Raw genomic sequence first — 53,922 nt, 5'->3', positions numbered from 1 at the left:
GTGATGCACTGGCCGCACGCGACGCAATCGGTCTTGCCGATCGGCACGCGCCCGCGGGTGCCCACGGCGGTATGCGTGGCGCGGTTGGTCAGGTCCCAAATCCCTAGGCCCTGTACGCTCTCGCACACCTTGATGCAGCGCATGCATTTAATGCACTTGTCGTTTTCGCGGATGATGGGGAAATCGAAATCCCAGCCCTCGCCCGCCAAATGCCTTTGATACGGCAGATAGAAAATGCCCAGGTCGTTGGCAATGGTCTGCAGGTTGCAGTTACCGCTGCGCACACAGCTCGTGCAGCGTGAATCGTGCTGCGAAAGCAGCAGCTGCACGTTGGTGCGGCGCGCCTCGCGGGCCTTGGGGCTGTTGGTGTGGACCACCATGCCATCGAGCACGTAGTTGTTGCAGGCGGCAACCAGCTGGTCGCAGCCCTCAACCTCGACCACGCACACGCGGCAGCCGCCGATCTCGTTCAGATCGCGCAGGTAGCACAGGGTGGGAATCTGGATGCCGACGGACTTGGCCGCGTCCAGGATCGTGGTGTGCTCGGGCACCACGACCTCGCAATTATCGATAGTGAGCTTGACCATATTGAGTGCTCCGCTTTCGGTGTTATCGCTGACAGTGGGGTTGTTGAGCTCTACCATTCCAGGTTCCTCCCTCCGCGGAACGCGCCAAAACCAAAGTGGTCGCAACGCAGGCAGCGGCTTGCCTCCTGGCGCGCCTCCTCCTCGGTAAGGCCCTGCTCGACCAGATTCCAATCGTGAATACGCTCGCCGGCCTCGCGCTCACCCAGCTCGCAGCGGCCGCACTCGTGCTTGCCCTTAAACTGAACGGTCGGCAGCTCCACGTCGAGCTTGATCTTGTGGTCGAAGCCCAGATAGCGGTCGATGTTTGCCGAAGCCACGCGGCCGGCGTTGATGGCACGGATGACGGTGGCGGGGCCGGTCTGGCAGTCGCCGCCGCTAAAGAGGCCATCGAAGTTGGGCACGGCACCGTCCGAGTCGGTGACCACGCAACCCCACTTGCAGGCGATGCCCATGTCCTCAAACGGCTTGGAATCGATGTCCTGGCCAATGGCGACAAACACGCGCTCGCAGGGGATGACGCGCTCGGGCGTAGCGGCGGCACGCGGAGCCGGACGACCGCGGCGGGGCTCGCCGATAATCTGCGGTTGCACGCGCAGGCCGCTCACGCGACCATCTTCGCCCGTCTCGATGGCGAGCGGCGCCGTGAGCTCCAGCACCTCACAGCCCTCGGCCTGGGCACCGGCAATCTCGGCGTCCTGGGCCGTCATATCGCAGATGCGACGGCGGTAGACGATGCTTACCTTTTCGGCACCGCAGCGCACGGCGGAGCGTGCCACGTCCATGGCAACGTTGCCGCCGCCGATGACGCACACGCGCTGGCCGCTCAGGTCGGGCAGCTCGTCATCGCCGATGGCGCGCAGCATCTTGACGGCCGATTCCACGCCGGGCGCCTCTTCACCCGGAAGGCCGAGCTTCTTGTCACTGTGGGCACCGATGGCCAGGTAGACGGCATCGAACTCGTCGCGCAGACGGGCGAGCTCCTCGCCGCTCACGGAGTGGTCGAGCTCCACGTCGATGCCGGCGCTCAAGATCCAGTCGATCTCGGCCTGCAGGCGCTCGCGCGGCAGACGATAGCTGGGGATGCCGTAGCGCAGCATGCCGCCCAAGTGGTGGCGCTGCTCAAAAATGGTCACCTTGTGGCCCATCACGGCCAGGTAGTAGGCACAGGAAAGGCCGGCCGGGCCGCCGCCGATCACGGCGACGCGCTTACCGGTGTTGTCCACTACATGTGGCTTGTGGTCGTTGAGGTCGCTATGCTCAACGGCAAAACGCTTGAGGGCGAGGATGTTCATGGGGTCGTCGACCATGCCACGGCGGCAATGCATCTCGCAGGGATGCTCGCACACCAGGCCACAGACGAGCGGTAGCGGGTTGTTCTTGCGGATGACCTTGACGGCGTCGGCATAACGGCCTGCCTCGACGAGCGAGATGTAACCAGGAATGTCGACGTGCGCCGGGCAGCCCGAGACACACGGGACGCGAGCCTCGCGGTCAAAGCCGCAGGAGTGCTCGCGGATGTGGTGCTCAAAATCGTCGCGGAAGCCGCGAATGGCCGTGAGTGCCATGGCGCCAGCTTCGTAGCCGATGGCGCAGTCGCTCGAAAGGTAGATGGTGCGGGCCGTGCGCTCAATCAAGTTGAGCGTGGACTCGTCGGCGCGGCCCTCGAGCACATCGGCGAGCAGGTCGCTCAGCGCGCTCAGGCCCACGCGGCAGGGCGTGCACTTGCCGCAGCTCTGGGTAGAGCACAGGTTGACGAGCGCCGCCGTAAACTCGACGGGGCACGGGGCGAGTGAACTCACCGCCAGACGACGTCCGAGTGCATCGTGCAGGTCGTCCATGACGGCCTGAGCGTGGCTGCGTTCCATTACGTGCAGTCGAGCCATAAGATCCCCTCTCACATGGCAGCCCGGAGGCGAGGCCGGGCGAAATTGCTACACGCACAACACTGACCTAAAAAGTTGTTAGGTCTCCACGCAGTTCGGCAGGCGGTATGAAATGTCACCATCAGCGGTGAAAATGAACATTATCGCAGATAAATGCCATATTTGATAAAACGCGTTACCAAACGACAATGCCCCGCCCACGCAATCACGTGGGCGGGGCATTGCTTCAGGTATGCGGCCAGCGACCCTGTTGCTTTTACTTAAGCTCGGGCCAGTAACCCTTGTTGGCCTCGATCATGTCGTCGAGAACCTCCTTGGCGACCTTCATCGACGGCACGGTCTTGTTGAGCGTAAAGGCCTTAAGCGCCTTCTCGTACGAACCCTCGATCGTAGCCTCGACAATGAGCTTCTCGGAGTTCAGCTGCTGCATCATGAGGCCCTGCTGGAACAGCGGAATGTTGTCGCGGCTGATGACCTCGGGGCCGTTCTTGCCAATGTAGGCAGGCAGCTCGACCATAGCGTCGTAGGGCATGTTGGGGATGGCGCCCTTGTTCTCGCAAATGACCAGGAAGCGCTGCTTGGTGTCGTTCTTCAGAGCGATAGCCAGATCGGCAATCCAGTCGCCGTGGCTGCCCGCATAGAACGTGCTCTCGTCGATCTCGCCCGTCTTCTCGTAATGGTCGATACCATCAAAGAGGTTCTTCTCACGCGTCTCCTCAACCTCGTTAGCACGGGTGCGCTCGGGGTTGGAGTGCTCGACGAACTCCTTCTGCTGCAGGTAGTAGTTCAGATACGTGTTGGGCAGGTACTCCGGGAAGCACTCCATGATCTCGTACTCGCCCTTCCAGACGTAGTACCAGCTGCCCTTGGTGTGGCGGTTCTGCTCGGGGTGCTCGTCGACGGCCTCCTCGGGCTTCTTTGCCATGAGCGAGCCCATGCCCTTGAGGTAAGAGTCGGGCAGCAGAATCTCATGCTCCTTGATGTACTCGCGCAGCTGCGGGAGCACCTCCTCGCCCTTGTGGCGGATCGAGGTGAACCAACCAAAGTGGTTGAGGCCAAAGTAATCGTACTCGACATCCTTCTTGTCGATATCGAGCGCGGCGCAAACCACGTCGATAATCGCGATCGGCATGTCGCAGATGTTGATGATGCGAGCGTTGGGACGCAGCACACGGCAGCCCTCGGAGACGATGGCGGCAGGGTTGGAGTAGTTGAGAATCCAGTAATCCTTCTTGGCATACTTCTCAACGTCATCGATCAGCTCGACCATGGGGAAGATGGTGCGCATGCCGTAGGCAAGGCCGCCGCAACCGCAAGTCTCCTGACCCACGCAGCCGTGACGCAGTGGAATCTTCTCGTCCTGCTCGCGCATGGCGTAGCCGCCCACGCGCATCTGAGCAAACACGAAGCTCGCGTCGGTGAAAGCCGTCTTTTTGTCGGTGGTCACCGTGAGCTTGATGTCCAGGCCGAGGTCCTCGTGCAAAATCCAGTCCACGAGCACGCCAATCTTGCGCTGGCGCTCCTCGTTGATGTCGTACAGACGAATCTCGTCAACGTCGAGCTCGTCCTTGCGCAGGGCGATGGACTTGACGATGCCGGGGGTAAAGGTGGATCCGCCACCACACAGAGTAATGATCATTGTTTACTGCTCCTTCTCAATTGCGTTCTCGACTTTGTCGCGCATCTCGGCGACCTTCATGCCAAAGATGATCTGGATATTGTTACCGTTGCGGTTGATGCCGCTGTTGGGCACGTGGTTGATGAGGCTCTCATCGATGAGGTCCGGGTTCTTAACGTTCACGCGGAGACGCGTAAAGCAGTTCTCGAGCTCCTCGATGTTGTCCTTGCCGCCAAGACCTGCGACCAGGTCGGCAATGCCCGCATCGACGCCCTCTGCGGGAGCCGCGGCAACAGCGCCCTGCTTCACCGCGACAGACGCGGCGGCCTCGCCCTCGGCAACGGACTCGGCGAGCTCGGACTCCTCCTCGCGACCAGGCGTGTGAAGGTTGAGCTTCTTGATGAGGAAGGTGAAGAGGAAGAAGTACAGAGCGGCGTTGACGACTCCAAGCACCAGCATAACCGGCCAGTTGGTCTTATCGACACCGAGGACCAGGTTGGAAACCACGATGTTGATGATGCCGCCTGCAGTCGAAGCGGGCACGGAGAGGACCTTGAGCAGGACCAGGAAGATGCCGGAAAGAACCGAGTGAACGACAAAGAGCACGGGAGCGGCAAAGACAAAGAGGAAGTCCATGGGCTCGGTGACACAGGAGAGCACGGCGGTGATGATCAGCGGGATGATAACGGCCTTGGTCTTATCCTTGTTCCCCTTGTAAGCGGTGACGATAAAGGCGAGACCGATACCGATGTAGGGCCACAGGTTGTTGAAGGTATAGCTGTTGAAGTAGGTGCTATCGGAGAAGGGCTGGCCCGTCATTGCCATCTCGGCAACACGGATGGGATAGGCGCCGGCAATAACCTGATCACCCAGCGTCAGGGTGCCGCCCACATCGGAGAACTGGAACGGGGTATAGATGAGGTGGTGCAGGCCGGTGGGAACGAGCAGCTTGTTGAGCATGCCGTAGATAAACAGACCGATGTTGCCCGACTCCTTAATGATGCCGGCAACGGAGGAGATGGCACCCTGAACCGGAGGCCAAACGATGCAGAAGCCAGCGCCCATGATCCAGGAAATGATGATCATGATCAGGAACGGGAAGCGAACGCCCGAGAACATCGAAAGGGCAATGGGGAACTGCTTGTTCGAGTACTTGTTGAACACGGCACCGGTGATGCAACCGAGAATAATGCCGCCAAACACGCCGGTATCGAGTACCTGGATGCCCATAACGGTGGCCTGGCCGGTTCCGGTAAGACCGAGCATGCCGCTCGCATCGGCAAGAGAACCGGTGGCGTTGAGCACGATGTTGTTTGCCTGCAGGAACAGGAAGAACGACATCAGGGCGATCAGCGAAGCATGGCCCTTGTTCTTCTTTGCCATGGCGCCGGCGATGCCCACGCAGAACAGAATCGAGAGGTTGTTGATGATAAACATCAGCGACTGGTAGACAACGGCGCCCACAAGTTGGAACGGACCGGAGCCCAGTACGGGGACCAAAGCACAAATGGTCTTGTTGGTCAGAATGATGCCCACGATGAGCAGGATGCCGGCAACCGAGAGATACATCATCGGCTGAACGATCGACTTCGCGAACACCTCCAACGGCGCTTTGAAATTGAACTTCTTTTTTGCGGTCATAGCGGTACTCCCCTTCCTTTTCCGCAAATTAAGACAGATGTGCCCTGGACAAGACCGTAAGTCCTGCCTTATATCAATCGATGTGTGGGCACGTTATGCCTAGAGACCAGGTTCTCCAAGCAGGTTAACAATGTGATACGCGAGATAACTCTTCTCGGCATCGGTAACGACAACGTTATAGGTAGACGACAAGTGGGCGGCTATGGCATCCGCGCACGAGAATGCGCACGGATACGCCGTTTCATCGATTCGGAACAGCGCGTCGCCATTGATTTGCCCGGCCGCGGGATCGAGCGCTCGCTGTGCAAAAAACTGCAGGTGGCGAACGAAACGTTCGTAAGGCAACGAGGTGTCGTCGAGGGTCGTGGCATAGCGCTCGGAAACAATCGCAAGCACGTCGCGAACAAGCTGGACCGAAACAATCAGGCGGTCAGAGCGCTGCGGCATGGTGGCGTTGACGATATGCAAGGTAATGAAACCCTGCTCTTCCTCGCTCATCTGGATGCCCATATACTCCTTGATAATCTGCAGCGCACGGCCCGCAAGTGCATACTCCTTGCGATAGAACTGCTGAATCTCGAGCAGCAACGGATTCTCACAGGGGACGCCCTTGCGCTCGCGCTCCAAAGCAAGGCTGATATGGTCTGCGAGAGCGATGAGAATCTTGTCATTGATATCGACATTGAGCTCTCGACGAAGCATCTGAACGATGTCCTCGGAAATCACGAGGTTGACGGTGGGGATGGACTCTAAAAGATGTGCCAAGCGGTCGATCGTACGCGAATCCTGAGAAGTTCCCTCCTGCAACGCGTAGGTCTTTTCGACTGATGCCTCGTCGATGGCATCGCCGACATGACGGCCAAAGCAGAGGCCTCGAGCGATGACGATGAGCTCGGAGCCATCGTCCGAAGTGACCATTGCGACGTTGTTGTTAAAAACTCGCTTGATAACCACGGTACCCACCACAAGAATTTACTCGGAAAGCCAGACGACAGGCTCTTTAACAGCAACAGGGCCGGAAGCATGCTCACGAAGAGTCGAGTTCTCCGAACGCTCACACACGATAACGAAGACCGTGGGATCAAAGCCGGCAGCGCGAACCACGTCGAAATCGACCTCGACGAGGGGCTGGCCCGCGTCGACATGGTCACCCTGGGCAACAAGCGCATGGAAGCCCTTGCCCTCAAGTTTAACAGTGTCGATTCCGATATGCAGCATCACCTGAGCGGAGCTGTCATCGGACATGATGCCCAGCGCGTGCTCAGTCGGAAACAGCGCCGCGACGGTGCCGGAAACAGGAGCGCACACCGTTCCCTCTTGGGGAACCACGGCAACGCCATCACCCACCGCACGGCTGCTAAAAGCGGGGTCATTGGTTTTTTCTAGATTAACAAGCTCGCCGGAAACAGGGGCGAGGATTTCGAACTCGGAAGTCGCAGTCGCCTGCTTATCCGAGCCACCCATAAGGCGAGAAAAGAAACCCATGGTGACATGTCCCTTCATAAATATAGCCCAACCAAAATCAATCGAATGCGCCCATTGAGACGCTCGCGATCAAAGACTTTGGTTAGGCCCACGTCCGAGGGGACTCGGTAACCTTCCGCATTTCTTTTTACGGGGGTTATTGTAGACAAGCCCAAAGCCAGAACAATCATTATGACCGGCGAACGGTATTTTTTCTCCGATAAACGGTATTTATGCGGTACTTAGGGACGTTCCTTTTCTGCCGGCACTCGGGGACACTCCTCACTCTGGTGCATTGGGGACAGGTTTGTTTGCACCAGGTCGGCGCAGATTAACCTGGCCCCATTGCACCAATTTCGTATGCGCTAGATAAAGAGCTCGCATTCCTTCCGCACGACGCAAACCTTGCTCAGCATCTGGGAAACAGTGGATAGTTTGTTGGGATCAAGCTTGCGAGCACCTCGCGGACATACGGCGATGCAGCGCATGCAGGAGGTGCACGCCTCGCCAGCTGCTCGCTTGGGGTCGCCTTTGTCGATAGCACCAACGGGGCACGCCGCGGCGCATGCACCGCAGGAGACACAATCCTCTGTTGCCTCGGGTGCCATGCGGTGACCTCTGGCTTGTTTATAAGGACGATTGCCGGGAATAGAGGGCTCGGATGTATCCTCAGCCAACAGCTTTTGCTGAATTTGCTGCGCAAACTCTGCGAGCTGCGCCGCATCCTGCGCATCCGGTCGCCCAGCAGCAAACTGTCGCGCAATGGAATGTTCTGCAATGGCTGCAACTGCCGCGATCACCCGGAATCCCGCATGCTTCGCAACGTCCTCCAGCTCTACGAGCGTGTCCTCAAACGCGCGGTTTCCGTAGACGCACACCAGAACGGCCCGCGCTCCGTTGCCGTGAACCATGCCCAACCGGTCAGCCACCACAGCCGGGATTCTACCGGCATACGCCGGCACAGAGATTACGGCCACGTCGTCCTCAGTCATCGAGACAGCGCTGAAATCTAGCCCGCTAACGGTCAGATCGACGGTAACGGTATTCTTGTCCAGTGCCCCGGCCACAAGGCCAGACACCTTCTGCGTTCCACCCGTCGGACTAAACACAATTTCGAATACGCTCATCGAGGCACCCTCCCCCTACGCCTGGCAACGCGTCAAGCCGCTTTCACATCCAGCCAGAGTATACGGCACGTGGGGTCCCCGTTTTGATGTACCAAGCACCCCAATGCACCCACCCTACGCTGTCTGCCTCTTCGTTTTGTATTAATTACGGTACAGATTGTATATATTTACGGGATACCGCCGTGTTCTCCCGAGGTACCCCATCCTGGCCCGTGCAAAAAACGGAGTATTCTGCAACGTGACCGCGCCAGCAATACCCCGAGCGGGCAAACCTTTAGGGCGCTGCGTCATTTTGGGTTCCGACATGGCGAGAATGACGCGCCCCTGCTCCGGAAAACGACGAAATCTGACTCAGAACGCTCGCTAGGGATATCCGAAAGCCACCGTTGACGACGTCAAATCATATGCAGACAACTCGAACTGCAGAATACTCCAAAAAATGCACGGCGCACCCCATGGGACCCATTGCCGCATGGTAAGAAACAGGCCCACGGCATCCTCTAGATGCATTCCCGAGGAAATCACATTTGAACTAGCGATCGGATACGGCAAACAAAAAGGGCCCCGAGCGTAGTTGCTCGGGGCCCTTGGTTCACCTCGCTCTAGCGGGCGATGCGTGTGTTATTTACGCTTGCCGCCGCCGTCGCCGGGGCGACGGGAGCTGCCGCCGCGCTTGCCGCCACGGCTGTTGCCGTAGCTGCCACGGTTATCGCGACCGCCGGCGCGGCCGCCACGGGAACCGGCCTGGTTGCCGCCACGCCCACCACGATAGCCGCCGCGACGCTCCTCGCGGGTATCGTCGTAGTTGCGCCAGTCATCGCGACGATCGCGGCTGGCACGCGGGTCACGACGATCGCGCGACTCGTTAGAACGAGCGGCGCCGCCGCGGCCGCCATTGCCGCGAGCACCCTCGCGACGCTCGCCGCCGCGGCTACCGCGCTCTTCAAAGCGCTTGCCGCCACGGGACTCGCCACCGCGGGCACCGCGCTCACCACGGCCCTCGCCGCCACGGCGCTCATCGCGCCCGCCGCGCTCGCCGTCGCGACCGGAACGACGGCGGTCGCCCGCACCGCGCTTGCCACCGCGCGAACCGTGGCCCTCGTCCTCGCGCTCGACACGACGACGGCCACCGCGATCCTCGTCCTCGCGGCGGCGGCGATGCGCCTCGCCCTGGAACTGCTTGGCACGACGCTCGGCACGGTTGCCACGCGGGGCCTGCTCGACAGCACCGCCGCGCTCCTCGGCAGCCACCTCGCGGGCCACGCTCTCAACAGCCTCGTCCACGCGAGCCTGAACGCCCTCGCGCACGCGGGTCTTGCCGCCGCGCTTGGGACGGCTCGGACGCTCGCCGTCGCCGCGACGCTCGTCGCGACCGCGGTTGGAACGACCGGCCACATCGCCGTAGTCATCGCCGTTGCGCTTGCCGTCGCGACGCGCCTGCTCAAGCTTCTTCTTGCTCTTGGACTTGCCGCGCTTAGTCTTCTTCTTCACCTTAAAGGCGGCAGGATCGCGCTCGGGGTCAACGGCGGGCGGGTTGGGACCCACGTGCAGGTCGCCGGCTTCGTAAATATCGGCCGTCTTGTCCATGAGCTTCTCGATCTCGTAGAACTCGTCGACGTCCTGCTCGGTCACAAACGTGATGGCCCAGCCCAGCTCGCCAGCGCGGCCCGTACGGCCAATACGGTGGATGTAGTCGGTCGGCTCGGCCGGCACGTCAAAGTTCACGACGTAGCGCACGTCGCTGATGTCGATGCCGCGGGCGAGCACGTCGGTTGCCACCAGCACGTCGACGGTACCGTCGCGGAAGGCCGAAAGGGCACGCTCGCGCTGGGCCTGGCTGCGGTTGCCATGAATCGCGGCGGCCTTGATGCCCTTACGTTCCAGACGACGGCAGCAGCTGTCGGCGCGGTGCTTGGTGCGCATAAAGACGATAGTGCGCTCCGGGCCCTCCTTCTTGAGGAACTCGGGCAGCAGGTTGTTTTTGGCCTCGATGGACACCGGGAACACAAACTGATCGACGGTGTCGGCGGTCGACGTGGCAGGTGCGATCTCCACGCGAGCCGGGTCGCTCACCAGGTCGGTGATCTCGCCCACGGCCTCCTCGTCGAGGGTCGCCGAGAACAGCAGCGTCTGGCGCTCGGCCGGCGTCTCGCGCACAATGCGCCGGACGGCGGGCAAAAAGCCCATGTCGAGCATACGGTCGGCCTCGTCGAGCACCAGGACCTTAACCTCGTCCAGGTGGCAGGCGCCCTGCTCGATCAGATCGACCAGACGGCCCGGCGTTGCGACCAGGATGTCGCAGCCGTACTTAAGTGCCGCGGTCTGCGGCTTGTAGCTCACGCCGCCCACGACGGTCACGGCAACATGGCCGGTGACGTCGGCGATTTTGCTTGCGACCTCGTCGATTTGCTGGGCAAGCTCGCGCGTAGGGGTGATGACGAGCATCACGGGGCCTCGACCGTTGCCCTCGGGCTTTTTAGCACCGCGACGACGGTTGCGGCCGCCGCGCTCGCGCACGGGTTTGGGAGGAGCGATGTGCTCCAGATTGTTCATGGTCGGCAGCAAAAAGGCGGCTGTCTTGCCGGTACCGGTCTGGGCGGCGGCAAGCAGGTCACGGCCCTCGAGCACCACGGGGATGGAGCCGGCCTGAACGGGCGTGGGCGCCGTGTAGCCCAGGTTCTCGATAGCACGGAGCATCTCGTCGGAAAGCCCCAGCTCGTCAAAGGCGGGCAGGCTCTCGGTAGCGGACTCGACGGCCTGGGCAGCATTGGCCTCATCGGCGGCATCGAAGGCAGCCTGGGTCATAGCCTCGCGGGCCTCGTCCAGGATCTCGGCGTCCGTGACGTCAGATACAGAATTACGCATATGTTGTTGTTCCTTATCTGCACGCGCTATGGGCACGGCATGCGGCCGCGCGGGCGTGCTTGGTAGTGCGCTAATACATACAAAAACGGGTGCGCACAGAGAGGACGTTGCTCAGCACGCTGGCGATCGCTTTGGCAGCCCTATCACGCGCCGTCCAGACGCAGCAGCTCTAAGCGATGGAGCAGATTCGCCGCCGGTTAGTATACCCGTGCTTCGCATGCCCCCACGTAAACCACAGATGACGAGGCGGACGAGGTGGGCCCGGCTGATTGTCTCAATCTGTAACAGTTACAGGGCAAATCTTCCTCTACGTGTTACAGATCGAGACAAACGGTCGACACGGTTCACAAACGTCTCAATCTGTAACAGTTACCGAGTAAAATCGGTCCTAATTGTTATAGATCAAGACAGAGGGGGATTTCCGTCCAGTCCAAACCAAATCTCTCAGGCTTCCTGCAATTTCGAACATGTGGCCTATAATGTTGCTTTGGTTACGCTATATATTGCGCGGCCATTTAATACGTCGCCCACCGGGGGCCATTAATTCCTATCGCCATATTGGCTAGGAAGCAATCAAAGGAGGTATCCGTGGCAGCAGAGACGCCTTGCTCGGTCCTCTATAACGATATTCGCTCGTTCGGCGGTCTTAAACATCTCGAGATCGCCCGAATGCTTATCAATGGAAACTCTTATCTCGGCAGTACCCTGCTCGAGAAATGCTCTTCCAACCGCTCGTATCTCACCCGTTACATCGTCCATCGCAAGCCTGACCAGTGCGCGCCCTCCATCTACAGCGACTTTACCGTCACCACGCTCAACCTTTCCTCGGCAATCTGCAGCAAGCTCGGCGGCGGCGAGTCCGCCTATCGGGCAATCGCCGAGCACTATCGCGGTCCGGCCGCCAACGAAATGATGTCGGCTCTCACCAGTTACAAGCTGGACAGCCGCCTATATGCAAATGCCCTCAATCGCATCGACAACTTTGACGGCAATGCCGTGCGCGAGAAAAGCACGCTTTACCTTATGCTCTTTGTGGCAACGGGGGCGCTCGCCGATCCCGTTCAGGGCGTGGCCACCGTCGAGCGCTTTTGCGACAGCAAGACGGGCGAGCACTTTGGCACCACCGAAACTACCGTCGGACGTGGCTTTATGAGCAGCCTGGAGCAGCCGCGCACCGTCGCCCCCAACCTCGGTCTGCTCAGAACCCATGCCGACAACTGCGCCGACATGCAAATCCATCCCCTCACACGCGATCCGCACGGCACCGTGATTGGTTCTCTGCCCAAAACCTCGCCCAGCATCACCGATGTGGGCGCCGACGCATCGCGCGAGCATCTTCGCATTTGGCTTGAGGGTGAGCACTGGTACGCCCAGGGCCTTGGATCGACCAACGGCACGGTGCTCGAATCGGGCGCGCGCGACGGCGATATTGTGATTGAGCCGCCGCGCGACCAACGCGAGCCCGGCAAGATCTATCCCCCCGTGGAAATCGCCAACAGCGACAGACTTCATTTGGGTCTCTATACGACATTCCTTGTCATTGTGGACTAGCGCGGACGGCGATCGAAAGACGGTCGCCGTCCGTCTTTCGTCTTCTACCTTCTGCGTCGTAAACGACAATGCACAGCGGTATACGTGGGCAGTGCGGCTATCATGGTACTTTACCGATATCCGCACTGCTCACGTATACGTGCGGCAACCCATGCCAGACAAAGGAACGCCATGGATACTACCGATAGCGCCTATGGCGACAAACTCATCCGTCTCGATACTTTCGATACCGCCGTGGCGGTCGACCCCAGCGCCGAGGACGACGCCAAGCGTCGGTTTATGACGCTTATTCTCCAGACGGCCCACCGCAACAACGGCAACATCGGGCACGTGCTGCGCGCGACCAACACGAGCGGCGAGGTCTTTGCCGTCAAGCTACTCAAGGACAACGCCATCCTTTCCGGCCAAGCCCCCGACCGCTCCGCCGAGCAATCGGCAGCGCACCTGGCCAACACCGCTGCGCTGTTCGAGGAGTACCGTCATCTGTGTACCGTCTCGCACCTGCGCGGATTTCCGCGCGTCTATGGCTACGGATCGTGCGAGGATGACCCGCTCATCCTCATGGAGTGGGTCGAGGGCACCTCGCTCAAGCAGGCGCTGCCCCTGCTTCCGCACGACGCCTCGGGCGGGCTGACCACCCAGATGGTCGCCGCCGTCGGAAACGCCGTGCTTCGTGCGCTCTTGATGACCCAAGGCCTCGTGAATCCGGTCATTCATCGCGACCTGTCGCCTGCCAATATCATGTTCCGCACCACCAGCCGAACGCTCGAGCAGCAGATTGCCGATTGCTCCTTTGACCCCTGCCTCATCGACATGGGCTCCGCGACCATGGCTCTCGGCGACGACACGATCACCCGGCGCGCCGACATCTGGCGCTTTGCCACGCCCGCATACGCCGCGCCCGAGATGCTCACGCAGGATATCGAAGGCATCGCGGCCCTTCGCCGTTCGCCGGCAATCGACGTCTATGCGCTTTCGAGCATTTTGTACCAGCTCTACAGAGGTCGCAAACCGTTTGACTTTGAGTCGACGGACGCCGCTGCAACCGGCTCGTTCTATCTCGTAAAGACCAAGACCAAGCCGGCACCGCTCGAGCCGCGCTGCGAGGGCGATGAAGCGCTTGTCCAAATCATCATGAAGGGTCTCTCAGTCGAGCAGTGCGATCGCCCTACCGAGCAGCAGATGCTCGAGGTGCTCTCGACATACCTCACCGACGCCGAATCCGAGGGCCGCGAGGGCGCGGGCAGTGACGCCGCAATCGACATCGACTCCGGTACGCACCTTAAGGTCGACGTCGCCGGCGAGCGCGCGCGAGAGATTCTGGAGCAGGCCCGGCACGATGCCATGACCCGCCGCCGGTTTATTATCGGTGGCGTCGTTGCAGCCGTTGCGGGGCTCAGCGTCGTTGGGGCGGCGACCCATGGCTTTGGCATCCCCGACTACCTGGACGGCATCCGCGGTTCGCTTGACGACTACACCTGGGATCAGCTGCAGGAGATTTCGCTCAAGATTAAGGCCGCCGAGACCCGTAGCGAGGCACGCGAGATTGCCAAGCGCTATCACCTGCTCGATGCCGATGGGCATATCCCCTATCCGTGTACCAAGCGTGTCACGCTCACCAACGGGCTGCAGGTTGGTGCGCAGCTTGTGGGCATCCGCCACGATGAACTTCTGGACGGGACGGGCAAGGCCGGACTGACGTTTATGTTCGATGCGGGTATTGCCGAGCGCAACGCTGCGGCTGAACCGCCGAGCGCCGGCTGGGCAGATTGCGAGCTGCGGGAATGGCTCAACGGCGACGGCCTTAAGCTGCTGCCCAACGAGTTGCGCGCACTCATCAAATCTGTCAAAAAGATCTCGAATAACGCTGGCGCCGCCAACAGTGCATCGTGTCTGAGCGAGTTGCCCGCAACCCTTTGGCTGCCCGCCATGGTCGAGCTGTGCGGTACGCAACCGCCCGATTCGTTTGTCAAGGACTATCACTACCTGGCAGACATCTACAACGGCGAGGGCAAGGAGTATCAGCTCTTCCGCGAGCTCAAGGTGAGCCCGTATTCCACGAACGAGACGATGGTCCGCCAGTGGAAGGGCAAGGACACCTGCTGGTGGGAGCGCACGGTGAGCCCCGACTCATCGGAGACCGAAGGCACGCTCTATTTGAATCGCGTTGGACACGACGGCGACGTCTTTACGTACGCAACGCCTGCGGACAAGCCAAACAAACGAACCTGTGTGATCCCCGGATTCTGTATCTAGAGAGCGGGCGTCTTGCCGTGACGGGACCCCTCCCCGGCAATTGTCTCGATCTGTAACAGTTAGAGGTCATTTTCCCTGCTAGATGTTACAGATTGAGATGATTGGTTGGGACGGTCCATCGGCCAACCATCCATCCTCATCTGTAACGAAATCTCATATATTATTTCTGTACTGGACACCCCCAGGGGGTATGGGTGTATAGTATCGGCAGGTTAACAATTCCAACACCGAACTACAGAAAGGAGAAGCCATGGCTCAAGATAAGTTCGACGTGGGCGGCATGACATGCGCCGCCTGCCAGGCGCACGTGGACCGTGCCGTGAGCAAGCTCGACGGCGTCCAAAGCGTCGCGGTCAACCTGCTCGCCGGTTCCATGGTGGTCGACTACGACCCCGCGCAGGTCTCCCCCGACGATATCTGCACCGCCGTCGACTGCGCGGGCTACTCGGCCTCACCCGTCGACGCAGGCACCGGTGCCGCCGGCTCAAGCGGCAGCTCGCAGGCTAGGTCTGGCGCCGCCCATATGGAGTCGCCGACCAAAAAGTTGGAGGCCGCCGCCTCTGCCATGCGCACCCGCCTCATCGTCTCGATCATCTTCCTCATCCCACTGTTCTACATAGGCATGGGGCACATGCTCGGCTGGCCGCTGCCCGGCGTCTTCACCGACCACACCCACAGCATGACGCTCGCGCTCACCGAGCTCGTCCTGCTCATTCCCATCGTCTACGTCAACGACGCGTACTTTATCAACGGGTTTAAATCACTCGCGCACGGCGCGCCTACCATGGACGCCCTTATTGCCGTGGGCGCCACCGCCTCCATCGCCTGGTCGCTCTACGCCATGTTCATCATGGCCGACCAATTAGCCGCAGGTCAGGTGCACGAGGCCATGATGACGAGCATGGACAACCTGTATTTTGAGAGCGCCGGCACGATCCTGTCGCTGGTCACCGTGGGCAAATACCTCGAGACGCGCAGCAAGTCCAAGACCGGCGGCGCCATCGAGGCGCTGATCGACCTGACGCCCAAGACCGCGACCGTCGTGGCAGAGGACGGCAGCGAGGCCACCGTCGACGTCGACAGTATCCTTCCCGGCCAGGTCCTGCGTGTGCGCCCCGGCGAGTCCATCCCTGTCGATGGCGTGGTGCTCGAGGGCAGCTCGGCCGTGGACGAGAGCGCGCTCACCGGCGAGTCCATCCCCGTGGAAAAGACCGCCGGCGACACCGTCAACGCCGCCACTGTCAACCGCACCGGCTCGTTTACCTTCCGTGCCACACGCGTGGGCGCCGACACGTCGCTCGCCAAGATTATCCAGCTCGTCGAGGACGCCAACGCCACCAAGGCGCCCATCGCCCGCATGGCCGACAAAGTCGCCGGCGTGTTCGTGCCCGTGGTGTTCGCGATCTCGGCTGTGACCTTTGCGGTGTGGATGGCACTGACCGGCAGCATAAACGAGGCGCTCACCTCCGCCGTGGCCGTGCTGGTAATCAGCTGTCCGTGCGCATTGGGTCTGGCCACGCCCGTCGCCATTATGGTCGGCACCGGCAAGGGCGCCGAGATGGGCATTCTCTTTAAGAGCGCCGAGGCGCTGGAGAACCTGCGCAGCGTGGGCACCGTGGTGCTCGACAAGACGGGCACCGTCACCCGCGGCAAGCCTGCCGTGACCGATATCGTGGTAGCCACGCGCGCTGACGGCTCGCCCGCCATGAGCGAAAAGGCGCTGCTCAAGCTGGCCGCCGCGCTGGAACGCTCAAGCGAGCACCCGCTGGCCGAGGCGATTATGGCCGAATGCGAGACACGCGGGATCGTCGCGCGCATGGTCGAAGACTTTACTGCCGTGCCCGGTCGTGGCGTTACGGCTCACGAGGGGCAAAACGCCATTGCAGCCGGCAACGTACGCCTGATGAACGAGCTGGGCGTTACCGTGCCCGCGGGTCTTGCCGAGCAATTTGCCGCCGAGGGCAAAACGCCGCTGTTCTTTGCCAAGAACGGCGAGCTTGCCGGCACCATTGCCGTGGCTGACGAGGTCAAGGAGACGAGCGCCGGGGCCATCGCCGCACTGCGCTCGCTTGGCGTCGACGTGCGCATGCTCACCGGCGACAACCACGTGACGGCCGAGGCCATCGCCCGCCGCGTGGGACTGAGCAGCGAGCAGGTCATCGCCGACGTCCTCCCCGCCGACAAGGAGCGCCACGTGCGCGAGCTGCAGAATGAGTGCAGCAAGGTCGCCATGGTGGGCGACGGCATCAATGACTCCCCCGCCCTGGCGCGCGCCGACGTGGGCCTTGCGATCGGCACCGGCGCCGACATCGCCAAGGAGGGCGCCGACGTGGTACTCATGCGCAGCGACCTCATGGATGTTGCGCGGGCCATCGAGCTTTCGCGCGCCACGATTCGCAACATCAAGCAGGACTTGTTCTGGGCGCTGTTCTACAACGGCATCGGCATTCCGCTGGCGGCGGGCGTGTTCTTCCCGCTCACCGGGTGGCAGCTCTCGCCGATGTTTGGCGCCGCGGCCATGAGCCTGTCGAGCGTATGTGTCGTAAGCAACGCTCTGCGCCTAAAATCCTTTAAGCCCAAGACGGCGCTGTTCACGACTAAACTGTCAGATAATCTCAATCGATAAGGAGTACACCCATGCGTTACACAATCAAGACTTCCGGCCTTATGTGCGGCCACTGCGACGCTACTGTCGAGACGGCACTGCTCAACGTTGCCGGCGTGACCGACGCCGACGCCGATCACGAGACCCAGACCGTCCAGGTGGAGTGCGCCGACACCGTGACCGCTGAGCAACTCGCTGCCGCCGTCGAGGGCGCCGGCGAGAAGTTCCACGCCCTGTCCGTAACCGCCGCGTAACGACCCACGCGCACCCCGACCAGAAACGAGGACCCGCCATGATGGCAGACCACAAATCGGTGACCCGCATGCTCAAGACGGCACGCGGCCAGATCGACGGCATCTTGCGGATGGTCGATGAGGACCGCTATTGCGTCGATATTTCCACGCAGCTCATGGCCACACAGGCGCTCCTCGCGCGCATTAACGCCGACGTGCTCAAGGCGCATATCGAGGGCTGCGTGACTTCGGCAATCGAATCGGGCGACGAAGACCTCAAAGCCGCCAAACTCGCCGAAATCGAACGCGTCGTCGACAAACTCTCCAAGTAATTGGGGCATTGGGGACAGGTACGTTTGCACCACATTGGTGCAGATTAACCTGTCCCCCTTGCTCTAAATCGGGTATAAAGGCGTGCAGCATATCGAACGAAAGGCAATTTGCATGAATGACTTTATGAAGGGCCGCAATGGCGCCGATGAGCTCACCATCGTGATGGGTTTTGCCGGCATCGTCATCGCGATGATCGGATCGATAGCCCGCATCCAGTGGCTCAGCTGGATTGCCATCGCCGTAATCGTGATTGGCGTGCTGCGCGGCCTGTCCAAAAATATCGATGCACGTCACAAGGAGAACGAGGCCTTTGTCGCCGCGACCGCCAATGTTCCCGGCTTGGGCAAGTTCGTCGCCAGCTTGGGCGGCGGCGCTGCAGCGGCCAGCACCTCACGCGCAGCCGGCACCAGTAAGGAAGACTTTGAGCGTGCCAAGCGCACGGCCAAGAAGATGTGGAAGGGTCGCAAGACCACGGCATACCTCAAGTGCCCCAACTGCGGCCAGATACTCTCTGTTCCCAAGGGCAAGGGCAAGATCCGCGTCACCTGCCCCAAGTGCCACGCCAAGATGGAGACGCGCTCCTAGCCGCTACACCATAGGACAAAATAAAAGCCGAGGCCTCGTGTTGAGACCTCGGCTTTTTGTATGCGGCAACGGAGCTGTCCCTTTGTCTCATCTACGCCACGCCGTCGCGAGCCAGCTCCTCAGCCAGCGCTTCGGCAGGCATGGCCATAATCGCGTCGAGCTCGGCGTCCACCTCGGGAATACGCTTCACCTTGAGCTTGCGCACCAGATCACCACGACACATCACGTGCGTCGGCTCACGCAGTGCGCACAGGTCATCGAGCGGGTTCTTGCGCGTCACCAGGATATCGGCGGCCTTGCCGCACTCGATCGTGCCAGTCTCGCCGCCCAGCCCCAGCAGCTCGGCGTTGACTTGCGTAGCCGTATGCAGCGCGAAGGCGTTGCTCATGCCGACATACTTGGCAAAATAGGCCACCTCACGCCACATGTCGTACTGCGTCACGAACGGGCAGCTCGAATCTGTGCCAAGGCCCACCTTAACGCCGGCATCCAGCGCCGCACGAGCACTCTCGATAATACCCGAGCACACGATGTCGCCGTTCTTCTTTTGCGTATCGGTCGAATGAGTCTTTTCCGGGTCGAGCAACACAAACGGCAGTGCCGGGCTGATAGTGCAGGTCACACTCGGAGCACGCCCCTCGAGCTGCGTGCCCGCGGCGCCGCGGTACAGCTCCAGGATCTCGGGCGTCATCGGGGCACCGTGCTCGATCGTATCGACGCCGGCCTCAAGCGCGGCCTTCACGCCCTCGGTGCTCTCGACATGAGCCATGACCGGCAGCCCCACCTCGTGCGCAGCCTTGCACGCCGCCGCGGCAACCTCCACCGGCATACGCAGCACGCCCGGCTCGCCCACCTCGGTCGCGTCGAACACACCGCCCGTTACGAACAGCTTGATGACGTCGGCACCGCGCGCATATAGGTCGCGCACCTGTTCGGCTGCCTCGGCGGGACTGTTAGCCACCTGGGCGAACAAGCCAGCACCATGGCCGCCCGGCACCGTAACGCCCGTTCCCGGCGCCACCAGGCGAGGACCTTGATACTTGCCGGCATCGATAGCATCGCGCACGGCAAGATCGGCAAACAGCGGGTCGCCCGCGCCGCGCACCGTGGTCACGCCGCTTGCCAGCTGCTGCTGGGCACTGCCCTTGAGGATGCGGCGGACGATGGCACGGCCCACGGGATTATCGAGTTTCTTCATCAGCGCTCCCGCATTGCCGGCCGAGACAGGCTTGCCCGAGCCACACAAGTGCACGTGCATATTGATGAGACCGGGCATGAGATACGCACCTGCCAGGTCGATAACCTCGGCACCCGCCGGAGCCTGCGCCACAGCACTCGGCCCCATCCACGTGATGACACCGCGCTCAACGGCCACGGCCATGTCGGGCTGCGGCTCCATATGTTCCGAACCATCCAGAATGGTCGCATTGATAAACAGCGTAGAACGATCAGCAGACGTCATATCGAGCTCCTCCCTCACGATTAACATGAACATTTGTCCATTATCACCTAATGCAGCGACCTAAAGTCGAGCATATCGGTCAACGGAAGGAAGAGGGGATGTGAGGGACGGAATACGTTACAGCCCCACCCCAGCGACACCAGGGAATGTCTCGATCTGTAACAGGTGCAGGGTTATTGGGCCCCTTGATGTTACAGATCGAGACATTCGGTCGATGTTTCACCGGTTTGTCTCGATCTGTAACAATTACGGACTCAAACAACCTCTAAACGTTATAGATCGAGACAAAACCTCTCAGTGCCCATACCACTGGCGTCTCCACTCCTCAGCCAATTCAGCCTGCCGAGGAATACCCGCCAGCCTCATTTTCTCGACCAGCTTCCCCGGGTCTTTGAGTTCGTTAAACGTAAACCGAAGCACCTTATGCCCGAGCATTGTCAAATGAGATTCCCGCTGACGTTCTGCCACGAATGGGTCGACCGACTCCCGATCCCCACCATCCTGCAGGGTATACTTTCCCTTTCCATCGAGCTCGCCAATCACGCACGTTCCGTCCTCGAGCCTCCAGAAATAGTCGACTCGAAATACCTGATTCGAATCGAGCGGATCACGAAACTCCACCTGCAACTCTGGCACCGGAAAACCGTATGCAATAAAGAACGCCCGAAAGCGAGACTCGCCGCCGTTTTCGGACAGCCCGTCCGCATACGACGCAATCACCTGTGCCCTGCGATACCCTCGCCTGCCCTCGCAATCGGCGTGGAGGCGCTCGCACAAATCCCCACGTGATACGCCTTTCGCCCGCAGTGCAGAATCGGCAATCGCCAACCCGTAGGAGAACGGCGCACGCAGCAGACAATCCTCCACCGTGCGCCAAAACGACGTCACCCGCACGCCGTCGACGCGCTCGAGCGCGCCCGCCATCTGCGGACGCAACAACCTGCACCCGTTGCTCAACGTCACCGAACAACCCGTCTTAACAAGATAACGCGGCCCGAGCAGATCATTCGGCACCTCCAAACCCCACAAAAGCGCCGCGTCATAGCCCCAAAACGCCCAATCGGGATGAAATTCCGCAAGCCCTTTGATAGTCCTCAGCGCTCGCTCCGCCGGCGTCAATGCATCCCAATCATGCTGAAAACAGAACAGGTAAGGCTCGAGCTCCGCGATATCGTCGGTTCCAACATGGCGCCGTAGCCACATGAGCTCGGTGCTGTCATGCGTTGCAAGCAGCGCACCTTGCTCGGTCGTCTCCGTGAGCCGCGCGAGCATCCTATTCCGCGCCAACGTGTTGCGAGTCGTATGTTTGTGTTTGGAAACGGTATTAGACACTTTCATCACCACCACGTCAGACAAATGGACCATCGTCACCGTTGCCTCCGCTGACAAATGTCTTGATCTGTAACAGGAGGACTGTCTTTGAGCCTCTAGTTGTTACAGATTTAGATCTTTCGGCACCGCTTCCAGCCTTTGTCTCAATCTGTAACAGCAAAGTCGACTTTCAGCCTGTAGATGTTACAGATTGAGACATTCCCCCAACCAGGTGCCGAACGTCTCGATCTGTAACAGTAAGACGTTCTCCAGGCCCCTAAACGTTACAGATTGAGACAAACCAACGGCGCCCAAGCATTCGTCTCGATCTGTAACAGGTAGACCGGTTTTTTGTCCCTAAACGTTACAGATCGAGACATAAAGACAGAAGGCAAGGCAGGACAACGCCAGGTCCATCCCCTACTCCCACTCCTGCTCGTAGATGTTGAGCGACTTTACGTACCGCCCCTGGGCGCCCATGATGTCGCGGACCAGACGCAAGAAGAAACTGATGCACGAGGTGTCAAAGCCATCCTGCAGGTCCTCCGGATGCACCGCACCAGGCCCATCGACCGCCGTGTCACTCAGGCGTGCGATGTCATACAGATAGAGTTGTCCCGCCGTCAGCCAGACATCGTCGACGCAGGCGAGGCGCACCGCAATCGCGCCGTCGCTCCAATGCTCCTTTTGCACGATATGCGGGTCGTAGACATCAAAGCGACGGTCGGTGCGCGTGTCCTTCAGCGCGACCATACCAGTCGCAGGATCCTTGTCCAAAATGCCAAAGCGCGAGAAATACTGCGTGTCGCGTACCTGCTCGAGCCGCTTGAGCGAGGCAGGCGAAAGCGATGTCGGCGGCTCTTCAACATACAGCTCGAGCAGCGTCTTGCCATGGCGATAAGGGCGCTCGAAGAGCAGCCAATCGGTAAATGCCATGTTGTAGGCCATGATTTCGTTTTGCGAAGGCTCAGTGCAATAGCTGAGCCACGGGTCGACAATGATCTCGAACTGTTCGCGCGCCGGCTCCAAAAACTGGAACTTCCGCAGCATCCAAAAATGGGCCATGTCGGCAATATCGTTGCCGACGGCTTCGGCTAGCTGCGCTCGGTCTAAAGCGTGGTCAGTCATGGCATCCTCCTCAAACTGATGGACCTCAATTTGAGCTTACGAGGAGGGTGGGCAGCCACGACCAGCGCGGGCAAAATAGGCCTCCGGCTGCAAACCAGATGCTGACCAAACACTTGACGGGATGCTTGACCGAAAATGCGCACCGCAACAAAACCGCAGGTAAACATAGACGGCAAACCCGTCCTTTTGAGCCAAACGCCCCCGGCCATCACAGAAACAGCAGAGCACCACAGCTCAAGAAGACGCCGAATGGACACTCGCGCGTCGACAAACGAGCAAATCGCTCGCAAAGAGTGTCCCCAACGACTAGACAAAAAATGACTAGTCATTGGCGACGTTCTTAAATGACTACCTCACAGCTCCAGCGCATCGGCGACTTCGGCTGCGCAGGCCAGAGCATCGGCCATGGCGTTCACCACGAGCGAGCTGCCGTTGCGAGCATCACCCGCCACATACACCGGCGCGGCATCCGCGGCGACGCCGTCGACACGGGCCGCAAGGTGCGAGCCCTCGGCAGCCATCACCGGCAGCGGACGACCAGCGGTGGCAACAGGCACGCCAACGGCGTCGAACACGCCATGCTCGGGACCCGTAAAGCCGCAGGCGATGAGCACCAGCTGGGCCGGCACCTCGTGCTCGGAGCCCGCGATGCGCTCGGGCTTGCCAGCCGACCAATCCAGATCGACCACGCGCAGGCCCGCGGCCGCGCCCTTCTTGTCCAACAGTACCTCGAGCGTATCCACACCCCAAGCGCGCATCTCGCCGCCCATGGCAGCGATGGCCTCCTGCTGGCCGTAATCGGTCTTCTTCACGTTGGGCCACTGCGGCCAGGGGTTGCTCACCGCGCGCGCATCAGGCGCCGCCGGCAAGAACTCAAACTGGCGCACGCTACGCGCACCCTGACGTACCGCGGTGCCCACGCAGTCGTTACCGGTATCGCCGCCGCCAATGACCACAACGTCCAGGCCGCGCGCGTTCACCGCGGGCTCGTCGCCATCGAGCACCGAGACGGTCGAAGCCGTCAGGTAGTCCACGGCATACACTACGCCCGGAGCATCAATGTTCGCAGCCGAAAGCCCACGCGGAGCACGGGCGCCGGCGGCCACCACGACGGCGTCAAAGTCATTGAGCTTGGCCGCCACCGCAGGGTTCGCAACGTCAGCACCCAGCTCGAACACAATGCCCAGCTCGCGCATGAGCGCCACGCGACGCTCGACCACGGACTTCTCGAGCTTCATGTTGGGAATGCCGTACATGAGCAGACCGCCCGGGCGGTCGTCGCGCTCAAACACCGTCACGCGGGCGCCACGACGCGCAAGCTCCCATGCTGCCACCAGACCAGCGGGACCGGAACCCACCACGGCAACCGTGGGTGCACCCTCCCCTGCCGGCTCAAAGCGGTGCGGACCGCCGTTGGCCCACTCATGGTCGCTAATCGCGCGCTCGTTGTCATGGATCGTCGTGGGCTGGCCATCGACCGAGCCCAGGTTGCATGCGGCCTCGCACAGCGCCGGGCACACGCGGCTCGTGAACTCGGGCATGGGCGAGGTGAGTGACAGGCGCTCGGCAGCCTCGTCCCAACGGCCGCGGTACACCAGCTCGTTCCACTCGGGAATCAGGTTGTGCAGCGGACAGCCGCTCGGGCGCGCCTTGCCAAAGCTCGCGCCCATCTGACAAAACGCCACACCGCACATCATGCAGCGGCTCGCCTGGGCACGGCGCGCGTCGTCGTCGAGCTCCACGTACAGCGGATCAAAATCATGGCTGCGCTCCTCCACGGGGCGAAGCTCGTGGGTCACGCGATCGATATCAAGAAAAGCACCGGGCTTACCCATGGCACTTACGCCTCCTTCTTGGTCGAAGCAACAGAGCTGGCAGCCACGGACGCAGCGTCCGCAGCACCGCCCGCGACATCAAAGCGAGCGACATCCGCGGCGCTCGCGCGACCGGTCACAATGTCAAACGCCAGCTCCTCAGCCTGCGCATGCGTCTTGCCCACGGCCTCGGCGGCGGCGACAATCGCCAGCACGCGCTCGTACTCGGTCGGAATGACCTTCACAAAGTGCTTGCTCATCGTCTCAAAGCTGTAGAGCAACTTAATGCCGCGCGGGCTCTGCGTCGCGTCCACGTGCTCCTGGATAAGCTCGCGAATCTGCGCCAGCTCGCCGGCCGTCGGGGCCTTGAGCTCAACGCTCTCGTGGTTCACGCGGGCGTCGAGCGTGCCATATTGGTCAAAAACGTAGGCCACGCCGCCTGTCATGCCGGCGGCAAAATTCTGCCCGACCTCGCCCAGGATGAGCGCCAGACCGCCCGTCATGTACTCGCAGCCATGGTTGCCGCAGCCCTCGACCACCACGGTGGCACCGGAGTTGCGCACGGCAAAACGCTGGCCGGCAAGACCGTTAATGAAGCCGCGCCCGCTCGTGGCACCAAAGAACGCAACGTTGCCCACGATGATGTTCTCGTCGAACTTGTAGGTCGCATGCGGGTTGGGGCGCACCGACACCTCGCCGCCCGAAAGGCCCTTGCCAAAGTAGTCGTTGGCGTCGCCGCACACGTTGAGCGTAATGCCGCGCGGCAGGAAGGCGCCAAAGCTCTGACCGGCCGAACCGTCGCAATCGATGGTGATGGAGCCGGTGGGCAGGCCCTCGGGATGCGCCTTGGTCACCGCGTTGCCCAAGATGGTGCCCACGCAGCGGTTGACGTTGGCGATATCGGCGCGGAAGCGAATCGGACGCAGGTGCGCACGGGCATCGGCCGTATAGGGCACAAACAACGTGGAGTCGAGCGTCTTGTCGAGCTCGCTGTCCGCGGCCATCTGCGGCAGGAAGTGGCGACCGTCGGCGCCCGGAATATGCGCACCGAACTCGCAGGTCGCGCTCGCCAGCACGGGCGACAGATCGAGCAGGTTTGCTTTGCGGTTGCCCGGGACCTCGATCTGGCGCAAGCACTCGGGATGGCCGACCATCTCGTCGACGGTGCGGAAGCCCAGACTCGCCATGACCTCGCGCAACTGCTCGGCAACAAAGAGCATAAAGTGCTCAACGTGCTCGGGCTTGCCGCGGAAGCCGCGACGCAGGCGGCAGTTTTGCGTAGCGATGCCGGCCGGGCAGGTGTCCTGCTGGCAGTCGCGCTGCATGAGGCAGCCCATCGAGATGAGCGGCATGGTCGCAAAGCCAAACTCCTCGGCGCCCAGCAAGCAGGCGACGGCGACATCGGTGCCGTCCATGAGCTTGCCGTCGGCCTCGAGCACCACGCGCGAGCGCAGGCCGTTTTGCAGCAGCGTCTGCTGGGCCTCGGCAAGGCCAAGCTCCAGCGGCAGACCGGCGTGCCAGATCGAATCACGCGCCGCGGCACCGGAGCCGCCGTTGTGGCCGCTGATCAAGATCTTGTCGGCGGCACCCTTGGCCACACCGGTGGCGATGGTGCCGACACCGGCCTCGCTGACCAGCTTGACCGACACGCGAGCGCCGGGGTTGGCGTTCTTAAGATCGAAGATCAGCTCTGCCAGGTCCTCGATGGAGTAGATGTCGTGGTGCGGCGGAGGCGAGATCAGGCCGATGCCGGGCGTGGACTGACGGACCTCGGCAATCCAGGGGTAGACCTTCTTTCCGGGCAGGTGGCCACCCTCGCCAGGCTTGGCGCCCTGGGCCATCTTGATCTGAATCTCGAAGGCGCTGCACAGGTAGCGGCTCGTCACGCCAAAGCGCGCGCTTGCCACCTGCTTGATCGCGGAGTTCTTGGAGTCGCCGTTGGTCAGCGGGGTCTCGCGACGCGGGTCCTCGCCGCCCTCGCCCGAGTTGGAGCGGCCGTGTAGGCGGTTCATGGCGATGGCCATGCACTCGTGTGCCTCTTTGCTGATGGAGCCATACGACATGGCGCCGGTGTTAAAGCGGCGGACGATGTTGAGCGCGGGCTCGACCTCGTCGAGTGCCACCGGCGTGCGACCGTTGGCATTAAAGTCGAGCAAGTCGCGCAGGCGAACGGCACGGCCGGTGCGGTGCAGGCGGGCGCTGTACTCCTTAAAGGTGTCGTAGCTGTCCTCACGGCAGGCGGTCTGCAGCAAGTAGACAGTCTGCGGATCGATGAGGTGATCCTCGCCGCCAAGCGGGCGCCACTTGGTCAGGCCCAGCGTGGGCAGTTGATCGGGAGCCGGGCTCTTAAGGATAGCGAGCGCGGCGTCGTAGCGCTCGTTTTGCTCGCGCTCAACGTCCTCAACGCCCATACCGCCCACACGGCTCACCGTGCCAGCGAAGTACGCGTTGACGAACTCCGGCGTAAAGCCGACGGCCTCAAAGATTTGCGCGGAGTGGTAGCTCTGCACCGTGGAGATGCCCATCTTGGACATGATGGAGACGATGCCCGCCGTCGCGGCCTTGTTGTAATTGGCGATGCCCTGCTCGGCCGTCACGTCCAAGTCGCCGCGTGCCGCCAGATTGCGGATGCACGCATGCGCGTTGTACGGGTAGATACCGCTTGCGGAGTAGCCCACCAGCGCCGCAAAGTCGTGCGGAGACACGGCATCGCCGCACTCCACCACGATATCGGCAAAGGTGCGCACGCCGGCACGGATCAGGTGGTTGTGCACGCAGCCCACGGCGAGCAGCGACGGCACGGGCACCTCGCCCGCAGCGGCACGGTCGCTCAGCACCACGATGTTCACGCCATCGCGAACCGCAGCCTCGACGTCTTCGGCAAGCTGCTTGAGCGCAGCCTGCAGCGCGCCCTCACCCGCGTCGCGACGGTACACGGCACGGAACCGGCGGGTCTTAAAGCCAACACGGTCAATCGCGCAAATGTGGTCGAACTCCTCCTCGCTCAGCAGCGGGCGCTCCAAGCGCACCAGCTGACAGGCCGTGCGGGAATCCTCGAGCAGGTTGCCGTGGTTGCCCAGGTAGAGCGTGGTCGAGGTGACCATATGCTCGCGCAGGGCGTCGATCGGCGGGTTCGTGACCTGGGCGAACAGCTGATAGAAGTAGTCAAAGAACGAACGCATCTTCTTGGACAGGCAGGCCAGCGGCGCATCGATACCCATCGAGGCGAGCGGTGCCTTGCCCTGCTGGGCCATGGGGCGCACGACCTCGTCAACATCATCCCAGTGATAGCCGAGCTTGGCCATACGCACGGCGGTAGGCACCTCGTCGTCCTCGGCGGGCGTCGCCGCGGCGGGCTTGTCGAGCGCGTCGACCGTCAGCGTCTCCTCGGCAATCCAATCACGGTAGGGCTTTTCCTTGGCGTAACGGGCGCGCAGCTCGTCGTTGTAGATCACGCGGCCGCGGGCAAAGTCGACCTCGAGCATCTGGCCCGGTCCCAGGCAGCCGCTCGTCAGGATGTTCTCGGGGCTCACCTCGATGGTGCCCACCTCGCTCGCCAGCATAAAGCGGCCGTCGCGCGTCACATAGTAGCGGGCGGGACGCAGGCCGTTACGGTCGAGGGCGGCACCCAGCGTGCGACCGTCGGTAAAGGCGATGGCCGCCGGGCCATCCCACGGCTCCATGAGCATGGACTGATAGGCGTCGTAGGCGCGGCGCTCCTCACTCAGGCTGTCGTTGTGATCCCACGGCTCGGGCAGCAACATGGACGCGGCACGCGTGAGCGGACGGCCGTTCATGACCAGGAACTCGAGCACGTTATCCAGAATCGCGGAGTCGGAACCCTCGCGGTTGATGATGGGCATCACGCGCTCAAGATCGTGCTGCAGCACGGGGCTGTACAGGTTGGGCTCGCGGGCGCGGATCCAGTTGACGTTGCCCTTGAGGGTGTTGATCTCGCCGTTGTGGATGATAAAGCGGTTGGGGTGCGCGCGCTCCCAGCTGGGCGTGGTGTTGGTGGAGTAGCGCGAGTGGACGAGCGCCACGGCCGTCTTGACGGCGGCGTCGTTGAGGTCGATGAAGAAGCGGCGCATCTGCGTGGCGACCAGCATGCCCTTGTACACGATGGTGCGCGAGCTCATGGAGCACACATAGAAGATCTTGTCGCGCAGGGCAAACTCGGCGTCGGCCTTCTTTTCGATGGTGCGGCGGCACACGTACAGGCGACGCTCAAAGGCGTCGCCCGCCGGCGTGTCGTCGGGACGGCCCAGAAAGGCCTGCAGGATGGTAGGCATACAGGCGCGGGCCGTCTCGCCCAGGTCGTGCGGATCGACCGGCACCTCGCGCCAAAAGAGCAGCGGCACGCCGGCCTCGGCACAGCCCTCCTCAAACACGCGGCGGGCATCCTCTACGCCCTTGTCGTCCTGCGGGAAGAACAGCATGGCCACGCCATAGTCGCCCTCTGCCGGCAGAATCTGGCCGCACTTTTGGGCCTCTTTACGGAAAAAGTGATGCGGAACCTGGAACAGGATGCCAGCGCCGTCGCCGGTGTTCTTCTCGAGTCCCGTGCCGCCGCGGTGCTCCAAGTTGACCAGAATGGACAGTGCATCGTCCAGAATCTGGTGATGGCGCTCGCCGTTGATATCGGCAAGTGCGCCGATGCCACATGCATCGTGGTCGAATTCGGGGCGATAAAGGCCCTGCTGCTGAGCGGAATCTGCCTGCATCGCGATCCTCCCCTAGATATTTAGACAGTCAGTTGACTAGGCATACTAGGAGCATCGCCGGCCCGTTGTGTTTCCCACCCGTTTCGAAACAATCGCGTAACGCGCGCCCTACGAGTGGACACCGCCGACCTCAAGGGCGACAACATAGGCCCCAAGTTCGGCCTGTAAGCTCACTGCTTCAAACATCTCAATCTGTAACAGTAAGACCCAATTTCGACGACTAACTGTTACAGATCAAGATGTTTTCGAGAGACGGTTCCGAATGTCTCAATCTGTAACACGAAGGGTCAGTTTTGGCGGTCAGCTGTTACAGATCGAGATTTTCCATAGGACCATTTCTTCCTGTCTTGATCTGTAACACCTAGACCCAATTTCCATCCCCAGTTGTTACAGATCAAGACATTTCGGCAACCCCCTTTCCCCACCCCATTCAAATACAACTATTTTGTTAGTCATAGTTAACTTTTGAGCCTAAAACGGGTATCCTTTGCGGCGTCAAACAAACGGCACACAGGAGCGCACCATGCTCAACCATCTCAAACAACATTTTGGCTCCCGACGCACCGGCGGTCACGGAGGCCTAGACATTGCGCGGCATATCGGCCCCGGGCTGCTCGTGACCGTCGGCTTTATCGACCCGGGCAACTGGGCCTCCAATATGGCCGCGGGCTCGCAGTTTGGATACGCGCTGCTGTGGATCGTCACACTGTCCACGATTATGCTCATTGTGCTGCAGCACAATGCGGCGCACCTGGGTATCGCCACGGGCGCCTGTCTTGCCGAGGCCACGACACGTTACCTCCCCCGCTTCGTCGGGCGCACGGTGCTCGCCAGTGCCTATCTCGCGACCATCGCCACCGCCATGGCCGAAGTCCTGGGTGGCGCGATTGCCCTTCAAATGCTCTTTGGGCTGCCCGTGCGCGCAGGCTGCGTCATCGTGGCGGCGGCATCGATGGCGATGCTCATGACGAGCTCCTACAAGCGCGCCGAGCGGTGGATCATTGCCTTCGTGGGCGTGGTAGGACTCTCGTTTTTGGCCGAGCTTGCGCTGGTCAAGGTCGACTGGCCGCAAGCCGCCACAAGCTGGATTACGCCCAGCATGCCCACCGGCTCGGCCGCGATTATCGTGAGTGTCCTGGGCGCGGTCGTTATGCCCCACAACCTCTTTCTGCACTCCGAGGTCATCCAATCCATGCACTTCGAAGGCCAAGGCGAGCAAGTTATCGAAGAGCGTCTGCGCTATGAGCTCTTCGACACGCTCTTTTCGATGGGCGTGGGCTGGGCAATCAACTCGGCCATGGTCATCCTGGCCGCAACGACCTTCTTTGCGCACGGCATTGTCGTAGACGACCTCGCCGTCGCAGCGGCCACGCTCTCCCCCATCTTGGGCCCGGCGAGCTCGACTATCTTTGCGGTGGCGCTGCTGTTTGCGGGCCTCTCGAGTAGTGTGACGGCGGGCATGGCGGCAGGCACCATCACCGCGGGCATGTTCGACGAGGAATACGACATCCACGACCGACATTCCTCGATTGGGGTGGCGGCATGTTTCGTCGGCGCAGTGGCGGCGTGTCTGGTCGTCCCAAATCCTTTTGAAGGTCTCATCTGGAGCCAGGCGCTGCTGTCGCTTCAGCTGCCGATCACGGTTTTCGTGCTTATACGGCTCACCAGCTCGCGCCGCGTCATGGGCAGATACGCCAATTCACGCCCGCTCAACACGCTGCTCGTAGGAATCGGTGCCATCGTGACGATTCTCGACATCGTGCTGCTAACGGGGATGTAATTGGGATGGCGTGACTGTCCAGATATAACGTCTCAATCTGTAACACGTAAGGCCGTTTTAAACCGTCAGATAAATCAAAAAGGCCCCGGCCGAGAATTCGACCGGGGCCCTTGGACAGAGCTATGTTCGGCTTTCGCCGTGTGCCTACGAGTTACTCCTCGACGAGCTCAAACTCATCGGGGCCGACGCCGCAGACCGGGCATACGTAATCCTCGGGCAGCTCGGGCGTGTCGACCTCAACCTCGTAACCGCAAACGGTGCACACAAACTTATACGTCTTCTTCTCCTCAGCCATGATGTTCTCCTCTCGAACGCGACTGGTGATGTACTTCGTTTATTAGTATAGATTCTCAATAATATAATGCAAGTATTTTTAGAACATTTCTAGCCTTGATACGATGAAGCCTTGGGCGGCGTCTTGCCCTTCAAGACCTTGTGATAGTAGTCATAGGTCAGCGGGGCCTCGCCGCTCAAGCGCTCGGCGTCCTCCACCTCGCCGATAAAGAGCAGGTGCGTGCCCACGTCCACGGTATCAATCAGACGGCAGCTAAACAGCGCCGCCGCGTGCTCGGGCACATAGGGCATGCCCAGAGCGGTCTCGTGGGTCTCGTACTTGGCAAACTTGTCGTAATCGCTGCTGGTGCGGAAGCCAAAGTTGCCGATATAGAGCATGTCGGCGGTCTGGTCAATCACGGTCAGCGCAAAGGCCTTAGCCGATGCGATTACGCCGGACGTGACATTTTCCTTGTTCACGGCAATCGAGATGCGCGGCGGGGCGGATGTCACCTGCACTGCTGTGTTGATAACGCAGCCGGCACGCAGCCCGTCTGCCACGGCGCTCACCACGTACAGGCCACTCGGCATGGTAAAGAACGCAGTTTTGTCCATAACGATCACTCCCCTAACTCGGGATTGAGCCTCATGGATGTATGTACCCACAAAAAAGGCGACGCACATACCGAACGCCGCCTTTGAGACATATGTGTCAGAACAGTAAGCAAGATGGAACGCCCGCAGTTGCGGTGAAATAGAGACTGAATAGCCCCTCAAACAGGCAAAACAGTCCGTATTCCACCGCAACTTATGAAGGGCGGTCAGCGATTACGCTCCTTAAGCGCACGATCGATTTCGCGCTGAACGTCGCGCTTGGCCATATCCTCGCGCTTGTCATAGAGCTTCTTGCCGCGACCCAGACCCAGCAGCAGCTTTACGCGGCCGTCGGTATTAAAGTAGAGCTCCAACGGAACCAGCGCATAACCACGGTTGCGAAGTTTGCCGTCAAGAAAGTCGATCTCCTTACGGTGCAGCAGCAGACGACGCCGACGGTCGGGATCGCGATTCCACACGCCACCATGGCTATAAGGATGGATATGCAGGCCGACGAGCCAGCACTCCCCGCCGCGGATCAGCGCGAAGGTATCGGTGATCTGACAGGCGCGCTCGCGAATCGACTTGACCTCGGTGCCGCTCAGCTCAATACCGCACTCAAACGTCTCATCGATAAAGTACTCGTGATGTGCCGAGCGATTCTTGGAAATGAGCTTGCGCTCGCGCTTACTGGGCATCGCCGGCCTCCTTGGCGCCATCGGCGTTTGAGCCCGCAGCCTCGCGCTTTGCCTTGCGCTCGGCATTGAGCTCGGCATCGCTCTCGCGCACCAGCTTGATAATCGCCGCGCAGGCCTCCTCGCCCACCAAGTCGCGAGCACGCACCGTCAGGCGCGTCGCCTCCTGCTTGTCGCCGTCGCTTGCAGCATCGGTCGCGCACATAATCAGGCAGATGGCAATCTCGGCCGAAGGCGAGGTCGGAACGCCTTGCAGGGCTAGTTCACCCATCACGTGCTCGTCGCTCTCCTCGGCGGCATCCGGATAGGTAGTATGGATCTTGTTGAGCAGGCGCGTCGTATGCGCATCGTTGGGCGCCAGGCGCAGCGCCAGACGCGCGCAGCCCACGGCAGCCGAAACGTTCTCGGTCTCGGGCTCCAAGAAGTACTGACCTAGATTGGCGTAAGCGCGGGCGGCGCACTTGCCATCGCTTGCACGCTCCAGCACCGAGAACGAGAGCGATGCCCATTCCTGCTTGTCCTCGAGAGCGCGGAACAGCTCGGCCAGATCCAGGCGGTAGTTGCAGTTCATGGGGTCCCAGCGCACGGCCTGCATCAAGGCGTTGCGAGCACTCACATAATCCTGCTGGCGAATGTAGGCAAACGCCATGTCAGAGTACAGGCGGTCAAACGGCACCTCGACCTGCACGAGCTCGCGCGGATCCTTCTCCACGCGGCGATAGGCCAAGCGCTCAAACTTGCTATCGAAGCTAAAGTATTGACGCTTCTCCTCCGTCTTGCACTCAGCGTCGATATACTCCTCGGCGAGCTCCACCAGACGCTCCAGCAGCGGCGTCGCCGTAGCCAGGTCGCCCTGCGCCAGATAGTTCTCGGCATACGTGATGTCTTGCAAGCTGATGGGCAGATCCATGGCTACTCCTCGATCCGGACGGCAGACTCAACGCGCGCCTTAAGCATCGGTCAATACACAAAACCCGGGTCTCTTACGAGGCCCGGGCATTCAATTTTGGTAGCCCGTACCAGATTCGAACTGGTGATCTCCGCCTTGAGAGGGCGGCGTCCTAAACCGCTAGACGAACGGGCCATATGTAGCAAATGCAATGGCTGGGATGGAGGGAGTCGAACCCCCATTGACGGAACCAGAATCCGCTGTCCTGCCATTAGACGACATCCCAATGACTGCATCGCTGCGCTCGGCTGTGCCTTTACGCAAGAAAGAAATATACGGGAAGTCTCGCCGTGACGCAAGCCCCAATTTTGACTTTTTTGAAATTCAGTCAAATTGGCCTAATTTAGTCCAACCCGTGAAGGACCTGTGAAGCCGACCGCTATACACGAAGGGCAAAACACCGCGAGCGGTAGCCGTCAACCGTTGGCAGATTCTACCGCGAAAACGATAGCACCAGGCAACACAATCGAAGTATCAATGATCGCGTAGATATCGAGGTACCATGGACGAAGAGCTTGATTACCTATGGGAGACCCTGGGCCTCGAGATCACTGCCGACCTTTGGCCCGAACGGGACAAAATCCATCCCACACTGCGCCCCGCCATTACTGTGGTGCAGGCAAAATACCGCCGTGCATCCTTTTTGATCATGCGGATGTCATGGCACGCGGGACTCCCCGACCTTAAGCGAATCCAGGCAAGCCTCGTCGAGTTGTCCGGTATGCCGACCGTCATATCCGAGGCGCACCTGGAGCAGCGCCAGCGCGAGCGACTGCAACAGCAGCGGATTCCCTTTATCTGCCCCGGCGTTCAGGCATATCTGCCCTTTATGGACGAGGAGTACTGGAGCGGCAAGCCCAACAAACACGTAAAGGTCTACGATCCGCACGAATGGGCACAGCTGGCGGACTGACTGGGGCAGGCCCGCCGGCGGAAAGTGCGTCCCAGATTTCAAGCTCAAACTGGTCCCCACTTTCCCGTCGAGCCCTCAACCGGAAACCGTGTCCCACAATCGAAGCTCAGAATGGGACGTGCTTTCCGCAACCGGCCACTTTGGGAAAGCGCATCCCATTCTGGAAGCGAATTCCGGGTCGCACTTTCCGCAGCCGCTACAGCAACGCCTCGGCCCAAGCCGCTTCCCTAAAGCCGGGAATCGCAAAGTCGTCGCCCACCAGCAGCGGACGCTTGACCAGCATGCCGTCGGTCGCCAGCAGCTCGTAGCACTCCCGATCCGTCATGCCCGCATCCAGACGCGCCTTCAGGCCCAGCTCTCGATATTTCATGCCCGACGAATTAAAGAAGCGCCGCACCGGCAGCCCCGAACGAGCAATCCAGGTCGCAAGCTCATCAGCCGTGGGATTGTCCAAAACGATATCGCGATCGATATACTCTACCCCATGTTCGTCCAGCCATGCCTTGGCCTTCTTACAGGTCGAGCACTTGGGATATTCAACAAACAGTACAGTCATGGGAATCCTCCGAATATAGATCGGCCAACGCAGGCACACGCCACACGAGGCGCCTTCGTATGATGGGCCAATTGTAGCCCGCGGGTCACACGTTAAACGAACCGTACCCCGAATCCGCGCTTGATAAACGGCAGCAGTTCCATTGCCTCGGGCGTGATATGGCCCGCAACGTTCATGCGCTCGTCACCGGGAAGATCGACCCGCGCAATCTCAAGCTCGCCTTCGTAGCGCCCATATCCGCTATTGCTCACAGCGATCGACCCCGCCTTTCGCGGCAGGCCGGCTCCGGCATCCGTCGGCACGGAATCCGGCTTAAGCTTCGTACGTGACTCCTGAGACCTAAAGATGAGGACACTCGAGTCGGGCCGGTCGTGATGAATCTGCCCGCGCACATAGGCATAACTGAGCTCAAGCTCGCATTGCAGGTCCACGTATCCGGCGGAAACTTGAGCAAACTGCGCCCAGCCCGCATCGGAAAGATCGGGGTCGCCGACCAACACAATGTCGCAATCGGCGCCATGTGCAAGCTCAAGCATATTGAGGGCAACCTTTGACGCGCGACCGCGCTGCGCCTCGACCGTCGGCAGTCCCTCGAATACCGGCCCGCGAACGTTAGCATCACCCGGCACAAAAGCCATGATTTCGAATCCAAGCGCCGCAAGACGAAGATTCACCCGAGCAATGTCCTCCAGAGCTAAACCGGTATAAGGCTTGGGGTAAAAATTGTGGCAGGCGGCAAAACGAGTCACATCGGCACCGGCCTCACGCCACGATGCGATTTCATCAGAACTCACCGTCGATGCATTGACCACAATGTGAAATACACCGGACAGCTCCGCGACCCGCTGGGCGCTAAAGCCATAGTCCAAACGAAGGTATTCCAACCCCAGATCGCGCAGGTCCTCGATGCGCTCAAGCCCGAGCAAATCGCACGTGCGAGGCCCCACATCGGCAATGAGCGCAATGCCGCGGGCGGAAAGCAGCGACAGCACATGACGGACCTTATCGGCATACGCCGCTCCCCCATCCTCGGGAATATGCAGCGAGGTGAACGCATAGCGCGCACCCGCCGCGGCACCATGTTCAATCGTCCGCTCAATATCCTGCAGAGGGCTGGAAAGATAAATCGAAATACCCGTTTTCACGCTTCAACGCTCCTTTAAAAAAGGCCGGCGGAGCAGCTAGCCCCGCCGGCACAACCATAACATCAAGAAATCTGCCGCGCGCCGCGAACCCCGAGCAACACGGCTCGCGATATCAAACTACTCGCCAAAGAACTCGTTGATCTTCTGCTCGTCGACGCCAAAGAACCACGTCAGGACAAAGCCGGCGGCATAGGCAAGCAGCATAGCGGCAACGTAGCCGAGCTGCTGGCCAGGAACGACGATCAGCAGGCCAAACAGACCGGAAACGCCCTGAGAAACCGTGCCGATGTGAAGCAGCGCCGCGAGCGCGCCGCCAAATCCGGCACCCAGGCAGGCCGTCACAAACGGACGAACGAGCGGCAGCGTAACAGCATACATCAGAGGCTCGCCCACACCCAGGATTCCAACGGGAATGGACTCTGCGACGTACTTCTTGAGCTTGGCGTTCTTGGTCTTAAAGTACAGCGCCAAACCGGCACCGACCTGGCCGCCGCCAGCCATCATAAGGATGGGAAGCAGGTAATTGATACCCTTGGTAGCGCCGTCGGGATCGTTGAGCATAGCGTGGATCGGCGTGAGCGCCTGATGCAGGCCGACGGAAACCAGCGGCAAGAAGCCTGCCGACAGGATATAGCCGCCCAGGACGCCCAGCTTCTCGAAGATAAAGGTCAAAACGCTAAAGATGGCAGTCGTCAGCCATGCGCCAACCGGCTGGATGACGAGCATCAGAGCAAAGGCGCCGATGATGAGCACCAGCAGCGGAGACAAGAACGTGTCGAGTGCGTTGGGCATAACCTTGCGAATCTGACGCTCCATCCAGGCAAAAAATGCGCCAGCGATGAGAGCCGCGATCATGCCGCCCGCTGCGGGGTTGTACTGCGCACTGGTGAGCGGCAGCAGAATGGCAGTGGCAGGATCAGCCGCGCCAGGCGCAAGCAGGGGCATGGCACTGTTGGCGATACACATCATGCCGGCGATGCCGCCCAGCGCAGCGGAGCCACCAAACTCACGTGCCGCGTTATAGCCCACCAAGATGGGCAGATAGGCAAACAGGGCCCAGCCCATGGAACGAATGCCCTGGTACCACCACTCGCCTGCAAGCGCGCCTGCCGTCGAGACGTTAATGACGTTGCAGATACCGTTGATGAGGCCAGCCGCAATGATGCCGGGAAGCAGGGCGACGAAGACATTGGAAATCTTCTTGAGGAAGGCCTGAACCGGCTTAGACTCGTACTTGGCCTTCTGCGCGGCCTTGTTTGTGGCCGCAGCGTCAACCACGCTCTCGTCGGCAACGCCTTTCGCAAGGCCAGTGAGCTTGGAGAACTCCTCGAGCACCTTATTCACCTTGCCCGGACCCAGCACGATCTGCATCGTGTCGTCCTCGACCAGGCCCATCACGCCGTCGAGTGCCTTAATGCCCTCCGTGTCGACGTTGCCCGCGTCTTTGACGGTCACGCGCAGGCGCGTCATGCACGCCGCGTTTGCCAGCACGTTGTCTTTACCGCCCAAAAGGTCCAGCAGCTTTTGAGCCAGCTCTTTGTTCGTCATAACTCCTCCTTGTATTGGGTATCTCGTCTGGATGTCATATCAGCTCACGCCGCGCACCTATTGGGCGTCGGCATTGCTCTTCTCATGGCCACTCACCGCAGCACGGACATGGCCTCGCGCCCGCTCAAGAGCTACCGTAGCCTGCTCGGCATCGCGGTCCAACAGTACCGAGACAATAGCGGTTTTTACATGGCCGCCGGCATCTGCAAGCGCCTGAACGGCGCGCTCGCGCGTGCAGCCGGTCGCCTCCATCACGATGTTCTGGCCGCGCACCACCAACTTCTCGTTCGTCTGCTGCACATCGACCATCAGGTTTTGGTATACCTTGCCGATCTTGACCATGGCACCGGTCGAAATCATGTTGAGAATGAGCTTTTGAACCGTTCCCGCCTTGAGCCTCGTTGAGCCGGTCAGCACCTCGGGACCGGGCACGGGCTCAATGGCAAGATCTGCGCTCTCCCCGATCTTCGACCCTTGGTTGCAGGCAATTGCAATGGTCTTGCACCCAGTTGCCTTGGCGTACGCAAGGCCGCCCACCACATAAGGAGTACGGCCGCTTGCCGCCAGGCCAACGACAAGATCCTTGTCCGAGAGTCCACGCTCTCGCAGGTCGTTCGCGCCAAGCTCATCGCTGTCTTCGGCACCTTCGACAGCCTTGATAAACGCCGTCTCGCCTCCGGCAATGAGCCCGACAATCAGATCGGGTGACACGCCAAACGTGGGCGGACACTCCGAAGCGTCGAGTACGCCCAGACGACCGCTGGTGCCTGCGCCCATGTAAAAGACGCGCCCGCCGCGCTCGAGTGCCTCAGCAGCCCAGTCGATTGCTGTGGCAACCTGGGGCAACACTTTCGTGACCGACTGGACGGCACGAAGATCCTCATCGTTCATCGTCGTGACGATTTGCAGCGATGTCATCGTATCGAGGTCCATTGACCTTTGATTACGCTGTTCGGTCGTGAATTTTGTTAAATCGAGCATTTCATTCACCTCATCTTTCCTGTTTCTCGATGTAGTTTTGCTTAATGACATGCGTCGCCCGTTCGTAGTCGCTGGCAACGTAAGCAGCGTAAAGGGCATCGACAACCATAAGCTGGGCCATACGCGAAGCCATGGCACCGCTGCGGACCAAGGGTTCACTCGCAGCAACGCCGAGCACGGCATCGGCCATGGTGGCAAGCTTGGATGATCCATCTACTTTGGTAACGGCCACAACGGGACAGTTGTGACGTTGAGCCTCGGCGGTGCAGTCCAGCACCTCTTGCGTCAAGCCCGAGTAGCTAAAGGCGATTGCCATATCGCCCTCATGCATGTTCTTGGCACATAAGAGCTGATCATGCCAGTCGTCGTACAGATGGCACTCTTTGTCGACACGCATGAGCTTTTGCGCCAGGTCGTGCGCGACCAAACGAGAGGCACCAATACCGAACAGATTGACCGCGCGTGCCCGCTTAAGACGGGCCGCGCATCGCTCCAAGACGGTGTAATCGAGCGTTCGCGCCGTCGCCTCGATCGTGCGCACGTTGCTTTTCATCACCTTCCCCACGATACGTTCGACGCTGTCATCCATGGAGATGTCCTCGAGGGCTACGTCTTTCTTGTCACCTAAGAGCGCCAGCTCGGCAATCAGTTCGCGCTGGAACTCCTTGTAGCCCGCAAAACCCAAACGCTTGCAAAAGCGCAAAATGCTCGAGGGCGAGGAGAACGTGACATCGGCAAGACCGCGGACGGACAGCCCGACCACCTCGTGCGGATGAGCGCTTACATATGCGATGACATTGCGTTCCGCCGGGCTCGCGCTAAGCTCACGCTCGCGAAGCCGCAAAAGCAATCCGTTTGCCATCTCAAACACCTCCGTTGAGAAGAATTAAAGACCAACGAACGATTCGTACCGGATACAAACAGCTTTTGCGGTACATTGTGCCGCATCGTGGCGCACAAAGGGCGAGCGTTCTACCGCTCGCCCCTCAAATCCGACCGCTCGGAAATACGCGCGACACAAAATAATTCAACGAGGCCGCATTATCAGAAACGGGTTTGTTACCGGCTAGCGCCTCGCATGGGCGCCGATCGGCCGAGTCGCATGGCGCACCAACGCCGCTGCCAGCAATACCAACAGCATGGCGGTGACATAGCCCGCAGCATCGAATCCTAAATCGATAACGTCGAAATGCCTGCCGGGAACAAAGATCTTATGTACCTGATCGCCAACGGAGCAGGCGGCGCAAAAGAGCAATACGGGCACGCAACGGGAGCATACGCTCCACGGACGCCTGGAAAAGCAAACCACGACCACGGAGGCGAACAATCCGACGAAGAAAAACTCTACGGTATGGGCAACGCGACGGACGTTCGTGCCCACCCACATGCGAATGGAAGCAAGTCGGCCAGACCGGACATTCGAGGCAGCCGAATCGGTGCCCCCGGTCATTCCGTTCTCCGCCTGAGCTTCACCCGTGGCATCGACAGCCTGAACGCCCGTAGCCTGGCCCTCCACCACACGCGCGGTAGACTCGCTCAGCAACGACGTCTCCACCGCATTTTGCTCCGTCAGCACCCAGATGCCCGCCAGCGTTGCAACGAACAGAACAATTGCGGTCCATCCGATTATTTGTTTTACGCGCGCCAAGGGCCAACCTCCTTTTTTGAATATCAGCGAGTGTAGCCCCAAATGGCATCGTCACCGTATCAAAATTTGAATCGCAACAGGAAGCGACAAAGCGACGCAAACCCCTACCCCGCCTCGCGCATCCAGCGATCGAACGTCCCCACGCACACGCCTAGGCACTTTGCTGCCTGGCTGCGGGTAATATCGCCTGCCTCATAGCTATCGCGCACCAGCTCAAACTGAGGAGGGCACGGCTTGCGAGGTCGACCGAAACGAACCCCTCGCGCCCGCGCCGCTGCAATTCCCTCCGCCTGGCGCCGATGGATATTCTCGCGCTCCACCTGCGCCACGTAGCTCAGCAGTTGCAGCACAATATCGGCAATCAGGGTGTTGGTCACATCCGGCGCGCCGCTGGCCCTAGCGCGCGTGTCAAGCAATGGCATGTCCAACACCACAATGGCAACCCCGAGCTCCTTGGTAATGCGTCGCCATTCCTCAAGAATCTCGGAGTAATTACGACCAAGTCGGTCGATAGAAAGCACCACCAGCACGTCCCCGTCTCCCAGGACGTGCAACAGCTCGCGATAATGCGGTCGATCGAAGTCCTTGCCGCTCGCATGGTCGGCATAAATATTCGCTGAGCCCACGCCATAGGCGCCCAGCGCATCCAGCTGCCGATTCAGATTCTGATCGCGCGAACTCACCCGCGCATACCCGTACACCGTCGCCATCTCATCCCCGCTTTCTTGTAAACCTGCCAAAAGGGACAGGTTTATTTTGGTAGGTTTTACCTCTCAAATAGCAGGTAAGCGGGCGGCCGAGCAGACGACAAGGTAGTCACGATTCAAATGCGAAGGGCGGTCCCGAAAGACCGCCCTCCGCTCTCTCGCCACGAGTCGGGATTTAGCTAATGGATAAGCTTAAAGTCCAAGTGTCCACGCGTGGTATTGACGCGCGAGACCTCGATAATCACGCGCTGGCCCAGTTCATAGCGAGTCCCCGTGTCGGCGCCCGTCAGCGTAAGCGCGTCCTCGTCGAACTCGAGCCACTCGTTGCCCAGGCTCTTAATTGAAACCAGGCCCTCGACCTGTGTTAGGTCCAAGCGCACAAAGAGGCCCATGCTGCTAACCCACGAGACGGTTCCGGCATAGCGCTCACCCAGACGGTCCTCATAGTACTGGGCAATCTTGATCTTTTGCGTCGCATGGCTGGCGGCATCTGCCGCGCGCTCGGCATCGCTACATGCGCGGCAGATCTGCGGCAGAATGCGCGGCAGCGACTCGCGCCCCTTGCCGATCAGCCGCGGCGTACGGACCAAGGCGTCCTTGCCGCCGAGCTGCTCATAGGCCAACTGCAGTTTGAGCACGCGGTGCACCACCAGATCGGGGTAGCGACGGATGGGACTCGTAAAGTGACAGTAGCACGGCGCGGCGAGCGCAAAGTGGCCCTCGTTGCGCGGCTTGTACAGCGCGCGCTGCATGCTGCGCAGAAGCAGCGTGTTGACGAGCGGTGCGTTGGCCGTACCGGCGGCAGCATCAACTGCAGCCTGCAGCTCATCGGGGCTCCCCAGGGCAATACCGGCAGCACGGCGATCGTCGATGATGCCTAGCTGCGCCAGCGCAACGGCGGCACCGTGCAGGCTATCGGGGCTCGGATCCTCATGCACGCGATAGCAGGCCTCGATATCACGGTCTGCCAGCCACTCTGCAACGCACTCGTTGGCGAGCAGCATGGCTTCCTCGATAAGCGACGTGGCACACGAACGCTCACGCGCCACAATCTGCACGGGCACTCCGTCCTCATCCAATAGAGCACGAATCTCGGCCGTGTCAAAATCGACCGAGCCGCGGGCGCGACGGATACGACGGCGAAGTTCGGCGAGTTCGTTGGCGGCGACAAGGAAATCGCAGAGGTCGACGTTGTAGCCGCGGGCGACCTCCTCGCACGCAAGACCGCGCTCAAGCGCTTCCTCGCGCGAGGTCTCGGCAGCCGCAACATCCTCGGCTGCACCCTCCAGCACCGAATACTCAACCGCGCCGGCACGCACCAGCAGCGCCTCGGCGCCGTCATAGTCCATACGCACACGCGAGCGAATCACGCTGGGGTACGGATCGTAATGCCGCACGCGACCCTGTGCATCGAGCTCAATGTCAACGGTAAACGCAAGACGGTCCTCGTCAGGGCGAAGCGAGCACAGGTCACAGGACAGGCGTTCGGGCAGCATGGGAAGCACGCGATCGGCCAGATACACCGATGTCGTACGATGGCGAGCCTCAAGATCGATATGCCCGTCCCAAGCCACATAGTGTGAAACGTCGGCGATATGCACACCCAGCTTGTAGCCACCCTCGGGCGTGCGCTCCAGCGAAATGGCGTCGTCAAAGTCGCGCGCGTCGACTGGGTCGATCGTGATGACAAAGCGGTCGCGCAGATCGCGGCGGAGCGGGTCCTTAAGCGCCGCGGACACATCGAGCGAAAGCCCCTCGGCCTCGTCCAGCGCGGCCTCGGGATAGCTATCGGTATAGCCGTAACGCGCCATCACATATTGAACGCCCAAATCGGGCGCGTCATCTCCGCCAATGCGGCGCTCGATCGTCACGGTACCCGATTCCAGGCGCGTCGGGTAGGTCAAAATGCGCGCGACAACAGCGTCACCCGGGTGGACACCCAGACGATCCGCCGAGGTATCCTCGGGCAGAATGAAGAAGTCGGCCTTCAGACGCGAATCGAGCGGCTCGATCACACCGAGCGGACCGGCGGTCTGGTACGTGCCCACCACGCTTATGGCTGCACGCTCAACCACGCTTTCGATCACGGCGCGCCGCTCACCGTGCGGGCTGTTCTTAATGCTCACGGCAACGGTATCGCCATCCATGATCTCGCGCTTACCGCGGCCCATGACCTTGTAGTCGCCGTTTTCGGTTACAACGTAGGCGCTATGCTCATGGAGCTGCACGCGCCCGGTCAGGCTCGGACGGCGTTCGCTGCGCACCGGCCCGCGCTGATTGCGAGCTCCACGCTTATGCTTGTTATTGCGCCCCATGGCGCCTCCTAACTATCGATTGCGAACTCCAAAGAGTCTACCCAAATGATTCGCTTTCCTGCCGTCCCCTAGGGATCAAAAAACGGGCCGCCCCATAAGAGACGACCCGTTGGAAGGGATGAATTCCAAGCATGCCTACACGCGCAGGTAGCGGCGCATGGCGATGGCAGAACCAAAGAGACCGATAATCACACCGACCAGAATCAGCGCAGCATAGGTCACCAGGTAGTACTGCATCGGCAGGGCAAACGACATCCAGCCGATGCTCTCCTGCAGACGCGGAATCATCAGATTGCGCAGCAGCTCCAGAACGCCGATGGAAAGCAGCGAGCCCAAAATGGCCTGCAGCACGCCCTCGGTGATAAACGGGCCACGAATGAAGCCGTTGCTGGCGCCGACCAGACGCATAATCGCAATCTCACGACGACGCGCCGTGATGGACAGGCGAATCGTGTTGTTGATGAAGATGAATGCGATAAAGGTCAGAAGACCAACGAGCACCACGGCGGCGATGCGGATGTAGTTGGTCACCTGGAACAGGCGGCTCACTTCCTCCTGGCCGTACAGCACGCTCGCGTTGACGTCGCCGTCATCCGCGATCTTCTGGAAATCGGCATCCTTCTTGAGCTTCTTTGCCGTGCTCTCGACCTTGGACGGATCGTCCATCTCAATAGCGAAGGAAGCCGGCAGCGGGTTCTGGCCATCGAGCGCGCTCATGGTGGCGTCGGCGTTGCCCGACATCTTGCTCGTATACTCGGCCAGCGCGTCGTCCTTGTCCTTATAGGTCACGGACTTGACGTTATTCCACGTCTTAAGCTCGGCCTCAAAAGCCTGAACATCGGCCTGATCGGCGTCATCACTAATGAACGCGTTGATGACAACCTGATCCTCGACGGTGCCGATCACGGAGTTCAGCATCGCAGAGCCCATGATGAACAGGCCGATGATAAACAGCGAAAGGAAGATCGTGATGACGGCGCCGAGCGAGGTAGTCCAGTTACGGAAGAAGTGGCTGATTGCCTCTTTGAAGGAGTAGCCCACGTTAGTTGGTGCCATAGTTGCCGTAACCTCCCCTCTCCTGGTCGCGGATGACGTGGCCGCCCTCGAGGGCGATCACGCGGCGGTGCATGCTATCGACCATCTCGCGGTCGTGCGTGGCGACGATCACGGTGGTGCCGGTGCGGTTAATACGCTCAAGCAGCTTCATGATGCCCAGCGAGATCGCCGGGTCGAGGTTGCCCGTGGGCTCGTCGCAGATCAGCAGCGGCGGACGGTTGACCATAGCACGGGCGACGGCAACGCGCTGCTGCTCGCCACCGGAAAGCTGGTCGGGCAGCGAGTCCATCTGATCGGCCAGACCGACCAGGCGCAGCACCTCGGGCACCTGGCTGCGAATGACGCCCTTGGGCTTGCCGATGCACTGCAGGGCAAACGCCACGTTTTCGTAGGCGGTCTTTTGCGGCAGAAGCTTAAAGTCCTGGAACACGGCGCCAATCTGGCGGCGCAGGAACGGAACCTTGCGGTTCTTGATCTTCATGAGGTCCTGACCGGCAACCAGGATGCGGCCGCTCGTCGGCTTGACGTCGCGGTTGAGCGTCGACAGCAGCGTGGTCTTACCCGAGCCGGAGTGACCGACCAGGAAGACGAACTCGCCCGGATAGATCTCGATGTTGATGTCGTCGAGTGCAGGCTTGTTGGGCTGTGCCGGATAGATCTTGGTGACATGCTCCATAAGGATGACGGGCTCGACACCGGCCTGCTTGGCCATCTTCTTGCGGCTGGCCTGCGGATCGATGGGCGCAAACACCGACGTAAAATCGGGGTTGTTGAGCGCGTTATCGAGGCTTGCGACCTCGGCTGCCTGATCGCTCTCGACCACCGGGGCAGCAGGCTGCGTGGGGTCGGGAATAGCGGCAAAGAGACCGGACTGCGCAGGCTGAGGAGCCGGCGTCGCAGGGGCCAAGGGGTCGGGAATGCCGGCCATGGTAGGCTGCGGCGTGGCGGCACCAGCCTGAGGCTGCTCCACGCGAGCGGTCACGGCCTGAACGGGCTCAAAACCCGCCGTGCCGGAAAGCGCGACATCGCTGGTTGGATTGTAGGCAAAGGGATCGGATGCCGGCTGTGCCTGATCTGCCGGCTGAGCGGGGGCCTGAGCAACAGGCTGGCCCTCTGAATCCGGAGTGGCGAAACGACTGCCCTGGACGCCTGCCTGCGTCTTGGGGGCATCATCGCCCGCACCGGAGGTACGGAAGTGGTTACCCACTGGTGCTCCTTATCGTCGTGCGTTTAAACTACATGAGCGCTTAGTATTTTAGCAGCATTAGCTTTGCTGCACATAAGAAGCATGGCCGTGTTTGGGTCCCTCCGGCCGGACACAGGGTTACTTTCCAAATCGTCCTCGGACATGTCGGAGCCTCCGCTGCGCACTACGTGCGGCGGGGGCTCCTCCGTCCTGCGGAAAGATTTGGAGAGTAACCCTGTGCCCGGCCTGCGGCTACTAAGGGGCCGCCGCATTTATCTTGGGGTGCTGCATATACAAAGTTAGAAGGGTCTGAATTGCACTTTGCTGTACTGGGCTCTCTTCCCGGAGAATGCCTCGCTTGGTGCGGCTCAGATTTAGCTGAAATATAAAACAGGGCCGCCCTCTTTGAGGACGCCCCTGTCTGCATTTGAATGCGATTGGCTTGTTGCCGATTGAGCGATGGCTGCTCTAGGCCAAGAACTCCTTGGTGGTCGCCACGATGTTGGCGGCGTCCAGGCCGTACTTGTGCAGGAGCTCGGCGCCCGGGCCGGACTCACCGAAGGTGTCGTTGACGCCGATCTTCTTGAGCGGCGTCGGGCACTGCTCGCACAGGACGTCGGCAACGGCGCTGCCCAGGCCACCGATTACAGAATGCTCCTCGACGGTCACGACGTGGCCGGTCTTGGTGGCGCTCTTGACGATCAGGTCGGCATCGATGGGCTTGATGGTGTGTATGTTGATGACCTCGGCGTCGATGCCCTCGGCAGCGAGCTGCTCGGCGGCCTCGAGAGCCTCGCCGACCATCAGGCCGCAGGCGATGATGGTCACATCGGCGCCCTCGCGCATGACAATGCCCTTACCCAACTCGAACTTGTAGGTCTCGGGGTCGTTGATAACCGGCGAGGCCAAACGGGCGAAGCGCATGTACACCGGACCGTCGCACTCGTAGGCGGCGCGCGTCACGGCGCGGGCCTCCACGTCGTCGGCGGGAACAATCACGGTCATGCCGGGGATGACGCGCATGAGGGCGATATCCTCGCAGCACTGGTGCGTGGCGCCATCCTCGCCCACCGAGATACCGGCATGCGTGGCACCGATCTTAACGTTGAGGTGCGGGTAGCCGATGGAGTTGCGGACCTGCTCAAAGGCGCGACCGGCAGCGAACATGGCAAAGGTGCTCGCGAAGGCAACGCGGCCGGTGGTCGCGATACCGGCGGCGACGCCCATCAGGTTGCTCTCGGCAATGCCCACATCGAAGAAACGATCGGGGCAGGCGGCCTTGAACTTGCCGGTCTGCGTGGCGGCGGCCAGGTCGGCGTCGAGGACCACAAAGTCATCGTGCTCGTTGGCGAGCTCGACGAGGGCCTCGCCGTAGCTTACGCGCGTGGCGATTTTTTTGACGTCTGCCATCCTAGAGCTCCTCTCCGGCGGCCGTGAGCTCTGCCATGGCCTGCTCAAACTGTTCATCGTTGGGGGCCTTGCCGTGCCAACCAACCTGGTTCTCCATAAAGGAAACGCCCTTGCCCTTCATGGTCTCGGCGATGATGGCGGTCGGCTGACCCTTGGTGGCGCGGGCCTCGGCAAAGGCGGCGCGGATCTGATCGAAATCGTTGCCGTCGGCAAGCTCCACCACGTGGAACTTAAAGGCGCGGAACTTGTCGGCGAGCGGCATGGGGTCGTTGACCTCCTCGACGGGGCCGTCGATCTGCAGGCCGTTGTGGTCGACGATCACGCAGAGGTTATCGAGCTGCTGGTTGCCGGCAAACATGGCTGCCTCCCAGACCTGGCCCTCCTCGCTCTCGCCATCACCCAGCAGGGCGTACGTGCGGTAAGTATCGCCCCAGTGCTTGGCGGCAACCGCCATGCCCACGGCGGCGGAGATGCCCTGGCCGAGCGAGCCGGTGGACATATCGACGCCCGGGGTGTCGTTCATGTTGGGATGACCTTGCAGGTGGCTGCCGATATGGCGCAGCGTCTCGAGATCCTCCTTGGGGAAGAACCCACGCTCGGCGAGCACGGCGTACAGGCCCGGAGCGCAATGGCCCTTGGAGAGCACAAAACGGTCGCGATCGGCCTTGCGGGGATCGGCCGGGTCGACGTTCATTTCCTCAAAGTACAGATAGGTCATGATGTCGGCAGCGCCGAGCGAACCGCCCGGATGGCCGGACTTGGCAGCGTGCACGCCGGTGACGATGCCCTTCCTTACCTCGTTGGCAACCTTTTTGAGCTCTTCGTCGCTCATTGTGCCTTCCTTTCATCCTCATTAGACAAAATGCGCACGGCACCGAAGGTAATCCCAACACAGCCGCAATGCACGTACGTCATTCATTATGCTGGAAACTGATGGCTTTACCAGAGTTTTTATCATTATTTGAACAATTTAGCAGGCAGAACCGCTGATGAAACGGTTTATCAATGTGAACGTCTTTTGGATGGAACGCGATCGACCCTACACGCTAATGTCCTTGAATCCCTCGCCGAAGGCTTCCGTAACGTCGGCAACCGTCACGATGGCATGAGGATCGCGCTCGCGCACGATCGTCTTGAGGGTATTGAGCTCTCGACGGCTCACGATGACCATAATCACTGGCTTCTCGGCACCCGAATACATGCCAGTCGCCTTAAACTTGGTACAACCACGACCCAGGCCATACATGATATCGGCAGCGATATCAGGGAACTTGTCCGAGATGATGAGTACCATACGGCGTTTGTTGCCACCATCGACCACGGCATCGATCACGTAGCCGCTAATGACCATCGAAAGGCCTGCATATAGCGCGTTTTCGATTGAAAAGACCGGAGCCGACAGCGCGCATACGGCAACATCGATCGCCATGACGGTCGAGCCCACGGGCAGTGAGGTATTACGCGAGATGATTTGGCCAATCGTGTCCGAGCCGCCGGTGTTGGCGCCGGCGCGCAACACCATGCCGTAACCGATGCCCGTAATAATGCCGCCCCACATGGCAGGGAGCATCAGGTCCGCATCCGCCAGAGGTGCTACAAACGGGGCGAACAGATCAGTAAAGAAGCCCAGCAGCACAAAGCCCGTCGCGGTCTGCACCACGTAGAACATGCCGCCCTCGCGCATAACGACCAACAACAGCAAGGCATTCATCACGATGGTCTGGATACCGACGGGAAGCGACACGCCTCGCGTCGCGCCGACCGCCTGGATAATGGTGGCAAGGCCCGTAACGCCACCGGCAGCAAGGCCGTTGGGAATCAAAAACAGGTCGGTCGCAATAGCGGCCAGAGCGCACCCCAACATGATCTGGGGCAGATCGTGAAAGAAGTTCATCGAAAGAATGCGCTTGATGTCCAGACGATATGCCATGCTGCCTCCCTCAAAAAAGCGCACCCCATCGGATGCGCTTCGAACTTCTTCTTGTATTCGATTCTACCGATTCGCCGAACAAAAACCACCCCTGCGCAGGGTTTATTCTGGATACAAACCCGTCCAACCGTTGGGCTTGGCATCAACTTGAAGCCACCCGATGTTTTAGACCTCCGAGCCTTCTGCATCGGCGTTGCCGGTGGCCCAGCGATGGTAGCCAATAACAAACGGGTCCAGGTCACCATCGTCAAGAACGGCCTCGACATTGCTGGTCTCCACGCCCGTGCGTAGGTCCTTGACCATCTGGTACGGGTAGAGCACGTAGCTGCGAATCTGGTTGCCAAAACCAATCGTGGTCTTGGGTCCGCGAATCTCATCGAGCGCCTCGGCACGCTTCTCGAGCTCAATCTCGTACAGGCGAGCCTTGAGGATCTGCATGCACGCGGCCTTGTTCTGGATCTGGCTGCGCTCGTTTTGGCAGGTGACCACAATGCCGCTGGGAAAATGCGTCACGCGCACGGCGGAGTCAGTGGTGTTGACGCCCTGACCGCCCGGGCCGCTCGCGTGGTACACGTCCACGCGGATGTCGTCGGGACTGATTTCGATGTCGATATCATCGGGTAGCACGGGGATGACCTCGACGCCGGCAAACGTGGTCTGGCGGCGCTTCTTGTCGTCGGTGGGGCTGATGCGCACCAAGCGGTGGACGCCGGCCTCGGCGCGCAGCATGCCAAATGCGTCCTTGCCCTCGACGGTAAAGGTCGCGCGGTCGATGCCGATAACCTCGGCTGCGGGACAGTCGTTGATGGTGACCTTCCAGCCGCGACGCTGGCAGTACTTCATGTACATCTTAAAGAGCATGAAGGTCCAGTCCTGGGCCTCCAGACCACCCTGTCCGGGCTTGATGGTCACAATGGCATCGCCGTGATCGAACTCACCGGTAAACCAGCTCGAAAGCTCAAGCTCATCGATGGCACGGGCCAGGCGCTCAGCCGTGGCTGTAGCCTCCTCGCGAAGGGCGACGGCGTCGGGGTCATCCCCCATCTCCTCGGCAAGCTCCAGCGCGGCGCGGGCATCGGAAAGCTCGCCGCGCGCGGTGTCCACGGCAGCGATATCTTCCTTGGTACGCGCTATCTCCTCCATGGTGGCACGGGCGGCGTCGGCGTCATCCCAAAAGCCAGGGGCAACACTTTTGGCCTCGAGCTCGGTCACGCGCGTGCGCTTTTCGTCCAGGTGGAGATACGACTCGACCTCGCCGAGCCGGTCCGCGAACGCGTCCAGCTCGGCGAGCGTTACCTCTAAAGCCTCAGCCATTAACGATTCCTGCCGTGGCAGTACTTAAACTTCTTGCCGCTACCGCAGGGACACGGGTCGTTGCGGCCCACGTTGACGTACGGATCATCGCTCTCGGACTTGCGATAGGTGGTCACCTTGCCACCGTTGTTGACGGCAGCCGGTCCGCCTTGGACAGCCGTGCGGGCCTGCACCTGCGCCTGCTTGCGCAGCACCGAGTCGCCGTTATCACCATCGACCTCGGCAGGACCGGAGAAGCGCGCGCCCTCGAGCGCGGGCTCCTCCTTGTGCTCCACGGCACGCGGGGCAGCCTTGATCTCGATGCGCAGAACCGTGCGCAGGTAATCCTCATACATGGTATCGACGAGTATCTGGAACGCGCCGTAGGCCTCGGTCTTGTACTCAACCAGCGGGTCGCGCTGGCCAAAGCCGCGCAGGCCGATGCCGGTCTTGAGGTAGTCCATCTCCTGCAGGTAGTTCATCCAGCGGGTATCGATGACGCGCAGCATGACCTGGGTGTTGAGCTCGCGCATCAGGTCCTCGCCCAAGCGCTCGGCCTTCATGTTGTAGCACTTCTCTACGTAAGCCAGGACATCGGCAGCCAGGGCCTCAAAATCCTCGTCGGGGAACTTCGGCGTATCGATGTGACCGGTGAGCTCCACAACCCACTTGCGCAGGCCCTCCAGGTCGCGCTCACCATCGTGGCTGTCCTTGGTGCAGAACTCCTGCACGCAACGGTAGACGGTATCGTGCATGACCTCGGTGATGTGGTCGGTCAGGTCCTTGCCGTCCAGAATCTTATTGCGCTCGGCGTAGATGACCTGGCGCTGCTTGTTCATAACGTCGTCGTACTCAAGGACGCTCTTACGCATGGAGAAGTTGATGCTCTCGACCTTGTGCTGGGCGCTCTCGACGGCCTTGGAGATGATCTTATGCTGGATGGGCATGTCGTCACCCATGTCGGCCGTGACCATCATCTTGGAGACGCGGTCCATCTTGTCGCCGCCGAACAGGCGCATGAGGTCGTCCTCGAGCGACAGGTAGAACTGGGTCTCGCCCGGATCGCCCTGACGACCGGAGCGGCCGCGCAGCTGGTTGTCGATACGGCGGGACTCATGGCGCTCGGTGCCGATAACGGTCAGGCCGCCGGCGGCAAGCACGCGCTCGCGCTCGGCCTTGCAAGTCTCCTTGGCCTCGGCGTTAAACTGCTCGAGCTGCTCGGGCGTCACGTCCTCCATGGTCAGGCCCTCGTACTCCAGGCGCTCGCGCACCAGTTCGTCGGGGTTGCCGCCCAGCAGGATGTCGGTACCACGACCGGCCATGTTGGTGGCGATGGTCACGGCGCCGTAGCGTCCGGCCTGGGCCACGATGTGGGCCTCGCGTTCATGGTGCTTGGCGTTGAGGACCTCGTGTGCGATGCCGCGCTTGGTAAGGGCGGCGGACAGCTTCTCGGAGCTTTCGATGGAGACGGTGCCCACCAGGACCGGCTGGCCCTTGGCGTGACGACGCTCAACGTCGTCGGCGACGGCGTTGTACTTAGCCTGAATGGTGCGGTACACCAGGTCCTCGTGGTCCACGCGCTGCACGGGCTTGTTGGAGGGGATGACCTCGACAGGCAGCTTGTAGATCTCGCGGAACTCGGCATCCTCGGTAAGTGCCGTGCCGGTCATGCCGGAAAGCTTGTCATACAGACGGAAGTAGTTCTGCAGGGTGATGGTGGCGAGTGTCTGGTTCTCCTCGCGTACGAGCACACCCTCTTTGGCCTCGATGGCCTGGTGCAGGCCCTCAGAATAGCGGCGGCCCTCCATGATGCGGCCGGTGAACTCGTCGACGATCTTGACCTCGCCGTTGGTGACCACGTACTGCTTATCGCGGTGGAACATGTACTGGGCCTTCAGCGCCTGCTGCAGGTGGTTGACCAGCTGGCCGGAGAGATCGGCATAGATGTCATCGATACCCAGGCGGCGCTCGATCTTCTTAAGACCGCGCTCGGTGGCGGCGATAGTGTGCTTGGCCTCGTCCATGACGTAGTCGCCCGTGGGCTCGACGTCCTCGGTGGCGGTGAGCATGTCGTGCGACACGTCCTCGCCGCGCTCAAGGCCACGCACGGCACGCGCGAAGTCCTTGTAGGTGCTGGCGGACTTGGTGCCGGCGCCCGAGATGATGAGCGGGGTACGCGCCTCGTCGATCAGGATGGAGTCAACCTCGTCGACGATGGCGTAGTTGTGGCCGCGCTGCACACGCTGCTCGGGGCGGGTAACCATGTTATCGCGCAGGTAATCGAAACCGAACTCGGAGTTGGTGCCGTACGTGACGTCGGCCTGGTAGGCCGGACGCTTGAGCTCGAGCGGCATGTTGTTCTGGAGCAGACCGACGGTCATGCCCAGGTACTTGTAGATGCGGCCCATCCACTCGGAATCGCGCTTTGCCAGGTAATCGTTGACGGTAACGACATGCACGCCCTTGCCGGCGATAGCGTTGAGGTAGCCGGCCAAGGTGGAGACGAGCGTCTTGCCCTCGCCGGTCTTCATCTCGGCGATGTGGCCCTCGTGCAGTGCCATGGCGCCAATGAGCTGCACGTCAAAGTGGCGCATACCCATGGTGCGCTTGGAAGCCTCGCGCACGGTGGCAAAGGCCTCGGGAAGCATGTCGTCGAGCGACTCGCCGTTGGCGTAACGCTCGCGGAACTTATCGGTCTGGGCGCGGAGTTCCTCCTCGGTCATCTTCTCAAACTGGGGCTCAAGACCGTTGATCTGGTCGACGATCTTGTAGTAGCGCTTAAGGTCCTTATCGGATCCAAAGGACAGCAGCTTTGACATGAATCCCATGTGGTTTTCCTTTTTGGCCATCGCCCACGCCGTGCAGCTGCGGGCGAGTTAAACACAGATGATTGTACTTTAGCCAAACAAGGCGCGGCCTATACGGTCGAGCTCGACCGCCACGTAATAACTACGACCAACCTGCCACAATGGGACAGGTTAATTTTGGAGGGTTTATCTGGGCAAACGCCGCCTCTCCGCCATTTGATGCCATGGGGACAGGTTAGTTTGCACTAATCAAAAAGAAAAGGGCCGTGCACCCAAATGGATGCACGGCCCTCATGCCCTGAATGCGAGTGATTCCGCGGCGAGCTATTTACTCAGCAGCCTCGGTGGTCTCGGCCTCGGCAGCGGCCTCCTCGACGGGAGCCTCTGCGGGAGCCTCAGCAGCCTGCTTGGCAGCCTCCTCGGCGAACTTAGCGGCACGCTTAGCCTTCTCGGCAGCCTTAGCCTCAGCGGCGGCCTTGCGAGCGGCCTCGGCCTCAGCAGCCTTGGCGGCCTTGGCAGCCTTGGCCTCCTCGGCCTTCTTGAGCTGGGCGGCAGCGGCGCCACCGAACTTGTCGGCGAAGCGCTGGACGCGTCCACCGGTGTCGACGAACTTCTGCTGGCCGGTGTAGAACGGGTGGCACTCGTTGCAAAGCTCGACCTTCATCTCGGACACGGTAGCGTGCGTCTTGAAGGTGTTGCCGCAGGAGCACGTCACCGTGCACTCGACATACTGGGGATGGATACCCTGCTTCATGGTAGGACTCCTTATTGGTCAGGCGCTGGTTACCGATCAGCGCATAAGGCGTCTTGGTTTCCGACCAAGACAACAAACTCGGCTATGGTACCACGGCGCCGCGTGTCCCACAAAAGGTTCACGGTCTTTTCGGAACGACACGAATCTGACCCATCGAAACACATCTCCACCGTTCCTTCAACTGGGAAAATGCCG

Annotated in this window: 41 protein-coding genes and 2 tRNA genes; 8 read left to right on the top strand and 35 right to left on the bottom strand. The window is 60.8% G+C overall.

Going from position 1 to position 53,922, the window contains the following annotated elements; genetic code table 11:
* The 8 genes from AB5758_RS06680 to AB5758_RS06645 form a co-directional block, all read right to left on the bottom strand.
* A partial coding sequence (locus AB5758_RS06680; protein WP_368155448.1) for a 2Fe-2S iron-sulfur cluster-binding protein occupies positions 1-644 on the bottom strand: 644 nt, incomplete at its 3' end.
* Entirely contained in the window at positions 638-2,470 is a 1,833-nt protein-coding gene (locus AB5758_RS06675) for an NAD(P)-binding protein (RefSeq protein ID WP_368141671.1), read from the bottom strand. The genes AB5758_RS06675 and AB5758_RS06680, both read right to left, overlap by 7 nt.
* A gap of 256 nt (positions 2,471-2,726) precedes the next feature.
* Complete coding sequence (locus AB5758_RS06670) at positions 2,727-4,109, bottom strand: 6-phospho-alpha-glucosidase (protein WP_117769499.1); 1,383 nt, start codon at positions 4,107-4,109, stop codon at positions 2,727-2,729.
* A gap of 3 nt (positions 4,110-4,112) precedes the next feature.
* Positions 4,113-5,729 carry a PTS transporter subunit EIIC gene (locus tag AB5758_RS06665; protein ID WP_368141673.1) on the bottom strand — a complete coding sequence of 539 codons (1,617 nt, stop codon included), beginning with the start codon at positions 5,727-5,729 and terminating at the stop codon, positions 4,113-4,115.
* A 99-nt stretch (positions 5,730-5,828) separates the two neighbouring features.
* Positions 5,829-6,683 carry a PRD domain-containing protein gene (locus AB5758_RS06660; protein WP_368141674.1) on the bottom strand — a complete coding sequence of 285 codons (855 nt, stop codon included), beginning with the start codon at positions 6,681-6,683 and terminating at the stop codon, positions 5,829-5,831.
* A gap of 18 nt (positions 6,684-6,701) precedes the next feature.
* Positions 6,702-7,214 carry a PTS sugar transporter subunit IIA gene (locus tag AB5758_RS06655; RefSeq protein WP_368152528.1) on the bottom strand — a complete coding sequence of 171 codons (513 nt, stop codon included), beginning with the start codon at positions 7,212-7,214 and terminating at the stop codon, positions 6,702-6,704.
* A gap of 344 nt (positions 7,215-7,558) precedes the next feature.
* Positions 7,559-8,320, bottom strand: coding sequence for an EFR1 family ferrodoxin (locus tag AB5758_RS06650; RefSeq protein ID WP_368141533.1), 762 nt, complete (start codon positions 8,318-8,320; stop codon positions 7,559-7,561).
* Between the two features lie 621 nt (positions 8,321-8,941).
* Complete coding sequence (locus AB5758_RS06645; RefSeq protein ID WP_195544335.1) at positions 8,942-11,185, bottom strand: DEAD/DEAH box helicase; 2,244 nt, start codon at positions 11,183-11,185, stop codon at positions 8,942-8,944.
* A 588-nt stretch (positions 11,186-11,773) separates the two neighbouring features.
* Between AB5758_RS06645 and AB5758_RS06640 the strand changes: the two genes are divergently transcribed.
* From AB5758_RS06640 to AB5758_RS06615, 6 genes are all read left to right on the top strand, one after another.
* Positions 11,774-12,736 (top strand): FHA domain-containing protein, encoded by a 963-nt coding sequence (locus AB5758_RS06640; protein ID WP_195544336.1) that lies wholly within the window; start codon positions 11,774-11,776, stop codon positions 12,734-12,736.
* A gap of 171 nt (positions 12,737-12,907) precedes the next feature.
* On the top strand, positions 12,908-14,992 hold the full coding sequence (locus tag AB5758_RS06635) for a protein kinase domain-containing protein (RefSeq protein WP_368141532.1): 2,085 nt from the start codon (positions 12,908-12,910) through the stop codon (positions 14,990-14,992).
* A 250-nt stretch (positions 14,993-15,242) separates the two neighbouring features.
* Positions 15,243-17,618 carry a heavy metal translocating P-type ATPase gene (locus AB5758_RS06630; RefSeq protein WP_368141531.1) on the top strand — a complete coding sequence of 792 codons (2,376 nt, stop codon included), beginning with the start codon at positions 15,243-15,245 and terminating at the stop codon, positions 17,616-17,618.
* Positions 17,619-17,629: 11 nt separating this feature from the next.
* On the top strand, positions 17,630-17,851 hold the full coding sequence (locus AB5758_RS06625; RefSeq protein WP_006235338.1) for a heavy-metal-associated domain-containing protein: 222 nt from the start codon (positions 17,630-17,632) through the stop codon (positions 17,849-17,851).
* 41 nt (positions 17,852-17,892) lie between these two features.
* Entirely contained in the window at positions 17,893-18,162 is a 270-nt protein-coding gene (locus AB5758_RS06620; protein WP_229066831.1) for a metal-sensing transcriptional repressor, read from the top strand.
* 112 nt (positions 18,163-18,274) lie between these two features.
* A complete protein-coding gene (locus tag AB5758_RS06615; protein ID WP_368141530.1) occupies positions 18,275-18,748 on the top strand; it encodes a hypothetical protein in 474 nt (157 codons plus the stop codon).
* A 91-nt stretch (positions 18,749-18,839) separates the two neighbouring features.
* Here AB5758_RS06615 and AB5758_RS06610 read toward each other — a convergent pair whose 3' ends face one another.
* The 5 genes from AB5758_RS06610 to gltB form a co-directional block, all read right to left on the bottom strand.
* A complete protein-coding gene (locus tag AB5758_RS06610) occupies positions 18,840-20,237 on the bottom strand; it encodes an amidohydrolase family protein (protein WP_368155447.1) in 1,398 nt (465 codons plus the stop codon).
* A 267-nt stretch (positions 20,238-20,504) separates the two neighbouring features.
* On the bottom strand, positions 20,505-21,566 hold the full coding sequence (locus AB5758_RS06605) for a hypothetical protein (RefSeq protein WP_368155446.1): 1,062 nt from the start codon (positions 21,564-21,566) through the stop codon (positions 20,505-20,507).
* Between the two features lie 375 nt (positions 21,567-21,941).
* The gene (locus tag AB5758_RS06600; protein WP_346965295.1) at positions 21,942-22,649 is read right to left on the bottom strand and encodes a hypothetical protein; all 708 of its coding nucleotides are present in this window, start codon (positions 22,647-22,649) and stop codon (positions 21,942-21,944) included.
* A gap of 353 nt (positions 22,650-23,002) precedes the next feature.
* A complete protein-coding gene (locus tag AB5758_RS06595) occupies positions 23,003-24,484 on the bottom strand; it encodes a glutamate synthase subunit beta (protein WP_346965296.1) in 1,482 nt (493 codons plus the stop codon).
* 5 nt (positions 24,485-24,489) lie between these two features.
* Positions 24,490-29,187, bottom strand: coding sequence for a glutamate synthase large subunit (gene gltB, locus AB5758_RS06590; RefSeq protein ID WP_368141527.1), 4,698 nt, complete (start codon positions 29,185-29,187; stop codon positions 24,490-24,492).
* 523 nt (positions 29,188-29,710) lie between these two features.
* On the opposite strand from gltB, the gene AB5758_RS06585 reads away from it, so the two are divergent.
* Positions 29,711-30,967 (top strand): Nramp family divalent metal transporter, encoded by a 1,257-nt coding sequence (locus AB5758_RS06585; RefSeq protein ID WP_346965901.1) that lies wholly within the window; start codon positions 29,711-29,713, stop codon positions 30,965-30,967.
* A 151-nt stretch (positions 30,968-31,118) separates the two neighbouring features.
* Here the strand turns inward: AB5758_RS06585 and AB5758_RS06580 are convergent, their stop codons facing one another.
* The 6 genes from AB5758_RS06580 to AB5758_RS06555 form a co-directional block, all read right to left on the bottom strand.
* A complete protein-coding gene (locus tag AB5758_RS06580) occupies positions 31,119-31,262 on the bottom strand; it encodes a rubredoxin-like domain-containing protein (protein WP_006235327.1) in 144 nt (47 codons plus the stop codon).
* A gap of 89 nt (positions 31,263-31,351) precedes the next feature.
* Positions 31,352-31,855: a flavin reductase family protein gene (locus AB5758_RS06575; RefSeq protein ID WP_346965378.1), complete on the bottom strand. Its 504-nt coding sequence runs from the start codon at positions 31,853-31,855 to the stop codon at positions 31,352-31,354.
* Between the two features lie 206 nt (positions 31,856-32,061).
* A complete protein-coding gene (gene smpB / locus AB5758_RS06570) occupies positions 32,062-32,532 on the bottom strand; it encodes an SsrA-binding protein SmpB (protein WP_006235325.1) in 471 nt (156 codons plus the stop codon).
* Positions 32,522-33,439 carry a tetratricopeptide repeat protein gene (locus tag AB5758_RS06565; protein ID WP_195544905.1) on the bottom strand — a complete coding sequence of 306 codons (918 nt, stop codon included), beginning with the start codon at positions 33,437-33,439 and terminating at the stop codon, positions 32,522-32,524. Before AB5758_RS06565 ends, smpB begins: the two co-directional genes overlap by 11 nt.
* A 97-nt stretch (positions 33,440-33,536) precedes the next feature.
* Positions 33,537-33,613, bottom strand: a tRNA-Glu gene (locus AB5758_RS06560).
* A gap of 17 nt (positions 33,614-33,630) precedes the next feature.
* Positions 33,631-33,704: transfer RNA gene (locus tag AB5758_RS06555), tRNA-Gln, on the bottom strand.
* Between the two features lie 276 nt (positions 33,705-33,980).
* On the opposite strand from AB5758_RS06555, the gene AB5758_RS06550 reads away from it, so the two are divergent.
* Positions 33,981-34,391 (top strand): hypothetical protein, encoded by a 411-nt coding sequence (locus AB5758_RS06550; RefSeq protein WP_006235322.1) that lies wholly within the window; start codon positions 33,981-33,983, stop codon positions 34,389-34,391.
* 196 nt (positions 34,392-34,587) lie between these two features.
* On the opposite strand, the gene AB5758_RS06545 is transcribed toward AB5758_RS06550, so the two are convergent.
* The 16 genes from AB5758_RS06545 to rpmE form a co-directional block, all read right to left on the bottom strand.
* Positions 34,588-34,947 carry an arsenate reductase family protein gene (locus AB5758_RS06545; RefSeq protein ID WP_006235321.1) on the bottom strand — a complete coding sequence of 120 codons (360 nt, stop codon included), beginning with the start codon at positions 34,945-34,947 and terminating at the stop codon, positions 34,588-34,590.
* A 92-nt stretch (positions 34,948-35,039) separates the two neighbouring features.
* Entirely contained in the window at positions 35,040-36,092 is a 1,053-nt protein-coding gene (locus AB5758_RS06540) for a MupG family TIM beta-alpha barrel fold protein (RefSeq protein ID WP_195625108.1), read from the bottom strand.
* A 117-nt stretch (positions 36,093-36,209) separates the two neighbouring features.
* Positions 36,210-37,640 (bottom strand): PTS transporter subunit EIIC, encoded by a 1,431-nt coding sequence (locus AB5758_RS06535; RefSeq protein ID WP_195625107.1) that lies wholly within the window; start codon positions 37,638-37,640, stop codon positions 36,210-36,212.
* 57 nt (positions 37,641-37,697) lie between these two features.
* Positions 37,698-38,621 (bottom strand): N-acetylmuramic acid 6-phosphate etherase, encoded by a 924-nt coding sequence (murQ, locus tag AB5758_RS06530; protein WP_346965380.1) that lies wholly within the window; start codon positions 38,619-38,621, stop codon positions 37,698-37,700.
* A 10-nt stretch (positions 38,622-38,631) separates the two neighbouring features.
* Positions 38,632-39,483, bottom strand: coding sequence for a MurR/RpiR family transcriptional regulator (locus tag AB5758_RS06525; RefSeq protein ID WP_055310345.1), 852 nt, complete (start codon positions 39,481-39,483; stop codon positions 38,632-38,634).
* A gap of 204 nt (positions 39,484-39,687) precedes the next feature.
* The gene (locus tag AB5758_RS06520) at positions 39,688-40,269 is read right to left on the bottom strand and encodes a VanZ family protein (RefSeq protein ID WP_368141599.1); all 582 of its coding nucleotides are present in this window, start codon (positions 40,267-40,269) and stop codon (positions 39,688-39,690) included.
* 104 nt (positions 40,270-40,373) lie between these two features.
* Positions 40,374-40,979: a recombinase family protein gene (locus tag AB5758_RS06515; protein WP_138340470.1), complete on the bottom strand. Its 606-nt coding sequence runs from the start codon at positions 40,977-40,979 to the stop codon at positions 40,374-40,376.
* A gap of 176 nt (positions 40,980-41,155) precedes the next feature.
* Positions 41,156-43,291, bottom strand: coding sequence for a ribonuclease R family protein (locus tag AB5758_RS06510; protein WP_368141598.1), 2,136 nt, complete (start codon positions 43,289-43,291; stop codon positions 41,156-41,158).
* 135 nt (positions 43,292-43,426) lie between these two features.
* On the bottom strand, positions 43,427-44,347 hold the full coding sequence (gene ftsX, locus AB5758_RS06505; protein ID WP_117769462.1) for a permease-like cell division protein FtsX: 921 nt from the start codon (positions 44,345-44,347) through the stop codon (positions 43,427-43,429).
* Complete coding sequence (gene ftsE / locus AB5758_RS06500; protein WP_022094244.1) at positions 44,334-45,554, bottom strand: cell division ATP-binding protein FtsE; 1,221 nt, start codon at positions 45,552-45,554, stop codon at positions 44,334-44,336. The genes ftsX and ftsE overlap by 14 nt, the downstream gene beginning before the upstream one ends.
* 447 nt (positions 45,555-46,001) lie before the next feature.
* A complete protein-coding gene (locus AB5758_RS06495; RefSeq protein ID WP_368141597.1) occupies positions 46,002-46,943 on the bottom strand; it encodes a transketolase family protein in 942 nt (313 codons plus the stop codon).
* Position 46,944: 1 nt separating this feature from the next.
* Positions 46,945-47,775: a transketolase gene (locus tag AB5758_RS06490; protein WP_006235308.1), complete on the bottom strand. Its 831-nt coding sequence runs from the start codon at positions 47,773-47,775 to the stop codon at positions 46,945-46,947.
* Between the two features lie 207 nt (positions 47,776-47,982).
* Positions 47,983-48,873 carry a YitT family protein gene (locus tag AB5758_RS06485; protein ID WP_270226408.1) on the bottom strand — a complete coding sequence of 297 codons (891 nt, stop codon included), beginning with the start codon at positions 48,871-48,873 and terminating at the stop codon, positions 47,983-47,985.
* A gap of 165 nt (positions 48,874-49,038) precedes the next feature.
* Positions 49,039-50,187: a peptide chain release factor 2 gene (gene prfB / locus AB5758_RS06480; protein ID WP_270226407.1), complete on the bottom strand. Its 1,149-nt coding sequence runs from the start codon at positions 50,185-50,187 to the stop codon at positions 49,039-49,041.
* Entirely contained in the window at positions 50,187-52,994 is a 2,808-nt protein-coding gene (gene secA, locus AB5758_RS06475; protein WP_271737392.1) for a preprotein translocase subunit SecA, read from the bottom strand. Before secA ends, prfB begins: the two co-directional genes overlap by 1 nt.
* Positions 52,995-53,301: 307 nt before the next feature.
* The gene (rpmE, locus tag AB5758_RS06470) at positions 53,302-53,727 is read right to left on the bottom strand and encodes a 50S ribosomal protein L31 (RefSeq protein ID WP_006235303.1); all 426 of its coding nucleotides are present in this window, start codon (positions 53,725-53,727) and stop codon (positions 53,302-53,304) included.
* Positions 53,728-53,922: the final 195 nt, after the last annotated feature.

This window comes from Collinsella aerofaciens (assembly GCF_040926405.1).
GTDB lineage: Bacteria > Actinomycetota > Coriobacteriia > Coriobacteriales > Coriobacteriaceae > Collinsella.
Note: the sequence above shows the minus strand (reverse complement) of the source record. Positions and strands in the feature narration are given on the sequence as shown.

Bases quoted from the DNA above. Each gene is read 5' to 3' on its own strand.
- AB5758_RS06670 (WP_117769499.1), bottom strand. From the start codon at position 4,109: ATGATCATTACTCTGTGTGGTGGCGGATCCACCTTTACCCCCGGCATC.
- gltB (WP_368141527.1), bottom strand. From the start codon at position 29,187: ATGCAGGCAGATTCCGCTCAGCAGCAGGGCCTTTATCGCCCCGAATTC.
- AB5758_RS06650 (WP_368141533.1), bottom strand. From the start codon at position 8,320: ATGAGCGTATTCGAAATTGTGTTTAGTCCGACGGGTGGAACGCAGAAG.
- rpmE (WP_006235303.1), bottom strand. From the start codon at position 53,727: ATGAAGCAGGGTATCCATCCCCAGTATGTCGAGTGCACGGTGACGTGC.
- AB5758_RS06625 (WP_006235338.1), top strand. From the start codon at position 17,630: ATGCGTTACACAATCAAGACTTCCGGCCTTATGTGCGGCCACTGCGAC.
- AB5758_RS06610 (WP_368155447.1), bottom strand. From the start codon at position 20,237: ATGTTAATCGTGAGGGAGGAGCTCGATATGACGTCTGCTGATCGTTCT.
- ftsX (WP_117769462.1), bottom strand. From the start codon at position 44,347: ATGGCACCAACTAACGTGGGCTACTCCTTCAAAGAGGCAATCAGCCAC.
- AB5758_RS06635 (WP_368141532.1), top strand. From the start codon at position 12,908: ATGGATACTACCGATAGCGCCTATGGCGACAAACTCATCCGTCTCGAT.
- AB5758_RS06620 (WP_229066831.1), top strand. From the start codon at position 17,893: ATGGCAGACCACAAATCGGTGACCCGCATGCTCAAGACGGCACGCGGC.
- AB5758_RS06595 (WP_346965296.1), bottom strand. From the start codon at position 24,484: ATGGGTAAGCCCGGTGCTTTTCTTGATATCGATCGCGTGACCCACGAG.
- AB5758_RS06490 (WP_006235308.1), bottom strand. From the start codon at position 47,775: ATGAGCGACGAAGAGCTCAAAAAGGTTGCCAACGAGGTAAGGAAGGGC.
- AB5758_RS06535 (WP_195625107.1), bottom strand. From the start codon at position 37,640: ATGACGAACAAAGAGCTGGCTCAAAAGCTGCTGGACCTTTTGGGCGGT.
- AB5758_RS06580 (WP_006235327.1), bottom strand. From the start codon at position 31,262: ATGGCTGAGGAGAAGAAGACGTATAAGTTTGTGTGCACCGTTTGCGGT.
- AB5758_RS06630 (WP_368141531.1), top strand. From the start codon at position 15,243: ATGGCTCAAGATAAGTTCGACGTGGGCGGCATGACATGCGCCGCCTGC.
- AB5758_RS06495 (WP_368141597.1), bottom strand. From the start codon at position 46,943: ATGGCAGACGTCAAAAAAATCGCCACGCGCGTAAGCTACGGCGAGGCC.
- AB5758_RS06675 (WP_368141671.1), bottom strand. From the start codon at position 2,470: ATGGCTCGACTGCACGTAATGGAACGCAGCCACGCTCAGGCCGTCATG.
- smpB (WP_006235325.1), bottom strand. From the start codon at position 32,532: ATGCCCAGTAAGCGCGAGCGCAAGCTCATTTCCAAGAATCGCTCGGCA.
- AB5758_RS06575 (WP_346965378.1), bottom strand. From the start codon at position 31,855: ATGGACAAAACTGCGTTCTTTACCATGCCGAGTGGCCTGTACGTGGTG.
- AB5758_RS06600 (WP_346965295.1), bottom strand. From the start codon at position 22,649: ATGACTGACCACGCTTTAGACCGAGCGCAGCTAGCCGAAGCCGTCGGC.
- murQ (WP_346965380.1), bottom strand. From the start codon at position 38,621: ATGCTCGATTTAACAAAATTCACGACCGAACAGCGTAATCAAAGGTCA.
- AB5758_RS06545 (WP_006235321.1), bottom strand. From the start codon at position 34,947: ATGACTGTACTGTTTGTTGAATATCCCAAGTGCTCGACCTGTAAGAAG.
- AB5758_RS06585 (WP_346965901.1), top strand. From the start codon at position 29,711: ATGCTCAACCATCTCAAACAACATTTTGGCTCCCGACGCACCGGCGGT.
- AB5758_RS06665 (WP_368141673.1), bottom strand. From the start codon at position 5,729: ATGACCGCAAAAAAGAAGTTCAATTTCAAAGCGCCGTTGGAGGTGTTC.
- AB5758_RS06510 (WP_368141598.1), bottom strand. From the start codon at position 43,291: ATGGGGCGCAATAACAAGCATAAGCGTGGAGCTCGCAATCAGCGCGGG.
- prfB (WP_270226407.1), bottom strand. From the start codon at position 50,187: ATGGCTGAGGCTTTAGAGGTAACGCTCGCCGAGCTGGACGCGTTCGCG.
- AB5758_RS06615 (WP_368141530.1), top strand. From the start codon at position 18,275: ATGAATGACTTTATGAAGGGCCGCAATGGCGCCGATGAGCTCACCATC.
- AB5758_RS06645 (WP_195544335.1), bottom strand. From the start codon at position 11,185: ATGCGTAATTCTGTATCTGACGTCACGGACGCCGAGATCCTGGACGAG.
- secA (WP_271737392.1), bottom strand. From the start codon at position 52,994: ATGGGATTCATGTCAAAGCTGCTGTCCTTTGGATCCGATAAGGACCTT.
- AB5758_RS06565 (WP_195544905.1), bottom strand. From the start codon at position 33,439: ATGGATCTGCCCATCAGCTTGCAAGACATCACGTATGCCGAGAACTAT.
- AB5758_RS06525 (WP_055310345.1), bottom strand. From the start codon at position 39,483: ATGGCAAACGGATTGCTTTTGCGGCTTCGCGAGCGTGAGCTTAGCGCG.
- AB5758_RS06485 (WP_270226408.1), bottom strand. From the start codon at position 48,873: ATGGCATATCGTCTGGACATCAAGCGCATTCTTTCGATGAACTTCTTT.
- AB5758_RS06515 (WP_138340470.1), bottom strand. From the start codon at position 40,979: ATGGCGACGGTGTACGGGTATGCGCGGGTGAGTTCGCGCGATCAGAAT.
- AB5758_RS06550 (WP_006235322.1), top strand. From the start codon at position 33,981: ATGGACGAAGAGCTTGATTACCTATGGGAGACCCTGGGCCTCGAGATC.
- AB5758_RS06655 (WP_368152528.1), bottom strand. From the start codon at position 7,214: ATGGGTTTCTTTTCTCGCCTTATGGGTGGCTCGGATAAGCAGGCGACT.